Genomic DNA, 57,671 nt, shown 5'->3' with positions numbered 1-57,671 from the left:
GTACTCCTCGAACTGTTCACCGAAGAAGGCATCGGCACCATGGTGGTGCCGTCCTCCGGGAAGGAAGGCCCCGCATGACCGGCACGTCCGACCTCCAGCAGCGCTGGGCGGGTTCGCTGATGAACAACTACGGCGTGCCCAAGGTCGCGCTGGTCGCGGGCGACGGTGCCGTCCTCACCGACGCCGACGGCAAGCAGTACCTCGACCTGCTCGGCGGCATCGCCGTCAACAGCCTCGGCCACCGCCACCCGGCGATCATCGAGGCCGTCACCGCGCAGCTGAACCAGCTCGGCCACGTGTCGAACCTGTACGCCTCGCCGCCGGTGCTCGAACTCGCCGAGAAGCTCCTCGATCGCTTCGGTCACGAGGGTCGCGCCTTCTTCTGCAACTCCGGTACCGAGGCCAACGAGGCGGCGTTCAAGATCGCCCGGCTCACCGGACGGCCGAAGATCGTCGCGTGCGAGAAGGCCTTCCACGGCCGCACCATGGGCGCGCTCGCCCTGACCGGCCAGCCCGACAAGCGCGCCCCCTTCGAACCGATGCCCGCCGGCGTCGAGTTCGTGCCCTACGGCGACCTCGACGCCCTCGAGGCCGCGGTGGACGAGAACACCGCCGCCGTCTTCCTCGAACCGATCATGGGCGAGTCCGGCGTCGTCGTCCCGCCCGAGGGTTATCTCGCCGGCGCGCGTCGCATCACCACCGAACGCGGCGCCCTGCTCGTGCTCGACGAGGTCCAGACCGGCATCGCCCGCACCGGCAGCTTCTTCGCTCACCAGGCAGCGGGCATCACCCCCGACGTGATGACCCTCGCCAAGGGTCTCGGCGGCGGACTGCCCATCGGCGCCGTCCTCGCCACCGGCCCGGCCGCCGAGCTGTTCCAGCCCGGCAAGCACGGCACCACCTTCGGCGGCAACCCGGTGTGCGCCGCGGCCGCCCTCGCGGTGCTGCGCACGATCGACGAGCAGAACCTGCTCGACCACGTGAACACCGTTGGCAAGACCCTCGCCGCCGGCATCGAGGAACTCGGGCACCCGCTCGTCTCGCACGTGCGCGGCTCCGGGCTGCTCCTCGGTGTCGTCCTCACCGCCGCGAAGGCACCGGCCGTCGAGACCGCCGCCCGCGAGGCCGGTTTCCTCGTCAACGCCGCCGCACCGGACGTGATCCGTCTCGCGCCCCCGCTGATCCTCACCGAACAGCAGGCCGAGAGCTTCGTGACGGCGTTGCCCGCCGTCCTCGACACCGCCGACCGGGAAGGGAACTGACGACCCGTGCTCCGCCACTTCCTGCGCGACGACGACCTCACCCCGGCCGAACAGACCGAGGTGCTCGAACTCGCCGCCGAACTGAAGAAGGCACCGCTGTCCCGCCGCCCCCTCGAAGGGCCCCTCAGCGTCGCCGTGCTCTTCGACAAGACCTCCACCCGCACCCGCTTCTCCTTCGACGCCGGCATCGCCCAGCTCGGCGGACACGCCATCGTCGTCGACACCGGCTCCACCCAGATCGGCAAGGGTGAGACCCTCGAGGACACCGCCCGGATGTTCTCCCGGTTCACCGAAGCGGTCGTGTGGCGCACCTACGGACAGGACCGCATCGAGACGCTCGCCGAGCACTCGACCGTGCCCGTCGTCAACGCACTCACCGACACCTTCCACCCCTGCCAGGTCCTCGCCGACCTGCAAACCATCCGCGAGAACAAGGGCGCCACCGCGGGCCTGCGGATGACCTACTTCGGCGACGGCGCCAACAACATGGCGCACTCGCTGATGCTCGGCGGCGTCACCGCCGGCATGCACGTGACCATCGCATCCCCGGCCGGGTTCACCCCCGACCCGCAGGTCGTCGCCGCGAGCCGCGCACGGGCCGAACAGACCGGCGGCAGCGTCACCGTCACCGACGACCCGCGCATCGGAGCCACCGGCGCCGATGTGCTCGTCACCGACACCTGGGTGTCGATGGGGCAGGAGGACGACGGCAAGGACCGCGAGGCACCCTTCCGGCCGTTCCAGCTGAACGACGACCTCGTCTCCCTCGCCGACACCGACGCGATCGTGCTGCACTGCCTGCCGGCCTACCGCGGCAAGGAGATCACCGCCGAGGTCATCGACGGACCGCGGTCGGTGGTGTGGGACGAGGCCGAGAACCGCCTCCACGCACAGAAGGCCCTGCTCGTGTGGCTGCTCGAGCAGAGCCGGAGCTGACCGTGAGCACCGCGGCGAACCATGCGGACAGCGCAGCGACCGCGCCGACGCGCGCGGCGCGGCAGGCCCGCATCGTCGCACTGCTCGCCGCGCACCCGGTGCGCAGCCACACCGAACTCGCCGCCCTCCTCGCCGAGGACGGCATCGAGGTGTCCACCGCCACCCTGTCCCGCGACCTCGAGGAACTCGGCGCCGTCAAGCTCCGCGCGGCCGACGGCGGCGCCGGGGTGTACGTCGTCCCGGAGGACGGCAGCCCTGTGCGCGGCGTGACCGGAGGCACCGACCGCCTGTCCCGGTTGCTCGGCGAACTGCTGGTGTCCACCGACTCCAGCGGCAACATCGCCGTGCTGCGCACCCCACCCGGGGCGGCGCACTATCTGGCCAGTGCACTCGATCGGGCATCATTACCCGAGGTGGTCGGAACGATCGCCGGCGACGACACCATCGCGGTCATCGCCCGCGAACCGACGACGGGAGCCGAACTGGCCGCGAAAATCGAATCACTCGCCTGACCTACCACTCATAGACGCACGTCGAAATACGAAGGAGCACAAAGACAATGGCCGAACGCGTCGTACTCGCCTATTCGGGCGGGCTGGACACCTCCGTCGCCATCAGCTGGATCGGCAAGGAGACCGGCAAGGAGGTCGTCGCCGTGGCCATCGACCTCGGCCAGGGTGGCGAGGACATGGAGGTCGTGCGTCAGCGCGCCCTCGACTGCGGTGCCGTCGAATCGATCGTCGTCGACGCCAAGGACGAGTTCGCCAACGAGTACTGCCTGCCCACCGTCCAGGCCAACGCGCTCTACATGGATCGCTACCCGCTCGTCTCGGCCATCAGCCGCCCGCTGATCGTCAAGCACATCGTGCAGGCCGCCCGCGAGCACGGCGGCACCGTGGTCTCCCACGGCTGCACCGGCAAGGGCAACGACCAGGTCCGCTTCGAGGTCGGCTTCGGCGCCCTCGCCCCCGACCTCCAGGTCATCGCACCGGTCCGCGACTACGCCTGGACCCGCGAGAAGGCCATCGCCTTCGCCGAGGAGCACGGCCTGCCCATCAACGTCACCAAGCGTTCGCCGTTCTCCATCGACCAGAACGTCTGGGGCCGCGCCGTCGAGACCGGCTTCCTCGAGGACCTGTGGAACGCCCCCACCAAGGACGTCTACGACTACACCGAGGACCCCACCGCCCACTGGCAGGCACCCGACGAGCTGATCATCGCCTTCGAGGCCGGTCGCCCCGTCGCGATCGACGGCAAGCACGTCACCGTCCTCGAGGCCATCCAGGAACTCAACCGTCGCGCCGGCGCACAGGGTGTGGGCCGCCTCGACATGGTCGAGGACCGCCTCGTCGGCATCAAGAGCCGCGAGATCTACGAGGCCCCCGGCGCCATCGCCCTCATCACCGCCCACCAGGAACTCGAGCACGTCACCCTCGAGCGCGAACTCGGCCGCTACAAGCGCCGCGTCGAGGAGCGCTGGAGCGAGCTGGTGTACGACGGCCTGTGGTACTCGCCGCTGAAGACCGCTCTCGACGCCTTCATCGAGAACACCCAGGAACGCGTCACCGGCGAGATCCGCATGGTGCTCCACGGCGGACACATCACCGTCAACGGCCGTCGCAGCCCCGAGTCGCTGTACGACTTCAACCTCGCCACCTACGACGAGGGCGACAGCTTCGACCAGTCCAACGCCAAGGGCTTCGTGCAGATCCACGGCCTGTCGTCGAAGGTCGCCGCGAAGCGCGATCTGGGCCTGTAGTCATGACGGCTCACGGCACCAACGAAGGTGCCCTGTGGGGCGGCCGGTTCGCATCCGGACCGGCCGCCGCCATGGCGGCGCTGAGCAAGTCCACGCACTTCGACTGGGCGCTGGCCCCGTACGACGTGCGCGCCTCGCAGGCCCACGCCAAGGTCCTGCACCGCGCCGGACTCCTCACCGACGACGACCTCGCCACGATGCTCGACGGCCTCGACCGACTCGCCGCCGATGTGGCCTCCGGTGCGTTCGGCCCCGCCGAGTCCGACGAGGACGTGCACGGCGCGCTCGAACGGGGACTCATCGAGCGGGTCGGCCCCGAGGTCGGCGGCCGGCTCCGCGCGGGCCGCTCCCGCAACGACCAGGTCGCGACGCTGTTCCGCATGTGGCTGCGCGACAGCGCGCGGCGCATCGCCGACGGTGTCCTCGACGTGGTCGAGGCGATCGCCGGCCAGGCCGCGGCGCACCCCGATGCCGTGATGCCCGGCAAGACGCATCTGCAGGCCGCGCAGCCCGTGCTGCTCGCGCACCACCTGCTCGCGCACGCGCATCCGTTGCTGCGCGACGTCGACCGGTTGCGTGACTTCGACAAGCGCGCTGCGGTCTCGCCGTACGGGTCGGGAGCACTCGCCGGCTCGTCGCTCGGTCTCGACCCCGACGCGATCGCAGCCGACCTGGGCTTCGACTCGGCGGCGGACAACTCGATCGACGCGACCAGCTCCCGCGACTTCGCGGCGGAAGCGGCGTTCGTGTTCGCGCAGATCGCCGTCGACCTCTCCCGCATGGCGGAGGAGGTCATCCTGTGGAGCACCCCCGAGTTCGGGTACGTCACCCTCGCGGACGAATGGTCGACCGGGTCGTCGATCATGCCGCAGAAGAAGAATCCGGACGTCTCCGAGCTCACCCGCGGCAAGGCCGGTCGCCTCATCGGCAACCTCACCGGTCTGCTGGCCACGCTCAAGGCGCAGCCGCTGGCCTACAACCGCGACCTGCAGGAGGACAAGGAGCCGGTCTTCGACTCCGTCGCACAGCTCGAGCTGCTGCTCCCGGCGATCGCAGGTCTCGTCTCGACGCTGACCTTCCACACCGAGCGGATGGCCGAGCTCGCACCCGCCGGATTCACCCTCGCGACCGACATCGCCGAGTGGATGGTCCGCCAGGGTGTTCCCTTCCGCGTCGCCCACGAGGCGGCCGGGGCATGCGTGCGGGTCGCCGAAGGCCGCGGGGTCGGCCTCGAGGACCTCACGGACGAGGAGCTCGCCGGCGTCGATCCGGCCCTGACCCCGCAGGTGCGGGAAGTGCTCACCGTCGAAGGATCCATCGCCTCACGCGACGCGCGTGGTGGCACCGCGGGCGTGCGGGTGGCCGAGCAGCTCGGCCGCGTGCGCGACGCCGCGACACACCTGCGCGACTGGGTTCGCGGCTGACACGCCTGCCGTCCCGGGCACACCCCGAGTTGCCCGGGACGGTGAGGGTGGTGTGGCAGGCTGGCACATACTCTCGGCATGCAGCGGGTACCGGTGTAGAACCGCAGGTGCCGGGGACCGGTGCGGATACATCGTCGAGAAGGGGAGCGGACCGTGGGACTGGACGCCGATGTAGTGACCGAGTCGGTGCGACGGCTCGTCGCCACTGCCCAGAACGGTCTCGAAGTCCTGCGTTTCGGTGGCCTCGAACCCAGCCGGTCGTCGTCGCCCTATCAGGTCGTCGAGCGCACCTCCATGTACCGGCTCCGCCGGTACTTCCCCGAGTCCGACACCGCTTCCACGGGCATCCCGATCGTCCTCGTGCCACCGATGATGGTGTCCGCCGAGGTGTACGACGTCACCCGTGACGCCGGCGCCGTCGGCACCCTCCACGAAGCGGGACTCGACCCCTGGGTCGTGGACTTCGGGTCGCCCGACCAGGAGGAGGGCGGCTGGAAACGCACCCTCACCGATCACATCCTCGCCCTCGACGAGGTCGTCGACTGCGTCCGCGCCTACACCGGCCGCGACGTGCACCTCGGTGGGTACTCGCAGGGCGGCATGTTCTGCTATCAGGTCGCGGCGTACCGGCGCAGCCGCGGCATCGCGAGCCTGATCACCTTCGGCAGCCCGGTCGACACCCTCGCCGCCCTGCCCTTCGGGATCCCGGAGATCGTCGCGACCCACTCCGCGGACTTCCTCGCCGACCACGTCTTCAACCGCCTCGCGATCACGGGGTGGATGGCGCGCACCGGCTTCCAGCTGCTCGATCCGGTCAAGACCGTGCGATCGCGCATCGACTTCCTGCTCCAGCTCCACGACCGGGAAGCGCTGCTGCCGCGAGAACCTCAGCGCCGGTTCCTCGACACCGAGGGGTGGGTGGCGTGGTCCGGACCGGCCGTCGCCGAGGTGTTGCGCCAGTTCATCGCTCACAACCGCATGGTCAGTGGCGGTTTCGTCATCAACGACCGGGCGGTGAGCCTCGCCGAGATCACCTGCCCCGTCCTCGCGTTCATCGGTGAGGTCGACGACATCGGGCAACCGCTCGCCGTGCGCGGCATCCGCAAGGCGTCGCCCCGCGCGGAGGTCTACGAATACACCTTGCGCGCAGGGCATTTCGGTCTGGTCGTCGGTAGTGTTGCCGGTCAGCAGACGTGGCCGTCGGTCGGGGAGTGGGTGCAGTGGCGCGAGGGCGTCGGGGACCGGCCCGTCGGCATCGCGCCGATGGCCGTGCCGAACCCCACCGACGAGGGCACCGGCGTCTCGGTCGCATCCCGCATCACGCATACGGCCGCAACGCTCGCCGACGTCGGAACCGATTTCGGCAAGGGGCTCGCGGGGATCGCGGTCGGTGCCGTCCGCGGAGCACGCGATCTGACCGGTGAGGCCGCTCGCGCGTTGCCCCGGCTCGCGCGGCTCGGGCAGATCCAGCCGCGCACCCGCATCTCCGTCGGTGGCCTGCTCGCCGAGATCGGCCGCAAGTCGCCGAAGCGGGAGTGCTTCATCTTCGAGGACCGGGTCTACACCTTCGAGGCCGTCAACCGGCGGATCGACAACGTCGTCCTCGGGCTCGTCGACAACGGCATCCGTCCCGCGATGCACGTCGGCATCCTCATGGACGTGCGCCCCAGCGCAATGGCGGCGGTCGCGGCGATCTCCCGTCTCGGCGGCGTGTCCGTCCTGATCCCGCCGGGACCGGACATCGCCGAGGCCGTACGACTCGGCGGTGTCGAGAAGATCGTCGCCGATCCCGAGAACCTCGACGCGGCCGTCGCGACCGGCCTGCCCGTGCTGGTACTCGGCGGCGGTGACGTCCGCGACCTCGACATCGAACCCGGCGCCGACGTCGTCGATCTCGAACGACTCGACATTTCCTCCGTGCAACTGCCGGGCTGGTACGTCGCCGATCCGGGACTCGCACGCGAACTCGCGTTCATCCTGTTCTCCGGTGGCGGCGACACGCTCGCGGTGCGACGGGTCACCAACTACCGATGGGCGCTGTCGGCCTTCGGGACCGCCACCGCCGCTTCGCTGGGCCGCGGCGACACCATGTACTGCCTTGCGCCCCTGCATCATTCGTCGGGTCTGCTCGTCAGTTTCGGTGGTGCGCTGGCCGGTGGGGCGCGTATTGCGCTGTCGCGCGGGTTGAATCCGTCGCTCTTCAGCGACGAGGTGCACCGCTACGGCGTCACCGTCGTCACCTACACCTGGTCGATGATGCGTGAGGTGCTCGACAGTCCGTCGCTGCACATCGACGCCATCCATCCCATCCGGTTGTTCATCGGTTCCGGCATGCCACCGGGGTTGTGGCGCCGTACCCTCGACCGGTTCCAGCCCGCCCGGGTTCTCGAGTTCTACGCGTCGACCGAGGGCAACGTCGTGCTCGCGAACGTCTCCGGCTCGAAGATCGGCTCGAAGGGCCGGCCGTTGCCCGGCAGCGCCGACGTGCGCCTCGCCGCCTACGACGCCGGCGCAGGCCGACTCGTCGAGGACGAACGCGGCTTCGTGCGGGAGGCGCAGGTCGGCGAGGTCGGGCTGCTGCTCGGCCGTCCCGGCCCCGCCACCTCGGCGATCACCGGTGTGATGCGCGGCGTCTTCGAAGCGGGCGACGTGTGGGTGCCCACCGACAACCTGTTCCGCCGCGACGCCGACGGCGACTACTGGCTGCTCGACAGTCGACGGACGGTGATCCCCACCTTCCACGGCCCGGTCTTCACCCAGAGCGTGGCCGACGTGCTCGAAGCGATCCCGCGCGTCGATCTCGCCGTCGCCTACGGCATCTCGGTCGGAGGACGCGACATCGCGGTCGCCGGCTGCTCGTTGCGGGGCAACCGTGCACCGACCGCCGCGGAGATCACGGCGGCGTTCGACTCGGTCCCGGCCGACGAACGACCCGATCTCGTGCACGTCGTGCCCGACATCCCGTTGGGCCCGTCCTACCGCCCGTCCGCCGATCGTCTGCGCGAACAGGGATTGCCCGTGCCCACCGTCCGCACCTGGTACCTCAACCCCGACACCGGCACGTACAAGCGGTTCACCAAGGCCGTGGCCACGGCGTGGAAGGCGGGCACGGCCGGTTCGCCCGCCGGGGCGCGGTAGCCTGGGTCCGGTTCGGTTCCGCCCTTCGAAAGGACATCCGTGGCTGTCGATCCCACGTTGCTGAGCATTCTGGCCTGTCCGGAGGACAAGGGGCCGTTGCTTCTCGTCGACGACGCCGTCCTGTACAACCCGCGACTGCGACGGGCGTATCCGATCGAGAACGGCATCCCGGTCCTCCTCGTCGACGAGGCCCGCGAGGTCACCGACGCCGAGCACGAGGACTTCACCGCGCGCGGTGTCGCCGGATGGAGCACCGACTGAGCCGCAATCGTCGATCCGTCCGCGGCGAACTCGAAGGACTCGATCCGGTCGAGGCCGCCGAAGCGCTGCTCGGAGCAACCGTCCGGGTGGGGGAGACCGCCGTCCTGCTGACGGAGGTCGAGGCCTACGGCGGACCCGAGGACGGACCGTGGCCGGACCCGGCCGCGCACTCGTACCGCGGACCGACCCCGCGCAATTCGGTCATGTTCGGACCTGCGGGGCACCTGTACGTCTACCGCAGCTACGGGTTGCACTTCTGCGCGAACGTCTCCCTCGGTCCCGACGGCACCGCCGCGGCCGTGCTGTTGCGGGGTGGCGAGGTCGTCGAGGGGGAACAGGCCGTCCGTTCGCGTCGCACGCCCGGCACACCGTTCGCGAATCTTGCGCGCGGTCCGGGCAATCTGGCCGCTGCGCTCGGACTCGACCTGACCGACAACGGCATCGACGTGGATGCTTCCGACGCTCGGGTACGGGTGGAACTTCCGTCCGAACCGCTGGTCGGGGAGGTCGCGCGGGGTCCGCGCGTGGGGATCAGCGTGGCGGCCGACAGGCCGTGGCGATTGTGGGTTCCCGGCGCGATCGGGGTCTCCGCGTACCGGCGCAGCCCACGCGCACCCGCCGCCCCTCGAGCGTGATGGGATGATCGAACGGTGACTGAGCACATTCTCGACGAACTGACCTGGCGCGGGCTCATCGCGCAAGCGACCGATCTCGACGCACTCCGAGGCGAACTCGACAAGGGTCCGATCACCCTCTATGCCGGTTTCGATCCGACCGGCCCGAGCCTGCACGCCGGTCACCTCGTTCCGCTCCTCGCACTCAAGCGTTTCCAGCGCGCCGGCCATCGGCCCATCGTTCTCGCAGGTGGCGCGACCGGCATGATCGGCGACCCGCGGGACGTGGGGGAGCGCACCATGAACTCCGCCGACACCGTCGCCGAATGGGCAGGGCGGATCCGTGGGCAGCTCGAGCGGTTCGTCGACTTCGACGACTCCCCGACGGGAGCCGTGGTCGCGAACAACCTCGACTGGACCGGCAAGCTGTCCGCGATCGACTTCCTGCGCGATATCGGCAAGCACTTCTCGATCAACGTGATGCTCGCCCGCGACACGGTCAAGCGCCGCCTCGAAGGCGACGGCATCTCGTACACCGAGTTCAGCTACATGCTCCTGCAGGCCAACGACTACGTGCAGCTCCGCCGCGAATACGGATGTGCGCTGCAGGTCGGTGGTTCCGATCAGTGGGGCAACATCATCGCCGGCGTCGAGCTCAACCGCCGTACCGACGGCGCGAGCGTGCACGCCCTGACCGTCCCGCTCGTGACCTCGTCCGACGGCAAGAAGTTCGGTAAGTCCACCGGTGGTGGCAGCCTGTGGCTCGACCCGGAGATGACGAGCCCGTACGCCTGGTACCAGTACTTCGTCAACGCAGCCGACGCCGACGTCATGAAGTACCTGCGCTGGTTCACCTTCCTCGACAAGGACGAACTCGCCGAGCTCGAGACCGCCACCACGGAGCGTCCGCACGCACGTGAGGCCCAGAAGCGACTCGCTGCCGAGATGACCACGCTCGTCCACGGGGCGCACAACACCGCTGCGGTCGAGTTGGCCAGCCGCGCCCTGTTCGGACGAGGCGAGCTGGGCGAGCTGGACGAGGCCACGCTCGCGGCCGCACTGACCGAGGCGTCCGTGACGGAGCTCCGCGCCGGCGAGCCGGACACGATCATCGACCTGCTCGTCGCGTCGGGTCTGTGCGAGAGCAAGGGAGCTGCGCGTCGCACCGTCAAGGAAGGCGGCGCATCGGTCAACAACGTTCGCATCGCCTCGGAGGAGTGGACCCCGCGCGACGGAGAACTGCTGCACGGACGCTGGCTCGTCCTGCGTCGGGGCAAGCGGAACTTCGCCGGCGTGCGAGTCGTCCGCGACTGACACCTTCGCCGACGCTGGCGGGCCTCTGACCAGCGGATTTGACGGTTCGTTAGCGTCGGCGTAACTTAGTCGTCGTTCGAGCGACACCGAACAGCCCGCCGGACCGAGAGGTTCGGAAACAGGCATGTTCGATGTCGCATCGATCGGCTCTCACGGAAGAGAACAGGAAAGCAGCGATTTGCGGCCCTGAAATCGGATGTGATAGCTTGGAACGGTTGCCTCGGAGCGAGCCGGACAGGTGTCCGGAAACGTGATGATGTGCGCGTGTTCTTTGAGAACTCAACAGTGTGCCGATGAATGTCAGTGCCAAATAATATTTGGTGCGACCACTTCACTTTTTGTGGGTGGTTGTTGCTGGACATCGCATTCTTCCGTCTGCGGTGATCCAGTGTTAGAGCTAGTTTGAGTTTTTATGCTAGTGATTTGACTCGATGTCTTTGACTGATTACCCCTTCGGGGTGATTGTGAGTCTTCAACGGAGAGTTTGATCCTGGCTCAGGACGAACGCTGGCGGCGTGCTTAACACATGCAAGTCGAACGATGAAGCCCAGCTTGCTGGGTGGATTAGTGGCGAACGGGTGAGTAACACGTGGGTGATCTGCCCTGCACTCTGGGATAAGCCTGGGAAACTGGGTCTAATACCGGATATGACCTCGGGATGCATGTCCTGGGGTGGAAAGTTTTTCGGTGCAGGATGAGCCCGCGGCCTATCAGCTTGTTGGTGGGGTAATGGCCTACCAAGGCGACGACGGGTAGCCGGCCTGAGAGGGCGACCGGCCACACTGGGACTGAGACACGGCCCAGACTCCTACGGGAGGCAGCAGTGGGGAATATTGCACAATGGGCGCAAGCCTGATGCAGCGACGCCGCGTGAGGGATGACGGCCTTCGGGTTGTAAACCTCTTTCAGCAGGGACGAAGCGCAAGTGACGGTACCTGCAGAAGAAGCACCGGCCAACTACGTGCCAGCAGCCGCGGTAATACGTAGGGTGCGAGCGTTGTCCGGAATTACTGGGCGTAAAGAGCTCGTAGGCGGTTTGTCGCGTCGTCTGTGAAATCCCGCAGCTCAACTGCGGGCTTGCAGGCGATACGGGCAGACTCGAGTACTGCAGGGGAGACTGGAATTCCTGGTGTAGCGGTGAAATGCGCAGATATCAGGAGGAACACCGGTGGCGAAGGCGGGTCTCTGGGCAGTAACTGACGCTGAGGAGCGAAAGCGTGGGTAGCGAACAGGATTAGATACCCTGGTAGTCCACGCCGTAAACGGTGGGCGCTAGGTGTGGGTTTCCTTCCACGGGATCCGTGCCGTAGCCAACGCATTAAGCGCCCCGCCTGGGGAGTACGGCCGCAAGGCTAAAACTCAAAGGAATTGACGGGGGCCCGCACAAGCGGCGGAGCATGTGGATTAATTCGATGCAACGCGAAGAACCTTACCTGGGTTTGACATGTACCGGACGACTGCAGAGATGTGGTTTCCCTTGTGGCCGGTAGACAGGTGGTGCATGGCTGTCGTCAGCTCGTGTCGTGAGATGTTGGGTTAAGTCCCGCAACGAGCGCAACCCTTGTCCTGTGTTGCCAGCACGTGATGGTGGGGACTCGCAGGAGACTGCCGGGGTCAACTCGGAGGAAGGTGGGGACGACGTCAAGTCATCATGCCCCTTATGTCCAGGGCTTCACACATGCTACAATGGTCGGTACAGAGGGCTGCGATACCGTGAGGTGGAGCGAATCCCTTAAAGCCGGTCTCAGTTCGGATCGGGGTCTGCAACTCGACCCCGTGAAGTCGGAGTCGCTAGTAATCGCAGATCAGCAACGCTGCGGTGAATACGTTCCCGGGCCTTGTACACACCGCCCGTCACGTCATGAAAGTCGGTAACACCCGAAGCCGGTGGCCTAACCCCTCGTGGGAGGGAGCCGTCGAAGGTGGGATCGGCGATTGGGACGAAGTCGTAACAAGGTAGCCGTACCGGAAGGTGCGGCTGGATCACCTCCTTTCTAAGGAGCATCTGCCCATACACCCCGAATTGTCGGGTGTGGTGTGCGGCCAGAGACCGATTGTCCCCGATCGTGGGACACGGTTGCTCATGGGTGGAACGCTGACAATCGCTTCTCGAACAGGTTTCTTCACCTGAAGAAATCCGGGGAGCTATATCGGTGCACTGTTGGGTCCTGAGAGAACACGCGAGTGTTTGATCAGCGACGATGATTCGCGAAACAAGGAAATCAGTTTTCTTGCGGTAGGGGTTGTTGTGTGTTGTTTGAGAACTGCACAGTGGACGCGAGCATCTTTGTTGTAAGTGTTTATGAGCGTACGGTGGATGCCTTGGCACCAGGAGCCGATGAAGGACGTGGGAGGCTGCGATATGCCTCGGGGAGCTGTCAACCGAGCTGTGATCCGAGGATTTCCGAATGGGGAAACCCAGCACGAGTGATGTCGTGTTACCCGCATCTGAATATATAGGGTGTGTGGAGGGAACGTGGGGAAGTGAAACATCTCAGTACCCACAGGAAGAGAAAACAACAGTGATTCCGTGAGTAGTGGCGAGCGAAAGCGGATGAGGCTAAACCGAGTACATGTGATACCTGGCAGGGGTTGTGTATTCGGGGTTGTGGGGTTCGTTGTGTCGGCGCTGCCATGCCGGCCGACAGTGAGAAATCGTCGTGTTAGTCGAAGTGGTCTGGAACGGCCTGTCGTAGAGGGTGAGAATCCCGTAGACGAAAACACGGCGACTGTCGATTCGAATACCCGAGTAGCACCGGGCCCGTGAAATCCGGTGTGAATCTGTCGGGACCACCCGATAAGCCTGAATACTCCCTGGTGACCGATAGCGGACTAGTACCGTGAGGGAAAGGTGAAAAGTACCCCGGGAGGGGAGTGAAATAGTACCTGAAACCGTGCGCTTACAATCCGTCAGAGCCGATGCACGATTCAGTTCGTGGTGGGTGATGGCGTGCCTTTTGAAGAATGAGCCTGCGAGTTAGTGGCATGTCGCGAGGTTAACCCGTGTGGGGTAGTCGTAGCGAAAGCGAGTCCGAATAGGGCGCATCTAGTGGCATGTTCTAGACCCGAAGCGGAGTGATCTACCCATGGCCAGGGTGAAGCGATGGTAAGACGTCGTGGAGGCCCGAACCCACTTAGGTTGAAAACTGAGGGGATGAGTTGTGGGTAGGGGTGAAAGGCCAATCAAACTCCGTGATAGCTGGTTCTCCCCGAAATGCATTTAGGTGCAGCGTCGCGTGTTTCTCACCGGAGGTAGAGCTACTGGATGGTCTAGGGGGCCCACAAGCTTACCGAAATCAGCCAAACTCCGAATGCCGGTGAGTGAGAGCGCGGCAGTGAGACTGCGGGGGATAAGCTTCGTAGTCGAGAGGGAAACAGCCCAGATCGCCGGCTAAGGCCCCTAAGCGTGTACTAAGTGGAAAAGGATGTGGGATCGCTGAGACAACCAGGAGGTTGGCTTAGAAGCAGCCACCCTTGAAAGAGTGCGTAATAGCTCACTGGTCAAGTGGTTCTGCGCCGACAATGTAGCGGGGCTCAAGTACACCGCCGAAGCCGCGGCATTCACATAAGCCCGCTGATTCTCTACGGAGGGTCGGCCAGGTGTGTGGATGGGTAGGGGAGCGTCGCGCAGCCGTGGAAGCGCCGGAGTGATCCAGGTGTGGAGGCTGCGCGAGTGAGAATGCAGGCATGAGTAGCGAAAGACGAGTGAGAAACTCGTCCGCCGGATGACCAAGGGTTCCTGGGCCAGGTTAATCCGCCCAGGGTGAGTCGGGACCTAAGGCGAGGCCGACAGGCGTAGTCGATGGACAACGGGTTGATATTCCCGTACCCGTGTATCCGCGCCCAATGGCGAATCAGTTGTGCTAACCGTCCAAAAGTCTCCGCTGTTCCTTCGGGAACTGTGGGGATGGCTGCACGGGACCCCGATTGTAGTAGTCAAGCGATGGGGTGACGCAGGAAGGTAGCTGGGCCAGGTGATGGAATACCTGGTGTAAGCCGGTAGGGCGAATGGTAGGCAAATCCGCCATTCATACAGCCTGAGAGGTGATGCGTACCCGTTGAGGGGAATTCAGTGATCCTATGCTGCCGAGAAAAGCCTCTAGTGAGTTGGTACACGGCCCGTACCCCAAACCGACACAGGTGGTCAGGTAGAGAATACCGAGGCGATCGAGAGAACTGTGGTTAAGGAACTCGGCAAAATGCCCCCGTAACTTCGGGAGAAGGGGGACCACGCCCGGTGACGGCCCTTGCGGTCCGAGCTGGGGGTGGTCGCAGAGACCAGAGAGAAGCGACTGTTTACTAAAAACACAGGTCCGTGCGAAGTCGTAAGACGATGTATACGGACTGACGCCTGCCCGGTGCTGGAAGGTTAAGAGGACCGGTTAGCCATTTCGGTGGCGAAGCTGAGAATTTAAGCCCCAGTAAACGGCGGTGGTAACTATAACCATCCTAAGGTAGCGAAATTCCTTGTCGGGTAAGTTCCGACCTGCACGAATGGCGTAACGACTTCTCTGCTGTCTCGACCACAGACTCGGCGAAATTGCATTACGAGTAAAGATGCTCGTTACGCGCGGCAGGACGAAAAGACCCCGGGACCTTCACTATAGCTTGGTATTGGTGTTCGGTTCGGTTTGTGTAGGATAGGTGGGAGACTGTGAAGCGGCCACGCCAGTGGTTGTGGAGTCGTTGTTGAAATACCACTCTGATCGTATTGGACCTCTAACCTCGGACCATGATCTGGTTCAGGGACAGTGCCTGGTGGGTAGTTTAACTGGGGCGGTTGCCTCCCAAAATGTAACGGAGGCGCCCAAAGGTTCCCTCAGCCTGGTTGGCAATCAGGTGTCGAGTGCAAGTGCACAAGGGAGCTTGACTGTGAGACTGACAGGTCGAGCAGGGACGAAAGTCGGGACTAGTGATCCGGCACCGGCATGTGGAAGCGGTGTCGCTCAACGGATAAAAGGTACCCCGGGGATAACAGGCTGATCTTCCCCAAGAGTCCATATCGACGGGATGGTTTGGCACCTCGATGTCGGCTCGTCGCATCCTGGGGCTGGAGTAGGTCCCAAGGGTTGGGCTGTTCGCCCATTAAAGCGGCACGCGAGCTGGGTTTAGAACGTCGTGAGACAGTTCGGTCTCTATCCGCCGCGCGCGTTAGAAACTTGAGGAAGGCTGTCCCTAGTACGAGAGGACCGGGACGGACGAACCTCTGGTGTGCCAGTTGTCCCGCCAGGGGCATGGCTGGTTGGCTACGTTCGGAAGGGATAACCGCTGAAAGCATCTAAGCGGGAAGCCTGTTCCAAGATGAGGTTTCTCACCCCCTCGAGGGGGTAAGGCCCCCGGCAGACCACCGGGTTGATAGGCCGGAACTGGAAGCCCAGCAATGGGTGGAGGTGACCGGTACTAATAGGCCGAGGACTTACCACGAAGATGTTACGCGTCCACTGTGCGGTATCTGAAACAACACACACATCAGATATCGAAGCCCGACACGGGTTTTCGATACTCCTGATGCGTGAAGTTTCATAGAGTTACGGCGGCCATAGCGACAGGGAAACGCCCGGTCCCATTCCGAACCCGGAAGCTAAGCCTGTCTGCGCCGATGGTACTGCACTCGACAGGGTGTGGGAGAGTAGGACACCGCCGAACACCCGTTCCGAAAGGGGACCCACTCGTTTGGGTCCCCTTTCGTGTTTTCATGAGAGGATTTTTCTGTGTCCGACGGCAACGGTGAACGTCGGTCCTTCAGGAGTGGAGGATCCACTCCGTGGTCGGGCCGCAAGAACGAGCGCGAGGAACGCGCCGACGACAGCCGCGGCGAGCGCGCACCCCGCGACCGCGACGAGCGTGGACGCAGCGACGACCGCCGGCAGGGCGGTTACGGATCCGCCGGACGTTCGTCCGGCCGCGACGACCGTCCGCAGCGCGGTGACGATCGGCGCCCGCCCCGGAGCGACGATCGACGACCCCAGCGCAGCGACGACCGGCGTGGCGACGACCGCCGTTCCTTCCAGGGCGGAGACCGCCGGGATCGCGGCCGCGACGATGCTCGCTCCGGTCGCAGCGACCGTCCCTACCGCGAACGCTCCGGAGGCGACGACCGCCCCCGCCGCAGCGATGATCGTCCCCGCCACAGCGACGACCGTTCGAGCCGCGGCGACGATCGCGGTCGGCAGTACGGCGACCGTCCCCGTCAGGGTTCGGACCGTCCCCGCGGTGAGCGCAGCTACGGCAACCGCGACGATCGCCGCGGTGGCGACCAGCGCGGCAGTGATCAGCGCCGTGGTGGCGACCAACGCGGCGGCGGCGACCGGCGAAGCTACTCCGGCGACCGCCGCGGCCCTCAGTCCGGTGACCGCCGTGGCGAGGGAGCACCCCGTCGTCGTGGCGGTGAAGGTGGATTCGGTCCGGGTCGCGGGCGCGAAGGCATCGCACCGCAGCGTCGCGACGCCCGTCCGGACGAGCCGGACATCCCCGACGACGTCGAGGCCTCCGAACTCGACCCGACGATCCGCCGCGACCTGCTGAGCCTGGACAAGTCGAACGCGAACACCGTCGCCCGGCATCTGGTGATGGCCGGTCGTCTGCTCGACGACGACCCCCGTGCTGCGCTCACCCACGCTCGCGCCGCACGCCAGCGCGCCGGCCGCATCGCGGTCGTCCGCGAGGCCGCCGGCATCACCGCCTATCACGCCGGTGAGTGGGCGGAGGCGCTCTCCGAGCTCCGCGCAGCACGCCGCATGTCCGGTGGTACCGGACTGCTCGCCGTCATGGCCGACTGCGAACGCGGTCTCGGTCGCCCCGAGAAGGCGCTCGAACTGGGCCGGAGCGAGGAAGCTCGCAAGCTGACCGGTGACGAGGCCACGGAGCTGCGCATCGTCCTCGCCGGTGCCCGCATGGATCTCGGTCAGTACGACCAGGCCGTCGTGACCCTGCAGACGCCGGATCTCGATCCGGAGCGGACCGGTACGCCGGCGGCCCGTCTCTTCTACGCCTACGCCGACGCACTCGTCGCGGCCGGGCGAACCGAAGAAGGCCTGCAGTGGTTCCTGCACTCCGCAGGCGCCGACATCGAAGGCGTCACCGACGCCGAGGAGCGGGTGGAGGAGCTCACCGGAGAGGCGCCGTGACCGACGGCACCGACCTCTCTGCCGGTACGGCCTCCAGCGACAGCCTGCGTCGGATCTACGACGTCCTGCTGCTCGACCTCGACGGCACCGTCTATCGGGGCGCCGAACCCGTCCCGGGTGCCCGCGAGGCGCTGGCCGCCGGTGACGACACCGTTCTGTACGTCACGAACAATGCCAGCCGTCGGCCGTCGGAGGTCGCGCTGCACCTGCGGGAACTCGGCTTTCCGGCCGACGACTCGTCGGTGGTGACGAGCTCGCAGTCCGCTGCGCGCTTGCTCGCCGAGCGGTTCCCGGCCGATGCGCCGGTGCTCGTCGTCGGCACCGAGGCCCTGGCCGAGGAGGTGGCCGGTGTCGGCCTCACCCCGGTCCGGTCCGCGGACGCGCATCCGGTGGCGGTGGTGCAGGGGCATTCCCCGGACACCGGATGGGCGATCCTGGCGGAGGCGACGCTCGCCGTCCGCGCAGGCGCCCTGTGGGTGGCCACCAACGTCGACTCGACCCTGCCCACCGAGCGCGGACTCGTCCTCGGCAACGGCTCGATGGTCGCGGCGGTGCGCAACGCCACCGGCGCGACCCCGCTCGTGGCGGGCAAACCCGCAGCTCCGCTGCTCGAGGACGCGATCCGTCGCGGCGGTGCCCGTCGCCCCCTCGTCATCGGTGACCGGTTGGACACCGACATCGAAGGCGCCAACGCCGTCGGTGCGGATTCTCTGCTCGTGCTGACCGGGGTCAGCACCGTCGACGATCTGCTGCGGGCTCCGGCCGAGCAGCGCCCGACCTACGTCGCGGCCTCGCTCGCGAGCCTCGACCAGCCGGCCGACCGGCTGCGCGTCGCACCGCACGACTCGTGGGACGTCACGGTCGACGGAGGTGATCTTCACCTCGCCGCCGCGCAGTCGGCGGCCGATCCGATGGAGGCGCTGCGGGGTCTGCTCGACATCGCCTGGGCCAACCCCGGATTCGGGCAGGTCCATCCGGTGGACGAGCGTGCACGGTCCGTCGTGGACGCGTGGGCGGCGACGGTCTGATCCGCACCGGAGGGTGTGGCCCGGTCGCACCCATCGACTAGCGTGGACGGCGATGAGCACGCCGATTCCACGTCCGGGCGAACACCTTCCCGGCGCACGTCCCACCGTCGATCCCGCACACGTCCGCGAGGAGGTCGACGCGTTGCTGGCGCGTGTCCGCGAGGGCGCATCCGTCCCCGGTGCCGAGAGCACCGACCAGTCCGTGCTGCTCGAGCACGCCGACCTGCTCGAACGAGCCCACGAGGTCCTCGTGCAGGCCTTGTCGACCGTGGACAAGATCTGACGTGGCACGCCGGGCACGCGTCGACGCGGAACTGGTACGGCGGGGTCTGGCGCGCTCGCGTGAGCATGCCAGCGAACTGATCGCCGCAGGTCGGGTGCTGATCGCCGGCACCGTGGCCTCCAAACCGGCGACCGCCGTCGAACCGAACACGCCGTTGATCGTCACCGAGGTGAGCGACGAGGTCTCCTGGGCGTCCCGCGGTGCCCACAAACTCCTCGGCGCCCTGGAGGCGTTCACGCCGCAGGGGCTGCAGGTGTCGGGGCGTCGCTGCCTCGATGCCGGCGCGTCGACCGGCGGTTTCACCGACGTGCTGTTGCACGAGGGTGCCGCGGAGGTCGTCGCGGTCGACGTCGGTTACGGCCAGCTGGTCTGGCGCCTGCAGTCCGACGAGCGTGTCCACGTGATCGATCGAACAAATGTGCGTAGCATCGACGCGGAGACGATCGGCGGGCGCGTCGACCTGGTGGTCGCGGACCTGTCGTTCATCTCGCTGAAGTTGGTGTTGCCGGCGTTCGTCGCCTGCGTCGCCTCCGGCGGCGACCTGCTGCCGATGGTCAAACCGCAGTTCGAGGTGGGCAAGGACCGGGTCGGCAGCGGTGGCGTGGTGCGCGACCCGGCGCTGCGCACGGAGGCGGTGCTCGACGTCGCGCGCGAAGCGCAGCGGCAGGGCCTGCGCACCCTCGGAGCGGTGGCGAGCCCGCTGCCCGGGCCGTCCGGGAACGTCGAGTACTTCCTGTGGCTACGGGCCGCAGAGCCGGGGCCGGAGGAACTCGACCCGGCAGTGATCGAACTGATCGAGCGTGCGGTGCAGGAAGGACCACAGTGAGCGAAGAGACCGTCGCGGTCGACGCGGCGCGATCGGGCCGGGAGATCCTGCTGGTCTCCCATTCGGGGCGCGACGAGATCGCCGGCACCGCGCTGCGGGTCGCGAAGATCCTCGGTGAGGCCGGCATCGGTCTGCGCACCCTCGACGACGAGGCGGTGAGCAACGGACTCGGCGTCCTCGCACTGCCGGGCAGCTTCATCAGCGTCGTCGAACCGGGACCGGAGGCGGCCGCCGGCTGCGAGATGGTGATCGTCCTCGGCGGCGACGGCAGTTTCCTGCGGGCCGCCGAACTCGCGCAGTACTCGGCGGTGCCCGTCCTCGGGATCAACCTGGGCCGCATCGGGTTCCTCGCCGAGTCCGAGGCCGAACACCTCGAGGAAGCGCTCATACAGGTGGTGCGCCGCGAATACCGCGTCGAACAACGCATGACCCTCGACGTGACGGTGCGCATGGACGACGAGGTCCTCGACCGCGGGTGGGCGCTCAACGAAGCGAGTCTCGAGAACAAGTCGCGGCTCGGGGTCCTCGAGGTGGTGCTCGAGGTCGACGGCCGTCCCGTCTCCTCGTTCGGCTGCGACGGTGTCCTCGTCGCCACCCCGACGGGCTCGACGGCCTACGCCTTCTCGGCCGGCGGACCGATCGTGTGGCCCGAACTCGAAGCGCTGCTGGTGATCCCGAGCAACGCACACGCACTGTTCGCGCGCCCGCTGGTGACCAGCCCCGAGTCGATCATCGCGGTCGAGACCCTCGCCGGCGGCCACGACGGAGTGGTCTTCTGCGACGGTCGCCGCATCATCGATGTCCCGGCCGGGGCCCGGCTCGAGGTGGTGCGAGGATGCGATCCGGTCCGCTGGGTGCGGCTGGATTCGGCACCGTTCGCGGATCGAATGGTGCGCAAGTTCGAACTTCCGGTGAAGGGCTGGCGGGGAAGGAAACTCTGAGATGCTCGCAGAGATCCGGATCGACAACCTGGGTGTGATCTCCGAGGCGTACGCGCGCTTCCACGGGGGACTGACGGTGCTCACCGGCGAGACCGGTGCCGGCAAGACGATGGTCGTCACGAGCCTGCACCTGCTCTCCGGGGTGCGCGCCGACCCCACCCGGGTGCGGGTCGGTGCCAACCGCGCCGTGGTCGAGGGCCGCTTCGAGATCGAACCGACGCCCAGCCACATCGAACAGCAGATCGCCGAACTGCTCGAGTCCACCGGTGCCCAGCGTGACGAGGACGGCAGCATCATCGCCGTGCGCACCGTCGGCAGCGACGGCCGCTCCCGCGCCCACCTCGGGGGACGCAGCGTGCCGGTGGGGGTGCTGTCCGAGTTCACCGGGCCGCTGCTGACCGTGCACGGCCAGAACGACCAGTTGCGGCTGCTGCGTCCCGACGAGCAGCGCGCCGCGCTCGACCGGTTCGGCGGCAAGACCGTCGCCGGTCTGCTCGACCGTTACCGCACCCGGCGGCGCCGCTGGCTCGAGGCCCGCGCCGAACTGCAGGAACGCACCGAACGGTCGCGTGAGCTCGCGCAGGAGGCCGACCGCCTGCACTTCGGTCTCGACGAGATCGACCGCGTCGCACCCGAACCGGGGGAGGACACCCGCATCGTCGACGAGGTGCGGCGCCTGTCCGACCTCGACTCGCTGCGCGAGGCCGCCACCGTCGCGCACAACGCCCTCGCCGGCGACGACAGCGGCGACGCCGACGCGTACTCGGCGGCACTCGACCTGCTCGGCGAGGCCCGCGCCCGCCTCGAGGGCTGCGACGATCCCGCCCTGCGCGAACTCGGTCCCCGCCTCGGGGAAGCGATCGCGGTGGTCACCGACGTCACCGGTGACATCTCCGGTTATCTGTCCGACCTGCCGTCCGACCCGAGCGCCCTCGAGACGCTGCTCAACCGGCAGGCGGAACTGAAGAACCTCACCCGGAAGTACGCCGCCGACATCGACGGCGTGCTCGAGTGGGCGCGCGAGGCCCGCGAACGCCTGTCCGGTCTCGACGTCTCCGCGGAGGCGATCGACAAGCTCGCCGCCGAGGTCGACGCGGAGGCCGCCGCGACCGCGGAGGCCGCCACCGCCCTGTCGACGGCGCGGCACAAGGTCGCCGGCAAACTCGCGAAGGCCGTGAGCAAGGAACTGTCCGGCCTCGCGATGGGACGCGCCGTGCTCGACGTGCACATCGCCGACCGCGCGGCCACCGCGAGCGACACCGCGCCGCTGCAGGTCGGCGACCGGCTCCTGCACGCCGGCGAATCCGGGATCGACGAGGTGGAGTTCCGGCTCGCCCCGCACAGCGACGCCCCGGCCCGCCCCCTCGCGCGTAGCGCGTCCGGCGGTGAACTCTCCCGTGTCATGCTCGCCCTCGAAGTGGTGCTCGCCGGTTCCGAACGCGGCGCGACGATGGTCTTCGACGAGGTCGACGCCGGGGTCGGTGGTCGCGCCGCCGTCGAGATCGGCCGGCGACTCGCGCGCCTGTCGCGCACCCACCAGGTCATCGTGGTCACCCACCTGCCGCAGGTCGCGGCGTTCGCCGACACCCATCTCGTCGTCGACAAGGTCGACGACCGGGCCGGGGTGATCAGCAGCGGGGTGCGCACCCTCAGCGAGGAGGAGCGGGTCACCGAACTGGCCCGCATGCTCGCCGGGCTCGACGACACCGAGACCGGGCGCGCGCACGCCGAGGAACTGCTGGCCGTCGCCCACGCCGAGCGCACCGGCTGACCTGCCCGGGGCGCCGGGTGATGTTCACACGACTACCGGCGCGCCTCCACAACCTCACTCGTATACCGGCGCATCATCTCTTGCATGAAGATGCCGGCGCTGCTGTCCCGTAACAACGAAACGTTGCCCGGAGTGAGTGGCATTGCCCGGGTCGACAGGAACACCGCGAAACTGCTGCGCCGGATCGGTCCCGGCGACGTGGTCGTCCTCGACGCCATCGACCTCGACCGCGTCACCGCCGACGCGCTCGTCGAAGCGGGCGTCACCGCGGTGATCAACGCGTCCCCGTCCATCTCGGGCCGGTACCCGAATCTCGGTCCCGAGGTGATCGTCGCGCACGACATCGTGCTCGTCGACAACGTCGGCACCGAGGTCTTCAAGAAGATCAAGGACGGCGCGAAGGTCCGGGTGCACGAGGGCGGCGTGTATGCGGGGGAGAAGCTGCTCATCGAGGGCGACGAGCAGACCGACATCGAGATCTCCGACCGCATGATCGAGGCGCGGACCGGGCTCGTCGACCACCTCGAGGCGTTCTCGGGCAACACCATCGAGTTCATCCGCTCGGAGAGTCCGCTGCTCATCGACGGCGTCGGCATCCCCGACATCGACCTGGACCTGCGCGACCGGCACGTCGTCGTCGTCTCCGACGGCCCCGGGCACGTGCAGGACCTCAAGGACCTCAAGCCGTTCATCAAGGAGTACTCGCCGATCCTGGTGGGTGTCGGCCCCGGCGCGGACGCCCTCTCCAAGGCGGGCTACCGCCCCGATCTCATCGTCGGCGACCCCGACGAGATCGGCACCTCCACCCTCAAGTCCGGTGCCGAAGTGGTGCTGCCCGCCGACCCGGACGGCCACGCCCCGGGTCTCGAGCGGATCCAGGATCTCGGCATCGGCGCGATGACCTTCCCCGCCGTCGGCACGCCCACCGACCTGGCGCTGCTGCTCGTCGAGCATCACGGTGCGGCGCTGGTGGTGACCGTCGGCAGCACCGTCTCGCTCGACGAGTTCTTCGACCACGGCCGCCGCGACACCAATCCGTCCGCGGTGATGACCCGCCTGAAGGTCGGACCGAAACTCGTCGACGCGAAGGCGGTGGCCACCCTCTACCGCAGCCGCGTCTCGGGCGGCGTGATCGCCCTGCTCGTCTTCGCGGCCCTCATCGCCGTGATCGCTGCGCTCGCCGTGTCCAACCTCGGTGGCGACGTCGTCGAACTCGCCCGTCAGTGGTGGGAGTCCGCCGTGGAGTGGATTCGGGGTCTGCGCGCGTGATCTCGATGCGCCATCACGTCGTCTCCCTGGTGGCGGTGTTCCTCGGCCTGGCGGTCGGGATCGTGCTCGGCTCCGGGTTGCTGGCCGACAGCGTCGTCTCCGGCCTGCGCGACGACAAGGCCGAACTGCGCCGCGAGGTCCAGGAGGCCGAGGACCACGGCAGCCGGCTCGAGGCACAGCTGCTCGCCGCCGACGGGTTCGACTCGACCATCGGCCCGCGGATCGTGCGCGACGAACTTCTCGACCGCACCGTCCTCCTCGTGACCACCCCGGACGCCGCCCCCGAGGACGTCGACGCCGTCGTCCGCTCCGTCGGTGACGCCGGCGGCCGGGTCACCGCCCGGATCGCGCTGACCGACTCGTTCGTCGACGCCTCCGGCACCGACCAGCTCCGCACCACCGTCACCAACGTCGTGCCCGCCGGGGTGGAACTGCAGACCGGCGCCGTCGACCCCGGCAGCCTCGCCGGGGATCTGCTCGGCGCGGTGCTGCTCGTCGACCCGGGCACCGGACAACCGCGCAGCACCCCCGAGGAACGCGCCCTCGCCCTGACCACGCTGCGCAGCGGCGGTTTCATCACCTACGAGGACGACCGGGTCGAACCGGCCCAGAGCGCCCTCGTCGTCACCGGCGACCACAGCGGCAACGCCGAACGCGCCGGCAACCGCGGGTCGCTCATCGCGCGCTTCGCGGGGGTCGTCGACGGCCGCGGCGCCGGCGCGGTGCTCGCCGGCCGCACCGGGGCAGCCGAAGGCAACGGACCGATCGCCGTCGTCCGGGCCGATGCCGCGCTCGCCGCGGGCCTGTCCACGGTCGACAACCTCGACCGCGAATCGGGACGCCTGACGACGGTCCTGGCGCTGCGCGAGCAGTACGACGGGGGCACCGGCCGCTACGGGACGGGGCCGAGCGCCACCGCCGTCACCGTCGGCTCCCCGGCCCGCTGAGCGCCGCCGCCTGTGACGTCGATTGCACCGGGGGCCCGCAATCGCGAGTCGGGTACGCGCCCGCCCACGGAGGTGTTACCGTGAAGTTCCGTGGGTCGGCAGGCCCCAGCTGTATCGCATCAGTCCAAAAGTCCTGCACCTGACGTCACGGGAGCTTCTTTGCCACAGTCACGCCACTCGCGTACCCCTACCAAGCACATCTTCGTCAGCGGGGGCGTCGCGTCCTCTCTCGGCAAGGGGCTCACAGCGTCGAGCCTGGGCACTCTGCTCACCGCACGCGGCATGCGCGTGACGATGCAGAAGCTCGACCCGTACCTCAATGTCGACCCCGGCACGATGAATCCGTTCCAGCACGGTGAGGTCTTCGTCACCGAGGACGGCGCCGAGACCGACCTGGACGTCGGCCACTACGAGCGCTTCCTCGACCGCGACCTGACCGCCGACGCGAACGTCACCACCGGCCAGGTGTACTCCACGGTCATCGCCAAGGAACGCCGCGGCGAATATCTCGGCGACACCGTGCAGGTCATCCCGCACATCACCGACGAGATCAAGCGCCGCATCCTCGCGATGGCCGCACCCGACGCCGAGGGCCAGACCCCGGACGTGGTGATCACCGAGATCGGCGGCACCGTCGGCGACATCGAGTCGCAGCCCTTCCTCGAGGCCGCCCGCCAGGTGCGCCACGAGGTCGGCCGCGACAACTGCTTCTTCCTGCACGTCTCGCTCGTGCCCTATCTCGGGCCGTCCGGTGAGCTGAAGACCAAGCCGACCCAGCACTCGGTGGCGGCGCTGCGCAACATCGGTATCCAGCCCGACGCGCTCGTGCTGCGCTGCGACCGCGACGTGCCGGCCTCGCTCAAGGCGAAGATCTCGCTGATGTGCGACGTCGACGTCGCCGGCTGCATCTCCTGCCCCGACGCGCCGAGCATCTACGACATCCCGAAGGTGCTGCACAGCGAGGGACTCGACGCCTACGTCGTGCGCCAGCTCGGCCTGCCCTTCCGGGACGTCGACTGGACGGTGTGGGGCAACCTGCTCGAGCGGGTCCACAACCCCCGCGAGACCGTCGAGGTCGCGCTCGTCGGCAAGTACATCGACCTGCCCGACGCCTACCTGTCGGTCACCGAGGCGCTGCGCGCCGGCGGTTTCGCGCACCGCGCGAAGGTCAAGATCCGCTGGGTCGCCTCCGACGAGTGCGAGACCGAGGCCGGTGCCGAGAAGCACCTCGGCGACGTCGACGCCGTCCTGATCCCCGGCGGCTTCGGCATCCGCGGCATCGAGGGCAAGCTCGGCGCCATCCGGTTCGCCCGCACCCGCCGGATCCCGCTGCTCGGCCTGTGCCTGGGCCTGCAGTGCGTCGTCATCGAGGCCGCCCGGTCGGTCGGCATCGAGGACGCCTCGTCCACCGAGTTCGATCCCGACACCACCGCCCCGGTCATCTCCACGATGGCGGACCAGGAACAGGCGGTCGCCGGTGAGGCCGATCTCGGCGGCACCATGCGTCTCGGCGCCTACCCGGCCGCGCTGAAGAAGGGCTCGGTCGTGGCCAGGGCCTACGGCAGCGAGCAGGTCTCCGAACGGCACCGGCACCGCTACGAGGTCAACAACGCCTACCGCGACAAGATCGCCAAGTCCGGTCTGGTGTTCTCCGGCACCTCCCCGGACGGGCGGCTCGTCGAGTTCGTCGAGTACCCGGCCGAGCAGCATCCGTTCTTCGTCGCCACCCAGGCGCACCCGGAACTCAAGAGCCGGCCCACCCGCCCGCACCCGCTGTTCTCCGGCCTCGTCGCCGCGGCACTGCAGTACAAGGCGGCCGAACGGCTCCCGGTCGACATCCACGGCGAGAACAGCACCTCCGAGGAATCGGTCGGCTCGACCGCGTCGACGTCCACCGCCGGCGACGCCGAGTAGTCGACATGGCGCAGCGACACGACTTCCGCACCTTGGACAGCCGGCGGATCTACACGGGCGCCATCGTGTCGCTGCGCGTCGACGACGTGGCGATGCCCGACGGGCACACCGCCGAACGCGAAGTGGTCGAACACCACGGCGCGGTCGCGGTGGTGGCCGTCGACGAGCAGGACCGGGTGGTGCTCGTGCACCAGTACCGGCACCCGCTCGGCCGGCGACTGTGGGAACTGCCCGCCGGGCTGCTCGACGCACCCGGCGAGGACCCCCTCGACACCGCCCGCCGCGAACTCGCCGAGGAGACCGGCCTGGCCGCCGCCGACTGGGAACTTCTCGTCGACATCGCGCTCTCACCCGGATTCACCGACGAAGCCGTGCGCGTCTTCGCCGCCCGGGGTCTGAGCGCCGTCGACCGGGCCGAACCCGAGCACGAGGAGGCCGATCTCGAGGTCCACCGCGTCCCGGTCGACGAGGCCGTGGCGATGGTGCTGCGCGGGGAGATCGTCAACGCCACCGCGGTATCCGGTCTCCTCGCGTTCGCGACGGCCCGCGCGACGGGCACCGCGACCCGCGCACCGGATGCGCCGTGGCCGGACCGGCCCACCACCTTCGCCCGCACGCGCGCGGAGGGGTGAGCGGTGCTGCCCGGTGAGGAACGTCCCGCCACGCAGGTCGCTCCGCAGCCGTCCCCGACGCTTACCGGGCAACTCGACGCCTACCTCGCGCACCTGACCGTCGAACGGGGGGTCGCGGCGAACACCCTCGCCTCCTACCGCCGCGACCTGCTGCGCTACGTCGAACACCTCACCGACATCCACGTCGGCGACCTCGCCGACGTGCACGAACACCACATCAGCGACTTCGCCGCGAGCCTGCGCCGCGGGGATCCGGAACGCAACCGCCCGGCGCTGGCGGCGAGTTCGGCCGCCCGCGCCCTGATCGCCGTGCGGGGCCTGCACCGCTTCGCCGCCGCCGAAGGACAGACCCCGGTCGACGTCGCCCGCACCGTCAAACCCCCGGCGCCCGGGCGTCGCCTGCCCAAGGCGCTGACCGTCGACCAGGTCAGCGCGATCCTCGATGCCGCCGCCCCCGACGCCGACGGGCCCCGCAGCCTGCGCGACCGCGCCCTGCTCGAGCTGCTGTACTCCACCGGCGCCCGCATCTCCGAGGCCGTCGGACTCGACGTCGACGACATCGACACCGAATCACGCACCGTGCTGCTGCGCGGCAAGGGCGGCAAGCAGCGACTCGTCCCGGTCGGCCGCCCGGCGCTCGGCGCGCTCGACGCCTATCTCGTGCGGGGGCGACCCGCCCTGACCACCGGCCGCACCGCCGCGGTCTTCCTCAACGCGCGCGGCGGCCGCCTGTCGCGGCAGAGCGCGTGGAAGGTGCTGCAGACCGCCGCCGAACGCGCCGGGGTCGACGTCGGGGTGTCGCCCCACACGCTGCGGCACTCCTTCGCGACCCATCTCCTCGACGGGGGCGCCGACGTACGCGTGGTGCAGGAGTTACTGGGGCATGCTTCTGTGACGACCACGCAGATATACACCCTGGTCACCGCCGGTGCCCTTCGCGAGGTGTGGGCGCAGGCGCATCCGCGGGCGCGATGACCGACTCCGCAGGGGACGCGTGTCCGTGCGGTGATCCTGCCGACGAAGCGGTAGCGTTCTGGGGACGAGCCGCCGGGCCACCCGACGGGTCGACGAGAAGACATCTGGGTCGCAAGACAGGGGGAGTACCGAACGTGGGCACACCTCGGCCACCCGCCACGTACATGGAGCCGGAGCACCTCCGGTCGAACACCGTCCCGGTCGACGCACACGGCCGCGAGGACACCGACAGATCGTCCACCACCGAGCCGACCACCAGCGCCGCAACCGCCGCCGAGCCCGATCTCGGACCGACCGGCCGGCCACGCCGTCCCGTCCCGGAACCGGTGCCGCTGTCCACCCACGGACCGGCCCGCATCATCGCGATGTGCAACCAGAAGGGCGGGGTCGGCAAGACCACCTCGACCATCAACCTCGGGGCGTCCCTCGCCGAGTACGGGCGCCGCGTCCTGCTCGTCGACCTCGATCCGCAGGGCGCACTGTCCGCCGGACTCGGTGTCGCCCACCACGATCTCGATCTCACCGTCCACAATCTGCTCGTCGAACCGCGGGTGTCCACCGACGACGTGCTCGTGCGCACCCACGTCGAGGGCCTCGACCTGCTGCCGAGCAACATCGACCTGTCGGCGGCCGAGATCCAGCTCGTCTCCGAGGTCGGCCGCGAACAGGCACTGGGCCGCGCCCTGTACCCGATGCTCGACCGCTACGACTACATCCTCGTCGACTGCCAGCCCTCGCTCGGGCTGCTCACCGTCAACGCGCTCGCGTGCGCCGACTCGGTGCTCATCCCCATGGAGTGCGAGTTCTTCAGCCTGCGCGGCCTGGCACTGCTCAACGACACCGTCGCCAAGGTCCGCGACCGGCTCAACCCGAAGCTGGCCGTCGCCGGCATCCTCGTCACCATGTTCGACCAGCGCACGCTGCACGGTCGTGAGGTGATGTCGCGGGTCGTGGAGGTCTTCGGCGATCTCGTCTACGACGCCGTCATCAACCGCACCGTCAAGTTCCCCGAGACCAGTGTCGCCGGCGAACCCATCACCCGCTGGGCACCGACCTCTGCCGGCGCCGAGTCGTACCGCGCCCTCGCGCGGGAAGTGATCCACCGGAGCGGTCGCTGAGTCCCGTGCACGCTCCTGTCCAGGACTCGGCGGACACCGGCACGGCACCCGACGCGGAGGTCGAGGCGGTGGTCCTCGAGGAACCCACCGAACCGGCCCAGCCGGAGGTCGAGGAGACCCCCTCGGGTTTCCACGTGCGCCTGCGCAACTTCGAGGGCCCCTTCGATCTGCTGCTCACCCTCATCTCGCAGCGCCGCCTCGACGTCACCGAGGTGGCACTGCACGAGGTCACCGACGACTTCATCGCCTACACCCGCAAACTCGGCCCCGAACTCGGGCTCGATCAGACCACCGAGTTCCTGGTCGTCGCCGCGACCCTGCTCGACCTCAAGGCCGCCCGGCTGCTGCCCGCCGGTGAGGTCGACGACCCCGAGGACCTCGCCCTGCTCGAGGCCCGCGACCTGCTGTTCGCGCGTCTGCTGCAGTACCGGGCGTACAAGCAGATCGCCGAACAGTTCGCCGCCCTCGAGGCCGCAGCGCTGCGCCGCTATCCGCGCGCGGTGTCGCTCGAGGAGTGCTACGAGAATCTCGTACCGGAGGTCGTGCTCGGCGTCGACGCGCACCGCTTCGCCGAGATCGCCGCCGCGGCGTTCCGGCCGAAACCACCACCGACCGTCGGCCTCGACCACCTGCACACCCCGAAGGTGTCGGTTCCCGAACAGGCCGCCCACATCCTCGGTCTGTTGCGTGCCCGTGGCGCCGGGGTCTGGGTCGGATTCGACGAACTCGTCGTCGACTGCGATCTCGGGCTGCTGGTCGTCGCGCGGTTCCTCGCGTTGCTCGAGCTCTACCGCGAACGCGCCGTCACCTTCGAACAACCCGACCCGCTCGGACACCTGCAGGTCGCGTGGACGGGGGAGACCGACGGGGAGGCCATCGATTTCGAGGAGGACTACGGGTGAGCGACGACACCGTCGCGCGGGAGCACGCGGACGACGCTGCGCCCGAGAGTGATGCTGCGCCGGGGAACGCGGACGGCACCGTGCGGGAACGTGACGAAGACACTGCTGCGCCGGAACGCGCGTGGGACGGGGAACTTCTCGAGATCGCCGACGACGAACTCACCGCAGCACTCGAGGCACTGTTGCTCGTCGTCGACACCCCTGCGCCGACCGAGCAGCTCGCGACCGCCATCGGGGTCACCGCCGACCGCGCCGAGGCCGCGCTGCGGCGTCTCGCACAGGACCTCACCGCGCGCGGATCCGGCATCGACCTGCGGTTCGCCGGCGACGGCTGGCGCTTCTACACGCGCCGCGACTTCGCGCCCTACGTCGAGAAACTGTTGCAGGGCGGCGCGCGCACGAAGCTCACCCGCGCCGCGCTCGAGACGCTCGCCGTGATCGCCTACCGGCAACCGGTGACCCGCAGCCGTGTCCGTGCCGTGCGCGGCGTCAACGTCGACGGGGTGATGCGCACCCTGCTCGCGCGGGATCTGATCGCCGAGGCGGGCACCGATCCGGAGACCGGCGGCACGCTCTACGTCACCACGGAGCTGTTCCTCGAACGCCTCGGCCTGGCGTCTCTGCAGGATCTGCCGCCCGTTGCGCCGCTTCTGCCCGATGTCGATGTGATCGACGACATCGCCGACAGTCTCGAGTCGGACCCACGATTTGAGAGAATGGGAAAGAACGCGCGTCCCGAGACTCTCTCGCCCGCGGAGTTCGATCCAGAGAACTGACAGGAACCAAGTGAATACACCCGCTCGCCGTGATGGCACACCGGACCGTAGAAGAAACAATCCCCGCAGCGCGAACACGCGCAACACCGGGGGATCCCGCTCGGGACGCGCGGACGCACCGCGTTCCGGAGGACGCACCGAAGCACCGCGCTCCGGAGGACGCACCGAAGCACCGCGTTCCGGAGGACGCACCGAAGCACCGCGTTCCAGCGGACGTACCGACGCTCCCCGCTCGGGGCGCGCAGGGGCTCCCCGTTCGGGGGAGCGCACCGACTCACCCCGCTCCGATCGCCGGGCCACTCCCGGCCAGTCGGCCGGAGGCCGCAAACCGGCCCAGCCGGCCGCCGGCCGCAAACCGCACCGCAAGGGCACCTCGACTGGTAAGCCTGCCGCCAAGCGCGCGGCGCAGCGCGTCGTTCCGACCGTGAGCAACGCTCGTCCCGCGCGTCACCAGCATCGCGAAGCCGGCCCCGCCCAGCTGCCCGCCGGTGAAGGCGTGCGGCTGCAGAAGGTGCTCGCCCAGGCCGGCGTTGCCTCGCGCCGCGCAGCCGAGGAACTCATCGCCGCGGGTCGCGTCGAGGTCGACGGCAACATCGTCGTCGAACAGGGCCTGCGCGTGGACCCGGAGAACGCCGTGATCCGGGTCGACGGCGTCCGCGTCGTCATCAACAAGGATCTCGTGCACCTCGTGCTGAACAAGCCCCGCGGCTGGCAGTCCACGATGTCCGACGATCTCGGCCGTCCCTGCGTCGGTGACATCGTCTCCGAACGCGTCGCCGCCGGGCAGCGCCTGTTCCACGTCGGTCGTCTCGACGCCGACACCGAGGGTCTGCTGCTCCTCACCAACGACGGCGAACTCGCGCACCGGCTGATGCACCCGTCCTTCGAGGTGCCCAAGACCTACCTGGCGACCGTCAAGGGTGTGCTCGCCCGCGGTGTCGGCAAGCAGCTCAAGGCCGGCATCGAACTCGAGGACGGACCCGCCTCCGTCGACGAGTTCTCGCTGCTCGAGGTCCACGAGGGCCAGTCGCTCGTGCGGCTCGTGCTGCACGAGGGCCGCAAGCACATCGTGCGACGCCTGCTCGATGCGGTCGGGTTCCCCGTGATCCGGCTGGTGCGCACCAATATCGGTCCCGTGGCGCTCGGCGACCAGCGTCCCGGCACCCTCCGTGTCCTCGGCCGCAACGAGGTCGGTGGCCTGTACCAGGCGGTGAAGCTGTGACCGCCGCACGGGCCGACGCGCTGGTCGTCGCGATGGACGGACCGTCGGGCACGGGCAAGTCCACCGTCTCCAAGCGCCTCGCGCAGCATCTCGGTGCCGCCTATCTCGACACCGGCGCGATGTACCGCATCGCGACGCTGCACGCCCTGCGCCGCGGCACCGATCTGACCGATCCGGCGGCGATCGCCGCGGCCACCGCCGACCTGCCGTGGTCGATCGGCACCGACCCCACCGTCGAGGACATCCGCCTCGACGGAGACGACGTGCGCGAGATCATCCGCGGTGCCGAAGTCACGGCCGCGGTCTCCGCGGTCTCCGCCGTGCCCGAGGTGCGCACCCTGCTCGTCGAGGCCCAGCAGCGTCTCGGCCGCGCCGAGCACCGCGTCGTGATCGAAGGACGCGACATCGGCACGGTCGTCTTCCCCGACGCGGACGTGAAGATCTTCCTCACCGCCTCGGCGGAGGCCCGTGCGCACCGGCGCAACAACCAGAACATCGCCGAGGGCCGCGGCGACGACTACGAGGCGGTCCTCGCCGCGGTGCAGCGCCGCGACCACCTCGACTCCACCCGCGCGGTGTCCCCGCTGCGCGCGGCGGACGACGCGGTCGTCGTGGACACCAGCGACATGAACATCGACGAGGTGATCGCCGCGCTGCTCGCGGTGGTCGCCGAGCAGACTGGAGCGAAGCTGTGAGCGACGACCTGAGCACCGACTACACCGGGTTCGACGGCGACGGCACCTGGTCGGAAGAAGGCGACTGGGACATCGAGTTCGCCGAGGGCGGCGATCTCGAGGAGTTCGTGCCGGTCCCGACCGTCGCTGTGGTCGGCCGACCGAACGTGGGCAAGTCCACCCTGGTCAACCGCATCATCGGCCGACGTGAAGCCGTCGTCGAGGACGTCCCGGGCGTCACCCGCGACCGGGTCTCGTACGAGGCGTCGTGGAACGGCCGCCGATTCATGGTGCAGGACACCGGCGGATGGGAGCCCGACGCGAAGGGCATGCAGCAGTCCGTGGCCCGTCAGGCGGAGGTCGCGATGCGCACCGCCGACGCGATCCTCGTCGTCGTCGATGCCACCGTGGGCGCCACCAGCGTCGACGAGGCCGTCGCGAAGGTGCTGCGCCGGTCCAAGACCCCGGTGCTGCTCGTGGCGAACAAGGTCGACGACGACCGCGTCGAATCCGAGGCCGCAGCCCTGTGGTCCCTCGGACTCGGCCAGCCCTATTCGGTGTCGGCCACCCACGGCCGCGGCACCGGCGACCTGCTCGACGAGCTGCTCGCCAAGCTGCCGGCCACACCCCGCGAGGGCACCGGTGGGGAAGGGCCTCGGCGCGTCGCGCTGGTGGGCAAGCCGAACGTCGGCAAGTCGAGCCTGCTCAACAAGCTCGCCGGTGACGAGCGGTCGGTGGTGCACGACATCGCCGGCACCACCGTCGACCCGGTGGACTCGATCGTCGAGCTCGGCGGCAAGCCGTGGCGATTCGTCGACACCGCAGGTCTGCGCAAGCGCGTCAACAGCGCGTCCGGCGCCGAGTTCTACGCCTCCCTGCGCACGCGCGGTGCGATCGACGCGGCCGAGGTTGCGGTCTTGCTCATCGACGCCTCGCAGCCCATCACCGAGCAGGACCAGCGGGTCATCACGATGGTCGTCGAGTCCGGCCGCGCCCTGGTGATCGCCTTCAACAAGTGGGATCTCGTCGATGAGGACCGCCGCTACGAACTCGGCCGCGAGATCGACCGCGACCTGTTGCGGGTGCCGTGGGCGTCGCGGGTGAACATCTCCGCCAAGACCGGTCGCGCCGTGCAGAAGCTCGTACCGGCCATGGAGACCGCCCTCGAGTCGTGGGACAAGCGCATCTCGACCGGACGCCTGAACTCCTGGCTCAAGGAGGTCGTGGCCGCGACTCCGCCGCCGATGCGGGGCGGTCGCCTGCCCCGGGTGCTGTTCGCCACCCAGGCGGCCACCCGGCCGCCGACCTTCGTGCTGTTCACCACAGGCTTCCTCGAAGCCGGCTACCGCCGATTCCTCGAGCGTCGCCTGCGTGAGGAGTTCAACTTCGACGGCAGCCCCGTGCGGATCTCGGTGCGCGTGCGGGAGAAGCGCGACCGCCGCAAGTGAGCTCCCGACGCCCGGTCGTGAAAACGCGCTGACCAGCCGATTAGTGTTTCGGTCCGTTCCTGTTGTAATCTCTGAGAGCGCTCGGAGAGAGCGCGGACGGGCTGTGGCGCAGCTTGGTAGCGCACTTGACTGGGGGTCAAGTGGTCGCAGGTTCAAATCCTGTCAGCCCGACAGCGAAAACCCCTTCCGACTCCGGTCGGAAGGGGTTTTCTCGTTTCTGCGGGGGTCTCATCCGGTCGTCGCCTGCGCAGCGGTACGCACCCCGGAGAACCTCACCGACGGTGACGAGGGCGAGGCAACGGTCTCCGACGGCGACGTCTCGTCGTGGGCGGTTGCGTGACGTGCGGTCGGGCGCGTGCCGGCCGACCTCGTCGACCGACCCGAGTACGCCCGAGCCGCAGTGGCGGTCTCCTGACACGGATCGCGCCGAACGGTCCCGGATCCGGTGCGCACCGTCCACGATGAGAAATGCGTCGGCGGACGGTCATTGTCCGTGCGGCACCATCCGTGCCCTGCGGCACCCGCGAAAGGACCATGATGACCACTCGATTCAATCCCTATCTCGCATTCCGCGATTCCGCACGCGAAGCCATGGAGTTCTACAGGTCGGTGTTCGGTGGTGAGCTGACGGTGAGCACATTCGGCGACATGCACGACTGGGACGATCCGAACGAGAACGCGAAGGTGATGCACTCGATGCTCACCACCGACCGCGGTTTCGTGCTCATGGCCTCGGACACCCCGCAGGGAACGGATTACACGCCCGGCACGAACTTCTCGCTCTCGCTCAGCGGGGACGACGAGAGCGTGCTCCGGGGTTGGTGGGACGCACTGACCGCGGACGGTCGCGTCGACATGCCGCTCGAGCGTGCCCCGTGGGGCGATCTGTTCGGCATGTGCACCGATCGCTTCGGCGTGTCGTGGATGGTCAGCATCGGCGACCAGCAGGGCTGAACCCGCGCCGGTCGGCGCCCGTCAGCCGAGACGGGCGTCGAGCTCGCGCACCAGCTTCGCCGGCGCGGTCTGCCGATAGGACATGTCGAGCAGTTCGGCGACCTCGTCCCAGTCCACCTCCGGACGGGCGAGGTCGTACCCGACCCACCCGGACGGCCCGAAGTACATCGGCACATAGGTGTGGGATTCCTCGAGCAGCGCGCGGCGTTCCTCCTCGTCGGGTTTGACGATGAGGGAGCGGGGAAACGGTGCGCGGGTGCCCTTCTCGCCGCCTCCGAAGACCGCGAAGGCCGTACGTGTGGAGAAGAACGGACGGCCGTGCGAGATCTTCTCGCTCGCGCCGGGCAGGGCCAGCGCGAGCGAGCGCACACGGGCGAGCAGAGGATCCGCCTCGTCGAACATCACCGGATGCGGCATGAGCGGAGCGTACCGAGCGACTACGACAACGGTCGCGGGATCGACTCCTCGGCATCAACTATTCCGGCTCTTCAGCGCATCGATACCGGCGTGCAACAGCGGCTCGACACCGCGGCCGAGTTCCTCGAACCCCTCGCCGACAGTCTTGCCCTGGCGGAACCGGAAGTAGATGCCCTCGAGGATCACCGCGAGCTTGTAATAGGCCAGGGCGAGATGGAACGCCATGTCCGACAGGTCACGTCCGCCCGCGGCCTCGTACCGCGCGAGCAGTTCGTCGTCACCGAGGAAGCCCGGAGCGCGGGACACCGTCGAGACGGGGAACTCCGTGTTCTCCCGCGCCAGCCGCTGGTACACCAGCAGCAACGCCACATCGGTGAGGGGATCGCCGAGCGTGGCCATCTCCCAGTCCAGCACCGCGACCACCTTGTCGTCGTCGACGAGGACGTTGTCGAGCCGGTAATCGCCGTGCACGATGCCCACCTCGCCGTCGCCGGGCAAATTGTCGACGAGCAGCCGGTGCAGCTCGTCGGCGCCGTCGAGGTCCCGGCTGTGCGAGTTCTCGAGCTGTGTGGTCCAGCGCCGCACCTGCCGCTCGAGGAAGCCCTGGGGGCGGCCGAATTCCTCGAGCCCCACGGTCGCCGGGTCCACCGCGTGCAGGGCCGCCAGGGTGTCGAACATCCGCTCGGAGATCACGCGCGTGCGCTCGGCGCCGAGCGGTTCGAGTTCCTCCGCGGTGCGATAGGGCGTCCCCACGACCAGATCCATGAGGTAGAAGGGCGCGCCGAGCACCGAATCGTCCTCGCACAGCAGATACGAGCGGGGGACCGGTACCGCGGTGCCGGCGAGCGCGGAGATGACGCGGTACTCGCGAGCCATGTCGTGGGCGGTCGCGAGGACGTGTCCGAGTGGGGGACGGCGCAGCACCAGCCGCCGGTCGCCGTCGGTCACCTCGTAGGTGAGATTCGAGCGCCCGCCGCTGATCAGGCGGGCGCGGAGGGAACCGGAGAACAGGTCGGGGGCGGAGGTCTGCAGATAGGCATCGAGCGCATCGAGGTCGAGGCCGGCGGGCACGTCGTTCATCGAGCTCCTTTCCGTCGGCTCCCACTATGACCGCGGGCGGGGATCCGTGTCCGGAGAACTCCCACCCCGGGTAATTACTCCGAGCGGTACGGAAACCGTAGATATCCAGAATATCCCTCCTCGCGACCGACGCCACCGACACCGGCCATGACATGCGCCTACCCGCCGGTCCAGTTGTGACGAACTACTGTCGACCCATGCCCGCTGCTCATCCTCTCGACCGAGACAACGTCCGCGACGCGCTGGACGCGTTCGATTCGCGCCGACTACCGCTCGACGGCCGCCGGCACGCAGCCGTCGTCGTGGCGGTGCTCGACGACGGGAACGGCAATCCCGTCATGCCCCTCACGCGGCGACCGACGCGTCTGCGGGCGCATCCCGGCCAGTTCGCGTTGCCGGGCGGGCGTCTGGACGAGGGGGAGCAGCCCGAGGAGGCCGCCCTGCGCGAGTTGCACGAAGAGCTCGGTCTCGACCTCGGCCCCGAGGCCGTTCTCGGCCGGCTCGACGACTACGTCACCCGCTCCGGTTACGTCATGTCGCCGTTCGTCGTGTGGTCGGACACCGCCGTGACCGACCTGAAGCCCAGCCCCGACGAGGTCGACGTGCTCTTCGCCGTCACCACCGACGAACTCGACGTCGACCCGCGCTTCGTCACCATCCCCGAATCCGACAAGCCGGTGATCCAGTGGCCCTTCCGCGGTCACCTCGTCCACGCACCGACCGCTGCGGTGGTCTACCAGTTCCGTGAGGTCGTGCTGCGCCGGCGGGCCACCCGCATCGACGGTCTCGAGCAGCCGGTCTTCGCCTGGCGCTGACACCCCGGAATCTCCGGTCGCGCGGCTGTGCAAGGCTGGACTCCGCGCCCCCAACGGAACTCCGGCGGGGCACCACGAGTACGACCCCACGAGAACACGGAGCGGCCCCACCATGACCGATGCGACCGGAACCGCCGCCGCGCGCGGATCGGACCGCATCCTCACCGTGCCGAACGTCCTCAGTTTCGTCCGGCTGCTGGGTGTGCCCGTCTTCCTCTATCTCGTCCTCGTCGCCCACGCCGACGTCTGGGCGCTGATCCTGCTGGCCGCGAGCAGCATCACCGACTGGGCCGACGGCAAACTCGCCCGGCTGCTCGACCAGACCTCCCGCCTCGGCGCCCTTCTCGATCCCGCCGTCGACCGCCTCTACATCGTGGCCACCCTCGTCGCCCTCGTGGCGCGCGACATCGTGCCCTGGTGGATCGCCGTGATCCTCGTCGGCCGCGAACTCGTCCTGGCCCCGACCCTGGCCGTCTACCGGCGCCGGGAACTGCCCCCGCCGGACGTGCTCTACCTCGGCAAGGGCGCGACCTTCCTGCTCATGTGCGCGCTGCCACTGATGCTCGGGGCCGTCGCCGTGCCCGCCTCGGAGCCGATCACCGGCCCACTCGGCTGGGCCGCCCTGATCTGGGGGACCGTGCTGTACGTGTGGACCGGACTGCTGTACCTCGGGCAGGCCGTCGCGACGGCACGGATCGTGCCGGCCGGACGGTGATTCGATGAGCCGCGCGTGGGAACGCATCCGGCGCAATCCGGTGCCCTCGCTCCTGAAGTCGCTCCTCGAGGATCATCTCGACCCCGGCTACGCCGCGTCCGCCGCGGACCGGGCCGCAGGGCGCCCGAGCACCTCTCCACGGGCTTCGCGCGCGTGGCTCGGCGCCGGAGTTCTCCTCGCCGGCCTCGTGATCGGCGTCGCGTACGCGCAGAACGCCGACGTGCAGGCAGGCACCGACAGCACCCGCGCCGAGATCCTCGACTCCCTCCGGGCAGGGGACGAACGCATCGACGCGCTCACCGCTCGGCGGGACGAACTCGGCGCCGCGATCGACGAACGACGCACCGCCCTGTTCTCCGACGGAGGCGACGGCGCAAGCGTCCTCGACGAACTCCGCGACGCCGAGACCGCAGCCGCGGCAACACCCGTGCGCGGTCCGGGGATCACGGTCACCCTCACCGAACCCGCCGCGCGACCGAACCTGTCGGATGCGGCGCGACTCGAGGACCGGCCCACCGCGCTCGTCCTCGACCGCGACCTGCAGTCGGTCGTCAACGCGCTGTGGGCGGCCGGTGCGGAGGCCGTCGAGGTCGGTGGCGTGCGGGTTGGCCCCGGCGTCACCATCCGGCAGGCCGGGGGAGCGATGCTCGTCGACAACCGACCCGTATTCTCCCCGTACACGGTCTCGGCGGTGGGTTCTCCGTCCCGGCTGCAGACGTCCTTCGTCGTCAGCGACGCCTACCTGCGCATCGCGGGGATCCAACAGCTCTACGGGGTGGGATTCACCCTCGCCGAGGAGGACGATCTCGAGTTTCCGGCCGCCACGGTCCGGAAGCTCGGCAGCAGCGGAGAAACGGGGTACAGGTGAAGCGACTCGAACACGGTCACGCGCTCTACGCGGTGCTCGCACTGGCGATCGGGATCGGCGCCGGAATCGTGTTCAGCCCACAGGTACCCGACGTCGTGCAGCCCTACCTGCCCATCGCGGTGGTCGCCGCGCTCGACACGGTCTTCGGCGGGCTGCGCGCCTATCTCGACGACATCTTCGACGCGAAGGTGTTCGTGGTGTCGTTCGTCTTCAACGTCCTCGTCGCCGCACTGATCGTGTGGCTCGGCGACCAACTCGGGGTGGGCACCCAGCTGTCGACCGCCGTCATCGTCGTCCTCGGCATCCGCATCTTCGGAAACGCTGCCGCCCTACGTCGTCGCCTGTTCGGAGCCTGACCGTGACCGAACCGCAACAACCCGGCCCCGCACCCGACACCGGCACTGCGCGCGCCACCCGCTCGCAACGCGTCTTCCTCGTCCTCGCGGCGATTCTGGTCGTCCTGCTCGGCGCCGGCATCGCCACCCAGGTGCGCACCACCGACACCGGCGACGCCCTCGACTCGGCGCGCCCCGCGGACCTGCTCGTGCTGCTCGACAACCTCAATCGCCGCGAAGCCGCTCTCCGCCAGGAGATCACCGAACTCGAGCGCACCCTCTCGAGTCTCGAACAGGAAGGCTCGGAAGCGGCACTCGAGGAGGCCCGTACGCGTCTGTACACGTTGTCCGTCCAGCTCGGCACCGAACCCGCCACCGGACCCGGAGTGGTTCTCACCGTCGACGATCCGCGCCAAGGCGTCGGATCGGAGGTGCTGCTCGACATGATCCAGGAGCTGCGCGCGGCGGGTGCCGACACGATGCAGATCGCCGGGGCGAACGGGGAGACCGTGCGCATCGGAGTCGATTCGTGGGTCACCGGACCGGGCGGCGACATCGTCGTCGACGACCGCCGACTCGACGCTCCGTACACCGTCACCGCCATCGGCGACGGACCGACTCTCGCCGCCGCGCTGAACATTCCCGGCGGAGTGGTCGACACGGTCGCCCGTGCGGGCGGATCATTGTCCGTGGAACAGTCTCCGCAGGTGGAGGTGTCCGCCTTGCGGGAGATCGAGCCACGCCAATACTCTCAGCCCGGTAACTGAATCCGACGTTCCGGTCGAACGTCGTCTCCGAAAGGACCAGTCTTGACCGATTTCGCGACACCCGAGGATCTGCGGTACACCCCCGAGCACGAGTGGGTGCGCAGGACGGGCGCGACGACCGTGCGCATCGGGATCACCGACTACGCACAGTCCCAACTCGGCGACGTGGTCTTCGTGCAGCTGCCGGAGGCGGGCGCCGAGATCGCTGCCGGCGAGTCCTTCGGAGAGGTCGAGTCCACCAAGAGCGTGTCGGACGTGTTCGCGCCGCTGACCGCGAAGGTGACCGCCGTCAACACGGAACTCGACGCGAATCCCGAACTGGTGAACAGCAGCCCGTACGAGGAGGGCTGGCTCGTCGACGTGGAGGTCGGCAGCGAGAGCGACCTCGACGAGGCCCTCGCGGAGACGCTCGACGCGGAAGGTTACCGCGGGATCACGGAAGGCTGACGGACCCGACAGGTAACGTGACCGCGACTGTCTGCGTCAGTACCCCCGCGCGGGGTACGGTCGGATATGGCGTGTGCCGTGTCGGACCTGAACGGGGCGAACGAATCAGCGACCGCCCGGGATCACCCGGGTGGTCGAACGGATAAGGAGAAACGGTGAGCGAGAACGGCAACGCGGGCTACGAGGAGACTCCTGCAGAGACCACTTCGGTATTTCGCGCCGACTTCCTGAACGAAGTGGAAGGCGCAGGTTCGGCCACCACCGAAGCGCCCGTCTCGGGTGTCGAGGGCCTGCCCGCCGGATCGGCGCTGCTGGTCGTCAAGCGGGGGCCCAATGCAGGATCGCGCTTCCTGCTCGACCAGCCCACCACCTCGGCGGGCCGGCATCCCGACAGCGACATCTTCCTCGACGACGTGACCGTCAGCCGTCGGCACGCCGAGTTCCGCCAGGACGAGGGCGAATTCCAGGTCGTCGACGTGGGAAGCCTCAACGGCACCTACGTCAACCGCGAGCCGGTCGACTCCGCCGTCCTCGCGAACGGCGACGAGGTGCAGATCGGTAAGTTCCGGCTGGTGTTCCTGACCGGTCCGCGAGGTAACCAGGGCGCAGGTAGCTGATGACCGCGGCCCGCCAGCCGGCGCCGGCCGGAATGTCGATCGGGTCGGTGCTCGACCGCCTGCGTCCGGAATTCCCGGACGTGACGATCTCGAAGATCCGGTTCCTCGAGGCCGAGGGACTGATCAGCCCGGAACGCACCCCCTCGGGCTACCGACGCTTCTCGATCGCCGACTGCGAGCGTCTGCGGTACGTGCTCACCGCGCAACGCGATCAGTACCTTCCGCTCAAGGTGATCAAGGAGCAGCTCGAGGCGATCGACCGCGGCGCCGCCACGGTGGGATCGGTCGAGACCCGGATCACCCGGCCGCGCCCGCTGGCGGTCGCCCGCGGGGAAGTCTCGCCGGAGGATCTGCGCACCGACCGCGAGATCCGGGTGAGCCGCGACGATCTGTGCACCCGCGCGGGGATCGACGCGTCCTTCCTCACCGAGCTGGTGGGGGCGGGTCTGGTCAAGCCGGGCCCGGCCGGTTTCTTCGACGAGGACGCGGTGCTGCTCGCCCGCACGGCGAAGGCGATGGCGGAGTTCGGTCTCGAGGTTCGGCACCTGCGGGCGTTCAAGCTCGCCGCCGACCGCGAGGCCGCGCTCGTCGCGCAGATCGCCGGCCCGATCGCGAAGGGCCGCGACGCGGGGGCGCGGCAGCGCGCCGAGGAGATGGTGCGCGAACTGGCCGCACTGTCGTTGACATTGCACACCTGCCTGGTGAAGGCGGCGGTGCAGGGGGCACTCGACCGCTGAGGCGACGAACTCGTCGCCGATCGCGTCCACGGCCCTCCGTCGGGTGGTGACCTACGGCACCTGACGGATGCGCTGGAGGACACTAGAATTCCAGGCAGTACCTGTCGGGTGGTCCCACCACCGACGAGCAGCAGGACGGAGGCATCGCGATGAGCGAGATGCGGATAGTAGGGATTCGTATCGAACAACCGCAGAACCAGCCTGTCCTCCTGCTGCGGGAGGTCGACGGCGATCGGTATCTGCCGATCTGGATCGGGCAGAACGAAGCGACCGCCATCGCCCTCGAACAGCAGGGGGTCGAACCGGCACGACCGCTGACCCACGACCTGATCAAGAACCTCCTCGAGGCGTTCGGTCACAACCTGCGCGAGGTGCGCATCGTCGACCTGCGTGAGGGGACGTTCTACGCGGATCTGGTCTTCGACGGAGGGATGCGCGTGTCCTGCCGGCCCTCCGACGGGGTGGCAGTGGCCTTGCGCATCGGCGCGCCGGTCCACGTCGAGGAACCGGTGCTCACCGAGGCAGGACTGGTCATGCCCGACGAACGGGAGGACGAGGTCGAGAAGTTCAAGGAGTTCCTCGATTCCGTCTCGCCCGACGATTTCAAGGCGACGGACGGCTGAACGCCGTCCGTTCGCACGGCGGCGAGCGTTGACGCGCGCGTCGGCCGTAACGGTAGTAATGTCGAACGTTGCCTTCCGGTCGGCGTGTTGCAGCCCAGCGCCCAACACCGGAGCGTACGCTGAGTTGATCCGCCAGGGATGACTCGGTGAGCCTGGGAGCGCTCGATGATCGGATGTGGTCGGGGGGATCCGCCAATCGATCGTTGCGAGGCAGAACTGGGCGCGCGAGAGGGAGTCAGTAGTGCGAGATCGGACGAAGGGACAGCCACTCGGCGTCGATTCCGGCGATCGCTCGAATCCGGCGCCGCGGACGAACGAGACCGACGAGATCCAACCGGGCCTGTTTCCGGACAACTCGGTACCCGACGAGCTCGTCGGCTACCGCGTGCCCATCGCCTGCCAGATCGCGGGTATCAGCTACCGCCAGCTCGACTACTGGGCCCGCACGAATCTGGTCGTACCGTCCATCCGCGGGGCTGCCGGCTCCGGTAGCCAACGGCTGTACTCGTTCAAGGACATCCTCGTCCTCAAGATCGTCAAGCGCCTGCTCGACACCGGCGTCTCGCTGCAGAACATCCGCGTCGCCGTCGACCATCTCCGCAGCCGCGGGGTGGGCGACCTCGCGAAGATCACCCTCTTCTCCGACGGCACCACCGTCTACGAATGCACGTCGCCCGAAGAGGTCGTCGACCTGCTCCAGGGCGGCCAGGGCGTCTTCGGGATCGCAGTGAGCGGCGCGATGCGCGAGCTCACCGGCAGCATCGCCGATTTCCCCGCCGAACGCGCCGACGGCGGCGGCGTCGAGGAACGCCCCGAGGACGAACTCGCGTCGCGTCGCCGCGAACGCATCAACCGCCGCATCGGCTGACCCACCACCGAGGCCGCATCGGCCGACCACATGACCGCTCCACTCCACCGCCTGCGGCGCTTTCCGCACCTGCGGTATTTCGACCCCCGCGCCGTGTTCTAGACTCGAAGGCGCGTCGCCATCACGCGGGAGAGACCCGGACACCGAGCCGGGCGCCGAAGGAGCAGCACCTCCCCGTCAATCTCTCAGGCAACCGGGACCGCGTGAGCTCCGACGTCTCTGGAAAGCGGTGGGAGCACCCGCCCGCCCACGGGGAAAGGCTCTGGCCGGCCGAATCTCTCAGGCGCTCGCCCCGCGAGCTCACGACAGAGGGGGAGGAACCACCTCGCGCGACCGCGCGCACGTGGACCTCGCCGACCAGCCCGGGAGCTGCGATGACAGATGCCGTCACCTCGAACTTCGCCGATCGCCACATCGGCCCCGACACCGCCGGCCTGAACCGGATCCTCGACGTCGTCGGAGTCGATTCGCTCGACGCCCTCGCCACCGCCGCGGTGCCGGCCGCCATCCTCGACGACCGAGCAGACAACGTGCCGACCGGCCTCGACGTCCTCGACGCGCCCCGCTCCGAGCACGACGTACTCGCCGAACTGAAGGCACTCGCGTCGCAGAACACCGTGGCGACGTCGATGATCGGTCACGGCTACTACGACACGCTCACACCGCCCGTGCTGCTGCGCAACATCATCGAGAACCCCGCCTGGTACACGGCCTACACCCCCTACCAGCCGGAGATCAGCCAGGGACGCCTCGAGGCGCTGCTGAACTTCCAGACCATGGTCGCCGACCTGACCGGCATGGAGATCGCGAACTCGTCGATGCTCGACGAGGCCACCGCCGCCGCCGAGGCGATGACCCTGCTGCGCCGCGCGAACCGCAAGTCCAAGAGCCCCCGCCTGGTCGTCGACGCCGACCTGTTCGCGCAGACCGCCGCGGTGCTGGCGACCCGCGCCGAACCGCTCGGCATCGAGATCGTCACCGCCGACCTCGCCGCCGACGGACTGCCCGAAGGTGAGTTCTTCGGTGTGATCCTCCAGGTGCCCGGCGCCTCGGGACGCATCATCGACGCCGCTCCGATCATCGCGTCCGCCCACGACCGCGGCGCGCTCGTCGCCGTCGGCGCCGACCTGCTGGCCATGACCCTGATCACCCCGCCCGGGGAGCAGGGCGCCGACGCGTGCTTCGGCACCACCCAGCGGTTCGGTGTGCCGATGGGCTTCGGTGGGCCGCACGCCGGCTACCTCGCCGTCGGCAGCGCCCACACCCGCACCCTGCCCGGCCGTCTCGTCGGTGTCTCGGTGGACGCGGACGGCAACCCGGCCTACCGCCTCGCGTTGCAGACCCGTGAGCAGCACATCCGCCGTGAGAAGGCCACCAGCAACATCTGTACCGCCCAGGTGCTCCTCGCCGTGCTCGCGGCCATGTACGCCTCGTACCACGGCGCCGAAGGCCTCACCGGCATCGCCCGCCGCGTGGCCGGGCACGCCCGTCGACTCGCCGACGCTCTGCGCGCCGGTGGCGTCGAGGTCGTCCACGACGAGTTCTTCGACACCGTCCTCGTGCGCGTGCCGGGGCGCGCCGACGCCGTGCTCGCCGCCGCCCTCGAGGCCGGCATCAACCTGTACCGGGTCGACGACGATCACGTGTCGATCTCGTGCGACGAGGCCACCACCGCGGCGCACGTGGACGCGATCCTGGGCGCCTTCGGTGTCACCGCCGGTGAGGCCGCCGGGGGAACGGCGCTGCCGCAGGCCCTGGCCCGCACCAGCGAGTTCCTGCAGCACGAGGCGTTCACCCGCTACCGCACCGAGACCGCGATGATGCGGTATCTGCGGCGCCTGTCCGACAAGGACCTCGCCCTCGACCGGACGATGATCCCGCTGGGCTCGTGCACGATGAAGCTCAACGCCGCCGCCGAGATGGAGGCCATCACCTGGCCCGAGTTCGCGGGTCTGCATCCGTTCGCTCCGGCGGACCAGACGGCCGGCATCCGCCGTCTGATCGCCGACCTGGAGGGCTGGCTCGCCGCGGTGACGGGGTACGACGCCGTGAGCCTGCAGCCCAACGCCGGCAGCCAGGGCGAGTACGCGGGTCTGCTCGCAATCCGTCACTACCACCTCGACCGCGGCGACACCGATCGGGACATCTGCCTGATCCCGTCGAGCGCGCACGGCACCAACGCCGCATCCGCCGTGATGGCGGGCATGCGTGTCGAGGTCGTCGCGTGCCGCCCGAACGGCGACGTCGATCTCGACGACCTGCGCGCCAAGATCGCCGACCACGGTGCGCGCCTGGCCGCGATCATGATCACCTACCCGTCCACCCACGGTGTCTACGAGCACGACATCGCCGACATCTGCGGTGCCGTGCACGACGCCGGCGGTCAGGTGTACATCGACGGCGCCAACCTCAACGCGCTGGTGGGTCTGGCGCGGCCGGGCAGGTTCGGGGGCGATGTGAGCCACCTGAACCTGCACAAGACCTTCTGCATCCCGCACGGTGGTGGCGGTCCGGGTGTCGGCCCGATCGGGGTCCGCTCGCATCTGGCCCCGTACCTGCCGGGCCACCCCGCGGAGCCCGGACTCGGGGGAGCGGGACCGGTCTCGGCGGCGCCCTACGGGTCGGCGTCGATCCTGCCGATCACCTGGGCGTACATCAAGATGATGGGTGCCGAGGGACTGCGTCGCGCGTCGCTGACGGCGATCGCGTCGGCCAACTACATCGCCCGTCGTCTCGACGAGTACTTCCCGGTGCTGTACACGGGGGAGACCGGCATGGTCGCCCATGAGTGCATCCTCGATCTGCGTCCGCTGACGAAGGCGACGGGGGTGACGGTCGACGACGTCGCGAAGCGTCTGGCCGACTACGGTTTCCACGCGCCGACGATGAGCTTCCCGGTGGCCGGCACCCTCATGGTCGAGCCCACCGAGAGCGAGGACATCGCCGAACTCGACGCGTTCATCGAGGCGATGATCTCGATCCGCGGTGAGATCGACCGGGTCGGGGCAGGGGAGTGGCCGGTGGACGACAACCCGCTGCGTGGGGCTCCGCATACCGCGGAATGCCTGGTGGGCGAGTGGGACCACCCGTACTCGCGGGAGATCGCGGTGTTCCCGATGGGGAAGAGCCGGGCCAAGGTGTGGCCGGCGGTGCGGCGTATCGACGGCGCACACGGCGACCGGAATCTGGTGTGCTCGTGCCCGCCCTTGGAGGCGTACAGCGGCTGACGCCGGGGATGGCCGACGGACCCGTCCGTCGGCCATCTTCATCGGTTGGGTAACTCCGAACCGGACGGAAACCATAGAAATACAGAATGCCTCCCCGTTAACAACACAACTCACCAAGTCCCAGAGCGAAGGGACGTCAGTTCGCGGCGGTCAGCTCGAGGATGGAGATCTCCGGTGGGGTGCCGACCCGCACGGGCGGTCCCCACGCGCCGGTGCCCTGGGACGTGTAGATCTGCGTGTCGCCGAAGCGGTCGAGTCCGGTGACGGTGGGGTTGGCGAGGGAGACGAACGGTCGCAGCGGCCACATCTGCCCGCCGTGGGTGTGCCCGGACAGTTGCAGGTCGACTCCGAGTTCGCGGGCCTCGTCGACGTGCCGGGGCTGGTGGGCTGCGAGGATCACCGGGGTACCGTCCGCGATGCCGTCGAGGGCGGCGGGCATGTCGGGGTGGTGGGGTTCGGTGGCGGTGTAGTCGTGGACGCCGGCGAGCGCGACGACGTCGCCGTCGCGTTCGAGGACGACGTGCTCGTTGCGCAGGGCGCGTACACCGAGGGTCTCCCAGTGGTCGAGCCATGATTCGGCGTCGTCGGAGTAGTACTCGTGGTTGCCGCTGACGCCGTACACCCCGAGCGGGGCCTGCAGCTGCCGGAGCGGCTCGAGGTCGGAGCCGACGAGTTCGACGGTGCCGTCGGCGAGGTCGCCGCCGAGCACGATCAGGTCGGGTTGCTCTTCGGCGACGAGGTCGACGACGCGTTGCACGAAGTCGGCGCCGCGGGCGGGTCCGACGTGCAGGTCGGTGACGAGCGCGATGCGGGCGCCGTCGAAGCCTGCGGGCAGGTCCTGCAGGGCGACGGGCACGGTGACGATCCGCGGCCGGTCGGCCTCGACCGTGCCGTATCCGACGGCGGCGACCGCGGCGACGACGAGCACGGCGGTCGCGATGCGCAGCCCCCGTCGCGGGGTCTCGTCGGTGGTCGGCCCGGGGCGTCCGCGCCGGGCGAGGCGGGCGACGAGCAACCCCGCTCCGATGAGCAGGAGACCGAGCATCAGGTACAGCACCACGGCGAGCCAGCTCCAGCCGAGGAACCCGAAGGGACGGGCCCAAGCGGGGTCGAGCACCGTGCCCACCCCGGAGGCAACGAGCGTGAGCACGAACATCGCCGCCAGGACGAGGGCGGCGGCGAGGGCGGCAGGACGCGGCAGGCCGGGTGCCCGGACGAGTCGTCGATGCAGCAGGTAGGTGAGGAGGGCGAGGAAGACCCCCACGACGAGAAGTCGAAGCACGGTCAGGACGTCAGCTTTCGGAGGAGGTCGGTGAGGTCGGCCGGGTCGGTGGTGTCGACGACGGTGAGGCTGCCGTCGGTGGCCTCGGCGGCCTGCTCGAGGACGGGGTCGGTGCGGTCGCCGAGGACGACCACGTCGATCCGCACGGGGGTGGCGGGGGACGAGAGTTCGTCGATCGCGGCGCGCAGGTCGCGGGCGGCCGCCTCGTCGGGGTCGTCGCTGTCGACGACGACGAGCACGGAGTTGGGTCGGCCCGGGTCGTAGTTGTCGACGGCGTCGCGGTAGGCGGCGGTGAGGGTGGCGTAGACGGGTTCGCGGTCGACGAGGTCGATGTCGTCGAGGATCGAGGACATCGCCGCGCGCTTGGACTCGGTGAGGCCGTCACGGATCACGGCGACGCGGTGCCCCTCTGGGGTGTCGGCGAAGACGTACATGCCCATCACCGAGTTGATGGAGGCGCGGCGCATGGCCTCGCGCACAGCACCTGCGGTGGCGGTGAGGCGGGTGCCGTCTCCGGCGGGGGCACCCATGGAGGTGGAGGTGTCGACGACCATGGTGACCTTGCGCGGGGACACCGGGGCGAGACGCAGTGCGACGAGGACGTCGTCGACGGTGGGGTCGGCGGGGGCGAGGACGGTGTCGACGCGGGGCAGCGGCAGTTCCCCGGCGGGTTCCGGGACGGTGTCGGCGGTGCGGAAGCCGTGGGAGGTGAGGACGCCGGCCTGTTCGGGGCGACGCGCGTAGTCGGTGAACTCCGCGGCGGCGCGAGCGAGGGTCTCGTCGACCCAGGGGGCGTCGACGACGGCGGTGGGGAAGTCGACGACGGGTGCGACGCCGATCGGCAGGTGACCGGTGAGGCCGCGGACCTGCCCGTCGGCGAGGGCACGGTGCAGTTGCTGTTCGACGACCGGCACGGCGTGGATCGGTGCCTCGGTGTCGGGGTGGGCGCCGAGCGCCGCGAGGGTGTCGGCGGTGGTGCCGACCGCGCCGAGGGTGTCGGCGCCGAGCGCGAGGGTGCTCACGGCGGTGATGGCGGCGGGGGTGGCGGCCTGTTCGAGGGTGACCGGTCCGGCGCCGATGCCGGTGGTGGCGGCGGTGACCGCTTCGAGGGCGAGGGTGGTGGCGTGGGTCTCGGTGCCGGTGGGCAGGGCGAGGCCGAGGGTGCCCCAGATGTCGAGTCCGCTCTCGCGCATGGCGGCGGGGTCGTTCTGGAGTCGGGGCAGGTCCTGCCAGCGGACGGTGGCGGTGGTGAGGGCGCGGCCGAGGTCGGTGGGGACGGCGAGCACGACCGGGGAGGTGGCGAGGGGTCGGGGGGTGCCGTCGACGGCGTCGGCGGCGCGGGCGCTCATGCGGGTGTCGAGGGGCACCCACAGGGCGGGTTCGGGGCCGAGCGCCGGATCCCAGGTGCCGGCGGCGAGGGTGTCGGCGGCGGCGAGGCTGTCGACGGCGGTGATCTCGGCGGTGACGCAGTGGTCGCGGATGACGCGGACGCCGCCGTCGGTCCACTGTTCGGCGAGTTCGGTGAGGGCGGGGGCGATGAGGGGGTCGGCGGCGATGTGCAGGACGGTGTCGCCTTCGACGCAGGTTTCGGCGGCGGCGGTGGCCTGGTTGTCGATGTTGTCGCGCAGGCGGAACCAGCCGAGGACGGCGAGCAGGGCGAGTACTACGCCTACGGCGACCACGATGACGCTCGTGCTGATTCCTCGTCGTCCGCTGCCGCGATGTCGCCCGCCCACGTCGTGTCCGCCTCGTTTCGTTCGTCGATCCGATGGTCGAGTCTAGTGAGCGGCGGGATGTGACCTGGCTCCGCCGCGCGGGGCGGGGACGGGCAGGGCCCCGATCCGGTGTGGATCGGGGCCCTGTGGTGTCGGTGTGCGGGTCAGGCGAACTTGGCCTTGTTCTCGCGGCGACGGCGGTGCAGGATCGGCTCGGTGTAGCCGCTGGGCTGCGTGGTGCCTTCGAGGATGAGTTCCTTGGCGGCCTGGAAGGCGATGTTGTCGTCGAAGTTCGGGGCGAGCGGCCGGTAGCCGGGGTCGCCTTCGTTCTGCCGGTCGACGACGGGTGCCATGCGCTCGAGGGAGGCGATGACCTCGTCGGCGGTGACGACGTCGTGGCGGATCCAGTTGGCGAGGAGCTGGCTGGAGATGCGCAGGGTGGCGCGGTCCTCCATGAGTGCGACGTCGTGGATGTCGGGGACCTTGGAGCAGCCGACGCCGGCGTCGATCCAGCGCACGACGTAGCCGAGGATGGACTGGCAGTTGTTGTCGAGTTCTTCGCGCTTCTCCTCGTCGGACCAGTTCGGGTTCTCGGCGAGGGGGATGGTGAGGATGTCGTCGACGGTGGCGCGGGCCTTGCCCTTGAGTTCGTTCTGGACGGCGAAGACGTCGACCTCGTGGTAGTGGGTGGCGTGCAGGGTGGCGCCGGTGGGTGAGGGCACCCAGGCGGTGTTGGCGCCGGCCTTGGGCTGGCCGATCTTCTGCTCGACCATGTCGCGCATGAGGTCGGTCATGGCCCACATGCCCTTGCCGATCTGGGCCTTGCCCTGCAGGCCGCAGGCGAGGCCGGTGTCGACGTTCCAGTCCTCGTAGGCGGCGATCCAGCGCTGCTGCTTCATGGCGGCCTTGCGGACGACGGGGCCGGCCTCCATGGAGGTGTGGATCTCGTCGCCGGTGCGGTCGAGGAAGCCGGTGTTGATGAACACGACGCGGTCGGAGGCGGCCTTGATGCAGGCGGCGAGGTTGACGGTGGTGCGTCGCTCCTCGTCCATGATGCCGACCTTGAGGGTGTTGGTGGGCAGGGAGAGGACCTCTTCGACGCGGCCGAACAGTTCGGTGGTGAAGGCGGATTCCTCGGGGCCGTGCTGCTTGGGCTTGACGATGTAGATCGAGCCGGTGCGGCTGTTGGCGAGCGGGCCGTGGTCCTCGTCGATGTGCAGGCCGTGGATGGCGCAGAGGCTGGTGACGAGTGCGTCGAGGATGCCTTCGGGGACCTCGTTGCCGTCGCGGTCGAGGACGGCGGGGTTGGTCATGAGGTGTCCGACGTTGCGGACGAACAGCAGGGAGCGGCCGTGCAGTTCGAGGTCGCTGCCGTCGAGGGCGGTGTAGACGCGGTTCGGGTTGAGCGTGCGGGTGAGGGTCTTGCCGCCCTTGTCGAAGGACTCGGACAGGTCGCCGCGGTTGAGGCCGAGCCAGTTGCGGTAGCCGATGACCTTGTCGTCGGCGTCGACGGCGGCGACGGAGTCCTCGAAGTCCATGATGGTGGTGACGGCGGATTCGAGGACGACGTCCTTGACGCCGGCGGCGTCGGTGCTGCCGATGGGGGACTCGGGGTCGATCTGGATGTCGATGTGCAGGCCGTGGTTGCGCAGCAGCACCGAGGAGGGGGTGGCCTTGTCGCCGAGGTAGCCGACGAGCTTGTCGGGCTGGGCGAGGCCGGTGACGGTGCCGTCGCCGAGGGTGACCTTCAGTTCGGTGCCGTCGATGCTGTAGCCGGTGGAGTCGGTGTGCGAGCCGTGGGCGAGGGGTGCGGCCTTGTCGAGGAAGTCGCGGGCCCAGGCGATGACCTTGTCGCCGCGGACCTTGTTGTAGCCGGTGCCCTTCTCGGCGCCGCCTTCTTCGGGGATGACGTCGGTGCCGTAGAGGGCGTCGTAGAGCGATCCCCAGCGCGCGTTGGAGGCGTTGAGCGCGAAGCGGGCGTTGAGGACGGGCACGACGAGCTGCGGGCCGGCGGTCTCGGCGATCTCGGTGTCGACGTTCTCGGTGCCGATGGTGAACGGCTCGGGTGCCGGGACGAGGTAGCCGATCTCTTCGAGGAAGGCCTTGTAGGCGACCGGGTCGTGGGGTTGTCCGGCGCGGTCGCGGTGCCAGCCGTCGATCCGGGCCTGGAGGTCGTCACGCTTGGCGAGCAGTGCCCGGTTCTTGGGGGCGAGGTCGTGGACGATCTTGTCGGCACCTGCCCAGAAGGTGTCCGCGTCGACTCCGCTGCCGGGGATGGCCTCGTTGTTGATGAAGTCGTAGAGAACCTGCGCGATCTGAAGTCCGCCGACCTGCACGCGTTCTGTCATCACCCTCACTCTTTCCGGTTGCTGTGCGGCCGGAAACGTCCCGGCCGCACGGAATCGTCGATTATGTTACCCGCCGGTAGTAACGGGCGCAGTGGTTCTGTGCGCCTGCAGGGCGGTACATCGATTCACCAGCTCTTCTCTCAGAGCTGCGGCGCGACGGGTGAGCGCCGACTGCTCGCGGACGTACTGTGCGCGTCCGGCGGCAGTCTCGATCCTGATGGGCGAGTAGCCGTAGTCCTCGAGATCATACGGGCTCGCCCGCATGTCCAATTCACGGGCTGCGGACGCGTGTCGCAGGCACCGCACCGTCAGCTTCGAATCTGTCAACGGCAGCAGCTTGTAGGACCACTTGTACAGATCCATGCCGGCGTGCAGGCAGCCGGGTTGTTCGCTGCGCACCTGCTGGTCGCGGGACAGTTCGGTGGCGTTGCGCGGGACGGCGTCGGGGGTGAAGAACCGGAACGCGTCGTAATGGGTGCATCGGAGCTGCATTGATTCCACCACCGCGTCGGTTCCGGTGTGGCCGAGCCGCAACGGCACCGACGAATGCCGCACCCCGTCGGCCCCCGCCCGGTACACCATCGCCCATTCGTGCAATCCGAAGCAGCCGAGCTGCGGCGGGCGGGAGGCCGTCGCGGTGAGCAGTCCCGCCACGAAATCGACGGTGTCGATGCGCCGGTCGAGCACCTCCCGGGCCACCCGCACGCCCGGCTGCCCGTCGACGGTGACCCGCTCGTAGCCGGGATGGTCGCGGTAGTCGCGCACCGCGGCCGCGCCGAGCAGCACGGTGCCGAATCCGGGATGCCAGCGCCGCAGCTGACTCGGCCGCAGGCTGTAGTAGGTGAACAGGAAGTCGTGCACCGGATGGGCGCGGCCGGCGGCGCGTCGCTCGAGATGCCCGGCGAGCAACTCGTCCACCACAGCGTGGTGAACGTCGCGCCGCGCGGTCCACTCGGTCTCGGTGAGGATCGCCGGGCGGTCGGTCACGGACGGGGAACGGGTCATGGTTCTCGTTCGGTCGATCGGGGTGCGGTCGTGCGGGGGCGGTTGCCCAGCGGGTCCGCGACCCGGTGGGTGGCGTCGCGGACCGTCCCGACGAACTCTTCCACGAGGTCCTCGAGCGCGACGATGCCCCGCAGTGTTCCGGTGGTGTCGGTCACCCCGGCCAGATGCGCGTTGCTGCGTCGCAGCGCGGCGAGCGCCTCGTCGAGACCGTCGCCGATCCCGATGGTCGGCAGCTTCCGGATCACCGCGGCGGGGATGACGGTCTCGGGACCGGTGGACTGTTCCCGCACCAGATCGAGCACGTCCTTGATGTGCACGTAGCCGGTGATCGTGCCGTCGGGTCGGCGCGTGGGATACCGGGAGAAGCCGGTGGTGGTGACCGCGTGCTCGACGTCGCCGAGGGTCGGGCCCGCGCCGGTGTGCGGGACGGTGCGTACCCGGGCGAGCGGGATCATCACGTCGGCGACGGTGCGGTTGCCGGTGGCCAGGGCGCGGGTGAGGCGCTTGTGTTCCTCTGCGTCGAGCAGTCCCTCGGAGCGGGATTCACCGATCATCTCGGTGAGCTCCACGGCGGAGACGGAGGTGTCGAGTTCGTCCTTCGGGTCGATGTGCGCCGCTCGCAGGGTGGCGTTGGCGCACAGGTTGTAGAACGCGATGACCGGCCGGGCGGGTCGCATGAACAGCAGGTGGATCGGCACGAGCAGCATCGCGGCGCGTTCCGGGCCGGCGATGGCGATGTTCTTCGGCACCATCTCGCCGAGCAGGATGTGCAGCACCACCACGATCGTGAGCCCGATGGTGAACGCGATGGGGTGCAGCAGCGCGTCGGGCACCCCGGCCGCATGCAGCGGCACCTCGATCAGGTGCGCGATGGCCGGTTCGGCGACGCGGCCGAGCAGGATCGAGCAGATCGTGATGCCGAGCTGGGAGCCGGCGAGCATGAGCGAGAGGTGTTCGCCGGCGTGGATGACGGTGCGGGCGCGGGTCTTGCCCTGGGCGAGCAGCGTCTCGAGGCGGTCGCGGCGGACGGTGATGAGGGAGAACTCGGCGCCGACGAAGAAGGCGTTGCCGGCGAGCAGCAGCACGGCGAGGACGATCCCGAACCAGTCGCTCATCGCTGCTCACCACCCTCGCCGTCGGGGTTCTCGGGGGCGGCGCCGGGGACGAGCAGCACCCGGTCGATGCGGTGCCCGTCCATCTCGAGGATGCGCGCGTACCAGGTGAGGTCGCGTTCGTCGCGGCGCAGCGGCAGCTGGATCTCGTCGTCGACCTCGGGGATACGGCCGAGTTCGGTGAGGATCAGCCCGGCGAGGGTCTCGTAGTCGCCGTCGGGGGCACGGTAGCCGGTGAGCTGGGCGAGCTCGTCGGTGCGCAGCAGACCCGTGCACGACCAGCCCTCCCCGTCGCGGTGGGCGTCGAGTTCGGTCTCGTCGTGTTCGTCGCGGACGTCGCCGACGATCTCCTCGACGAGGTCCTCCATCGTGATCAGCCCGGCGGTACCGCCGTATTCGTCGACGACGAGCGCGACCTGCATGCCGTCCGAACGCACCCGTTCCATGACGGTGTCGCCGTCGAGGCTGGACGGCACGGTGGGCACGCGGCGGGCGAGGGCGCCGACGGCGGTGGTGCCGCGCGCCGGGCCGGGCACGGTGAACGCGTGCTTGACATGCACGACGCCGAGTGGGGCGTCGAGGTCGCCGTCGACGATCGGGAAGCGCGAGTAGCCGGTGCGGGCGGACAGCTCGATCAGATCGAGGACGGTGGCGTTGCGGTCGAGGCTCTCGACGGTGCTGCGTGGGGTCATGAGGTCCTCGGCGGTGCGGTCCCCGAACTGCAGGGAGCGGTAGACAAGGCGGGCGGTGTGCTCGTCGAGGGTGCCGCTGCGGGCCGAGGCGCGCACCAGCGAACCGAGTTCCTGCGGGGAACGCGCCGAGCGCAGTTCCTCGGCCGGTTCGATGCCGAGGCGCCGCACGATGTGGTTGGCGGCGCCGTTGAGTCCGAGGATCGCCCAGCGGAACAGCAGCGAGAACGCCAGCTGGAGGCCGGCGGTGGCGCGGGCGGTGCCCATGGGCCGGGCGATGGCGATGTTCTTGGGGACGAGTTCGCCGAAGACCATGGAGAAGGACGTGGCGATGAGCAGCGCGAGGACCAGCGAGACGGTCGAGGCGACGGAGGTGCTCAGGCCGAGCGCGTCGAACAGTGGGGTGAAGAACTGCGCGAGGATCGGTTCGGCGAGATAGCCGGTGATCAGTGTGGTGATGGTGATGCCGAGCTGGGCGCCGGACAGCTGGAACGACAGGGTGCGGTGCGCGTGCTGGACCTGCCGGGCGCGGCGGTCGCCGTCGTGGGCGTGCGCGTCGACGGCGCTGCGTTCGAGGGCGGTCAGGGAGAACTCGGCGGCGACGAACAGGGCGGTGCCGGCGGTGAGCGCGACGAAGCCGAGGAGGGCGGCGATATCGAACAGGACGGACATCAGGGGCGGTCCTGCCGGGCGGGGTGGTGGCCGGGGTGGTGACCCGGCCCGATAGAGGATCCTTCCGGCCCGGAGTCGCACTCCGTGCAGGGGGAGGAGGTGTCGGGCGGTGGGGTGGTGGTGGGTGCCGCGGGCACCGGTGTCCTCTCGTCGGGTCCGGTCGCGGACGGTGTCCGCCTGCCGGAAGTGGTTTCGACGGGTACCGATTCTACTGAGGGTGGTTGCCGTGTGTCGCGGTGCCGGTGACGGCGCGGCGCCTACGGTGGGGATCGAGCAGGTGTCCCGGTGGAGCGAAGGAGCGTGGATGAGCAGCGGCGAGGGTCCGGAACACGGTGGCGGCGAGCGGGTGCCGAGCCGGTGGGAGGAGATCGTGGCGGAGAATCCGGCGCATTCGTCGTGGTACGTCGAACGGTTCCGCACCATGGTCGCCCGGGGGCAGGACACCGTCGGGGAGGCCCGGTTGATCGATGCGATGGTGCCGCGTGGGGCGCGGATCCTCGACGCCGGGTGCGGACCGGGCCGGCTCGGCGGTTATCTGCATCGGGCCGGGCACCGTGTGGTCGGGGTGGATGTCGATCCGGTGCTGATCGCGGCGGCGGAGGAGGATCATCCGGGGCCGCGGTGGCTGGTCGGGGATCTGGCCGAGCTGGATCTGCCGGCCCGCGGTGTCGACGCGGATTTCGATGTGATCGTGTGCGCGGGCAACGTGATGACCTTCGTGGCGCCGTCGACGCGGGTGGCGGTGTTGCGCAATTTCGCGGCGCACCTGGCGCCGCAGGGCCGGGCGGTGATCGGTTTCGGGGCGGGTCGTGAGTATCCGTTCGAGGAGTTCTTCGCGGACGCGCAGCAGGCGGGGTTGTCGGTGCAGGTGCGGCTCTCGACCTGGGATCTGCGGCCGTTCAGCGACGATGCGGAGTTTCTGGTGGCGGTGCTGGGGCGGGCGTAGCCGCGGTGTCGGTGGGGGTGTCGGCGGCCTGGGCGCGGGAGAGCGCCACGGTGGTCACGAGCATCACGATGACGGCGGCGCCGACGAGGATCCGCCCGGGCCCGTCGGTGCGCAGGTGTTCGCCGAGCACGGTCATGCCGAGCACGATCGCGGCGAGCGGTTCGCCGACGGTCAGGGCGGGCAGCGAGGCGGTGAGCGATCCGGACTGGAAGGCGCGTTGCTGCAGGTAGATCGCGGCGGCGCCGGCGGCGACGAGCGTCCAGGTCTGCCACGAGCCGAGCAGCGGGACGATGCCGTGTTCGGCGAGGTCGGTGACGTGTTTGGTGAACGCGCTGGTCACGCCGTAGAGGATGCCGGCGGCGATGCCGAACGCCAGCGCCCGCAGCCGCGGTGACAGCAGGGCGACGACGACGGCGGCGGCGGTGACGGCGAGCACCAGACCGAGCGGCAGCGCCCACCGGACGGCGGCGGCGTCGCCGGTGCCTTCGGTGGGGTTGCCCACGAGCAGGAAGATGGCCAGCGCCGCGCACAAGGCGCCGGCGAGCAACCAGGTGGTGCGGGTGACGCGGCGGCCGGTGGTGGCGGCGGCGAGCGGCAACGCGAACAGCAGCGACGCGACGAGCAGGGGCTGGACGAGCAGCACCGACCCGAATGTGAGCGCGACGACCTGCAGGATGTAGCTGCCGCCGTCGCCGAGGATCCCGGCCCACCAGCGGGGGCTGCGCAGCAGCGAGCCGACGAGCGAGTCGGTGTCGGGCACGGCAGCGGCCGAGCTCTGTTGCGCGACACTGCCGACCGCGATGAGCGCGGCGGCGGCGAGCGCGCACAGGACGGCGACTGCCGTGCCCGTCATCGGGTCAGGCCTGCACTT

Annotated in this window: 50 protein-coding genes, 1 tRNA gene, 3 rRNA genes and 1 riboswitch (2 of these 55 cut by a window edge); of the genes, 44 read left to right on the top strand and 10 right to left on the bottom strand. The window is 68.9% G+C overall.

Annotated features, from left to right (window positions below; translation table 11 throughout):
* The 32 genes from argB to LPH33_RS13710 all read left to right on the top strand — a co-directional run.
* Window positions 1–78, top strand: partial view of an acetylglutamate kinase gene (argB, locus tag LPH33_RS13865; RefSeq protein WP_088899255.1) — the final stretch only. It extends 861 nt beyond the left edge of the window; the window shows 78 of its 939 coding nt (coding positions 862–939); the start codon falls outside the window, past its left edge; its stop codon occupies window positions 76–78.
* Complete coding sequence (locus LPH33_RS13860) at window positions 75–1,262, top strand: acetylornithine transaminase (RefSeq protein WP_088899254.1); 1,188 nt, start codon at window positions 75–77, stop codon at window positions 1,260–1,262. The genes argB and LPH33_RS13860 overlap by 4 nt, the downstream gene beginning before the upstream one ends.
* A gap of 6 nt (window positions 1,263–1,268) precedes the next feature.
* Entirely contained in the window at window positions 1,269–2,198 is a 930-nt protein-coding gene (argF, locus tag LPH33_RS13855; RefSeq protein WP_088899253.1) for an ornithine carbamoyltransferase, read from the top strand.
* 2 nt (window positions 2,199–2,200) lie between these two features.
* Window positions 2,201–2,710: an arginine repressor gene (locus LPH33_RS13850; protein WP_016692767.1), complete on the top strand. Its 510-nt coding sequence runs from the start codon at window positions 2,201–2,203 to the stop codon at window positions 2,708–2,710.
* Window positions 2,711–2,757: 47 nt separating this feature from the next.
* Window positions 2,758–3,957, top strand: a complete 1,200-nt coding sequence (locus LPH33_RS13845; protein ID WP_088899252.1) for an argininosuccinate synthase — start codon at window positions 2,758–2,760, stop codon at window positions 3,955–3,957.
* A 2-nt stretch (window positions 3,958–3,959) separates the two neighbouring features.
* Window positions 3,960–5,381 (top strand): argininosuccinate lyase, encoded by a 1,422-nt coding sequence (gene argH, locus LPH33_RS13840; RefSeq protein WP_016692765.1) that lies wholly within the window; start codon window positions 3,960–3,962, stop codon window positions 5,379–5,381.
* A gap of 153 nt (window positions 5,382–5,534) precedes the next feature.
* On the top strand, window positions 5,535–8,519 hold the full coding sequence (locus tag LPH33_RS13835) for an AMP-binding protein (protein WP_229564961.1): 2,985 nt from the start codon (window positions 5,535–5,537) through the stop codon (window positions 8,517–8,519).
* A gap of 39 nt (window positions 8,520–8,558) precedes the next feature.
* Window positions 8,559–8,780, top strand: coding sequence for a Trm112 family protein (locus LPH33_RS13830; protein ID WP_016692763.1), 222 nt, complete (start codon window positions 8,559–8,561; stop codon window positions 8,778–8,780).
* On the top strand, window positions 8,765–9,415 hold the full coding sequence (locus LPH33_RS13825) for a DNA-3-methyladenine glycosylase (RefSeq protein ID WP_088899250.1): 651 nt from the start codon (window positions 8,765–8,767) through the stop codon (window positions 9,413–9,415). Before LPH33_RS13830 ends, LPH33_RS13825 begins: the two co-directional genes overlap by 16 nt.
* 15 nt (window positions 9,416–9,430) lie before the next feature.
* The gene (gene tyrS / locus LPH33_RS13820) at window positions 9,431–10,708 is read left to right on the top strand and encodes a tyrosine--tRNA ligase (protein ID WP_088899249.1); all 1,278 of its coding nucleotides are present in this window, start codon (window positions 9,431–9,433) and stop codon (window positions 10,706–10,708) included.
* Window positions 10,709–11,180: 472 nt separating this feature from the next.
* A 16S ribosomal RNA gene (locus tag LPH33_RS13815) occupies window positions 11,181–12,702 on the top strand.
* 296 nt (window positions 12,703–12,998) lie between these two features.
* Window positions 12,999–16,132, top strand: a 23S ribosomal RNA gene (locus tag LPH33_RS13810).
* Window positions 16,133–16,237: 105 nt separating this feature from the next.
* Window positions 16,238–16,354 (top strand): 5S ribosomal RNA (gene rrf, locus LPH33_RS13805).
* The 16S, 23S and 5S rRNA genes sit together here, the layout of an rRNA operon.
* A gap of 65 nt (window positions 16,355–16,419) precedes the next feature.
* The gene (locus LPH33_RS26985; RefSeq protein WP_229564960.1) at window positions 16,420–17,835 is read left to right on the top strand and encodes a hypothetical protein; all 1,416 of its coding nucleotides are present in this window, start codon (window positions 16,420–16,422) and stop codon (window positions 17,833–17,835) included.
* Window positions 17,832–18,863: an HAD-IIA family hydrolase gene (locus LPH33_RS13795; RefSeq protein WP_088899751.1), complete on the top strand. Its 1,032-nt coding sequence runs from the start codon at window positions 17,832–17,834 to the stop codon at window positions 18,861–18,863. The genes LPH33_RS26985 and LPH33_RS13795 overlap by 4 nt, the downstream gene beginning before the upstream one ends.
* A 52-nt stretch (window positions 18,864–18,915) precedes the next feature.
* Window positions 18,916–19,146, top strand: a complete 231-nt coding sequence (locus tag LPH33_RS13790; RefSeq protein ID WP_088899750.1) for a hypothetical protein — start codon at window positions 18,916–18,918, stop codon at window positions 19,144–19,146.
* 1 nt (window position 19,147) lies between these two features.
* Window positions 19,148–19,972 (top strand): TlyA family RNA methyltransferase, encoded by an 825-nt coding sequence (locus LPH33_RS13785; protein WP_088899749.1) that lies wholly within the window; start codon window positions 19,148–19,150, stop codon window positions 19,970–19,972.
* A complete protein-coding gene (locus tag LPH33_RS13780; RefSeq protein ID WP_229564959.1) occupies window positions 19,969–20,913 on the top strand; it encodes an NAD kinase in 945 nt (314 codons plus the stop codon). Before LPH33_RS13785 ends, LPH33_RS13780 begins: the two co-directional genes overlap by 4 nt.
* A gap of 1 nt (window position 20,914) precedes the next feature.
* A complete protein-coding gene (gene recN, locus LPH33_RS13775; RefSeq protein ID WP_088899747.1) occupies window positions 20,915–22,684 on the top strand; it encodes a DNA repair protein RecN in 1,770 nt (589 codons plus the stop codon).
* An 84-nt stretch (window positions 22,685–22,768) separates the two neighbouring features.
* Window positions 22,769–23,953: a putative cytokinetic ring protein SteA gene (gene steA, locus LPH33_RS13770; protein ID WP_016695508.1), complete on the top strand. Its 1,185-nt coding sequence runs from the start codon at window positions 22,769–22,771 to the stop codon at window positions 23,951–23,953.
* The gene (locus LPH33_RS13765) at window positions 23,950–24,900 is read left to right on the top strand and encodes a copper transporter (RefSeq protein ID WP_229564958.1); all 951 of its coding nucleotides are present in this window, start codon (window positions 23,950–23,952) and stop codon (window positions 24,898–24,900) included. The genes steA and LPH33_RS13765 overlap by 4 nt, the downstream gene beginning before the upstream one ends.
* A gap of 159 nt (window positions 24,901–25,059) precedes the next feature.
* Complete coding sequence (locus LPH33_RS13760; RefSeq protein ID WP_229564957.1) at window positions 25,060–26,814, top strand: CTP synthase; 1,755 nt, start codon at window positions 25,060–25,062, stop codon at window positions 26,812–26,814.
* Window positions 26,815–26,819: 5 nt separating this feature from the next.
* Window positions 26,820–27,446, top strand: coding sequence for an NUDIX domain-containing protein (locus tag LPH33_RS13755; protein WP_160877666.1), 627 nt, complete (start codon window positions 26,820–26,822; stop codon window positions 27,444–27,446).
* A gap of 3 nt (window positions 27,447–27,449) precedes the next feature.
* Window positions 27,450–28,421, top strand: coding sequence for a site-specific tyrosine recombinase XerD (gene xerD, locus LPH33_RS13750; RefSeq protein WP_016695503.1), 972 nt, complete (start codon window positions 27,450–27,452; stop codon window positions 28,419–28,421).
* A gap of 134 nt (window positions 28,422–28,555) precedes the next feature.
* Complete coding sequence (locus LPH33_RS13745) at window positions 28,556–29,539, top strand: ParA family protein (protein ID WP_026061770.1); 984 nt, start codon at window positions 28,556–28,558, stop codon at window positions 29,537–29,539.
* Window positions 29,540–29,607: 68 nt separating this feature from the next.
* The gene (locus tag LPH33_RS13740) at window positions 29,608–30,441 is read left to right on the top strand and encodes a segregation and condensation protein A (protein WP_186455180.1); all 834 of its coding nucleotides are present in this window, start codon (window positions 29,608–29,610) and stop codon (window positions 30,439–30,441) included.
* A gap of 80 nt (window positions 30,442–30,521) precedes the next feature.
* On the top strand, window positions 30,522–31,217 hold the full coding sequence (gene scpB / locus LPH33_RS13735) for an SMC-Scp complex subunit ScpB (RefSeq protein ID WP_145692068.1): 696 nt from the start codon (window positions 30,522–30,524) through the stop codon (window positions 31,215–31,217).
* Window positions 31,218–31,227: 10 nt separating this feature from the next.
* The gene (locus LPH33_RS13730) at window positions 31,228–32,439 is read left to right on the top strand and encodes a pseudouridine synthase (protein WP_229564956.1); all 1,212 of its coding nucleotides are present in this window, start codon (window positions 31,228–31,230) and stop codon (window positions 32,437–32,439) included.
* Between the two features lie 32 nt (window positions 32,440–32,471).
* Window positions 32,472–33,134: a (d)CMP kinase gene (gene cmk / locus LPH33_RS13725; RefSeq protein WP_037192036.1), complete on the top strand. Its 663-nt coding sequence runs from the start codon at window positions 32,472–32,474 to the stop codon at window positions 33,132–33,134.
* Window positions 33,131–34,561 carry a ribosome biogenesis GTPase Der gene (gene der / locus LPH33_RS13720; RefSeq protein ID WP_016695593.1) on the top strand — a complete coding sequence of 477 codons (1,431 nt, stop codon included), beginning with the start codon at window positions 33,131–33,133 and terminating at the stop codon, window positions 34,559–34,561. Before cmk ends, der begins: the two co-directional genes overlap by 4 nt.
* A 97-nt stretch (window positions 34,562–34,658) precedes the next feature.
* Window positions 34,659–34,732: transfer RNA gene (locus LPH33_RS13715), tRNA-Pro, on the top strand.
* A 366-nt stretch (window positions 34,733–35,098) separates the two neighbouring features.
* Entirely contained in the window at window positions 35,099–35,515 is a 417-nt protein-coding gene (locus tag LPH33_RS13710) for a VOC family protein (protein WP_026061784.1), read from the top strand.
* A gap of 21 nt (window positions 35,516–35,536) precedes the next feature.
* Here LPH33_RS13710 and LPH33_RS13705 read toward each other — a convergent pair whose 3' ends face one another.
* On the bottom strand, window positions 35,537–35,932 hold the full coding sequence (locus tag LPH33_RS13705) for an MmcQ/YjbR family DNA-binding protein (RefSeq protein ID WP_160877668.1): 396 nt from the start codon (window positions 35,930–35,932) through the stop codon (window positions 35,537–35,539).
* A 54-nt stretch (window positions 35,933–35,986) separates the two neighbouring features.
* A complete protein-coding gene (locus tag LPH33_RS13700; RefSeq protein ID WP_229564955.1) occupies window positions 35,987–37,012 on the bottom strand; it encodes a phosphotransferase family protein in 1,026 nt (341 codons plus the stop codon).
* Between the two features lie 197 nt (window positions 37,013–37,209).
* Here LPH33_RS13700 and LPH33_RS13695 point away from each other — a divergent pair, with 197 nt between their 5' ends.
* The 11 genes from LPH33_RS13695 to gcvP all read left to right on the top strand — a co-directional run bounded on the left by LPH33_RS13695 (window position 37,210) and on the right by gcvP (window position 47,031).
* Complete coding sequence (locus LPH33_RS13695; protein ID WP_016695586.1) at window positions 37,210–37,827, top strand: NUDIX hydrolase; 618 nt, start codon at window positions 37,210–37,212, stop codon at window positions 37,825–37,827.
* A gap of 112 nt (window positions 37,828–37,939) precedes the next feature.
* Window positions 37,940–38,542: a CDP-alcohol phosphatidyltransferase family protein gene (locus tag LPH33_RS13690; protein ID WP_229564954.1), complete on the top strand. Its 603-nt coding sequence runs from the start codon at window positions 37,940–37,942 to the stop codon at window positions 38,540–38,542.
* A 4-nt stretch (window positions 38,543–38,546) separates the two neighbouring features.
* On the top strand, window positions 38,547–39,410 hold the full coding sequence (locus tag LPH33_RS13685; RefSeq protein WP_229564953.1) for a DUF881 domain-containing protein: 864 nt from the start codon (window positions 38,547–38,549) through the stop codon (window positions 39,408–39,410).
* A complete protein-coding gene (locus LPH33_RS13680) occupies window positions 39,407–39,766 on the top strand; it encodes a small basic family protein (protein ID WP_006552743.1) in 360 nt (119 codons plus the stop codon). Before LPH33_RS13685 ends, LPH33_RS13680 begins: the two co-directional genes overlap by 4 nt.
* 2 nt (window positions 39,767–39,768) lie before the next feature.
* Window positions 39,769–40,512, top strand: coding sequence for a DUF881 domain-containing protein (locus LPH33_RS13675; protein ID WP_229564952.1), 744 nt, complete (start codon window positions 39,769–39,771; stop codon window positions 40,510–40,512).
* Window positions 40,513–40,554: 42 nt separating this feature from the next.
* Window positions 40,555–40,959, top strand: coding sequence for a glycine cleavage system protein GcvH (gene gcvH / locus LPH33_RS13670; RefSeq protein WP_160877680.1), 405 nt, complete (start codon window positions 40,555–40,557; stop codon window positions 40,957–40,959).
* Between the two features lie 155 nt (window positions 40,960–41,114).
* A complete protein-coding gene (garA, locus tag LPH33_RS13665; RefSeq protein ID WP_006552746.1) occupies window positions 41,115–41,576 on the top strand; it encodes a glycogen accumulation regulator GarA in 462 nt (153 codons plus the stop codon).
* Window positions 41,576–42,313 carry a MerR family transcriptional regulator gene (locus LPH33_RS13660; protein ID WP_160877682.1) on the top strand — a complete coding sequence of 246 codons (738 nt, stop codon included), beginning with the start codon at window positions 41,576–41,578 and terminating at the stop codon, window positions 42,311–42,313. Before garA ends, LPH33_RS13660 begins: the two co-directional genes overlap by 1 nt.
* A 149-nt stretch (window positions 42,314–42,462) precedes the next feature.
* Window positions 42,463–42,936: a bifunctional nuclease family protein gene (locus tag LPH33_RS13655; RefSeq protein ID WP_059384135.1), complete on the top strand. Its 474-nt coding sequence runs from the start codon at window positions 42,463–42,465 to the stop codon at window positions 42,934–42,936.
* A 241-nt stretch (window positions 42,937–43,177) separates the two neighbouring features.
* Window positions 43,178–43,804, top strand: a complete 627-nt coding sequence (locus tag LPH33_RS13650; protein ID WP_016694271.1) for a MerR family transcriptional regulator — start codon at window positions 43,178–43,180, stop codon at window positions 43,802–43,804.
* Between the two features lie 116 nt (window positions 43,805–43,920).
* Window positions 43,921–44,016, top strand: a riboswitch (glycine riboswitch).
* Between the two features lie 162 nt (window positions 44,017–44,178).
* Complete coding sequence (gcvP, locus tag LPH33_RS13645) at window positions 44,179–47,031, top strand: aminomethyl-transferring glycine dehydrogenase (protein ID WP_160877684.1); 2,853 nt, start codon at window positions 44,179–44,181, stop codon at window positions 47,029–47,031.
* Window positions 47,032–47,167: 136 nt separating this feature from the next.
* Here the strand turns inward: gcvP and LPH33_RS13640 are convergent, their stop codons facing one another.
* The 6 genes from LPH33_RS13640 to LPH33_RS13615 all read right to left on the bottom strand — a co-directional run bounded on the left by LPH33_RS13640 (window position 47,168) and on the right by LPH33_RS13615 (window position 55,854).
* Window positions 47,168–48,313, bottom strand: a complete 1,146-nt coding sequence (locus LPH33_RS13640) for a metallophosphoesterase (protein ID WP_088899572.1) — start codon at window positions 48,311–48,313, stop codon at window positions 47,168–47,170.
* Window positions 48,314–48,315: 2 nt separating this feature from the next.
* A complete protein-coding gene (locus tag LPH33_RS13635; RefSeq protein ID WP_229564951.1) occupies window positions 48,316–50,049 on the bottom strand; it encodes a substrate-binding domain-containing protein in 1,734 nt (577 codons plus the stop codon).
* Between the two features lie 143 nt (window positions 50,050–50,192).
* Window positions 50,193–52,376, bottom strand: a complete 2,184-nt coding sequence (locus tag LPH33_RS13630) for a malate synthase G (RefSeq protein ID WP_160877868.1) — start codon at window positions 52,374–52,376, stop codon at window positions 50,193–50,195.
* 66 nt (window positions 52,377–52,442) lie between these two features.
* Entirely contained in the window at window positions 52,443–53,381 is a 939-nt protein-coding gene (locus tag LPH33_RS13625) for a 3-methyladenine DNA glycosylase (protein ID WP_160877866.1), read from the bottom strand.
* On the bottom strand, window positions 53,378–54,496 hold the full coding sequence (locus LPH33_RS13620; RefSeq protein WP_229564950.1) for a hemolysin family protein: 1,119 nt from the start codon (window positions 54,494–54,496) through the stop codon (window positions 53,378–53,380). Before LPH33_RS13620 ends, LPH33_RS13625 begins: the two co-directional genes overlap by 4 nt.
* A complete protein-coding gene (locus tag LPH33_RS13615; RefSeq protein ID WP_229564949.1) occupies window positions 54,493–55,854 on the bottom strand; it encodes a hemolysin family protein in 1,362 nt (453 codons plus the stop codon). Before LPH33_RS13615 ends, LPH33_RS13620 begins: the two co-directional genes overlap by 4 nt.
* A gap of 304 nt (window positions 55,855–56,158) precedes the next feature.
* Here LPH33_RS13615 and LPH33_RS13610 point away from each other — a divergent pair, with 304 nt between their 5' ends.
* Window positions 56,159–56,800 carry a class I SAM-dependent methyltransferase gene (locus LPH33_RS13610; RefSeq protein ID WP_088899758.1) on the top strand — a complete coding sequence of 214 codons (642 nt, stop codon included), beginning with the start codon at window positions 56,159–56,161 and terminating at the stop codon, window positions 56,798–56,800.
* Here the strand turns inward: LPH33_RS13610 and LPH33_RS13605 are convergent.
* Window positions 56,754–57,653, bottom strand: coding sequence for a DMT family transporter (locus LPH33_RS13605; protein WP_088899759.1), 900 nt, complete (start codon window positions 57,651–57,653; stop codon window positions 56,754–56,756). The genes LPH33_RS13610 and LPH33_RS13605 overlap by 47 nt on opposite strands.
* A gap of 4 nt (window positions 57,654–57,657) precedes the next feature.
* Window positions 57,658–57,671, bottom strand: partial view of an NADP-dependent phosphogluconate dehydrogenase gene (gene gndA / locus LPH33_RS13600; RefSeq protein WP_088899760.1) — the final stretch only. 1,438 nt of this gene lie beyond the right edge of the window; only the last 14 of its 1,452 coding nucleotides appear in the window; its start codon lies beyond the right edge, outside the window — the gene reads right to left on this strand; its stop codon occupies window positions 57,658–57,660.

Origin of the sequence: Rhodococcus sp. RDE2 (genome assembly GCF_020885655.1) — a bacterium.
Classification (GTDB): domain Bacteria; phylum Actinomycetota; class Actinomycetes; order Mycobacteriales; family Mycobacteriaceae; genus Rhodococcus; species Rhodococcus pyridinivorans.
This window is presented reverse-complemented; position numbering and strand designations above follow the sequence as displayed.

Excerpts from the sequence above, each read along its gene's own strand:
- LPH33_RS13860 (WP_088899254.1), top strand. The coding sequence starts at position 75 with ATGACCGGCACGTCCGACCTCCAGCAGCGCTGGGCGGGTTCGCTGATG.
- LPH33_RS13845 (WP_088899252.1), top strand. The coding sequence starts at position 2,758 with ATGGCCGAACGCGTCGTACTCGCCTATTCGGGCGGGCTGGACACCTCC.
- argH (WP_016692765.1), top strand. The coding sequence starts at position 3,960 with ATGACGGCTCACGGCACCAACGAAGGTGCCCTGTGGGGCGGCCGGTTC.
- LPH33_RS13825 (WP_088899250.1), top strand. The coding sequence starts at position 8,765 with ATGGAGCACCGACTGAGCCGCAATCGTCGATCCGTCCGCGGCGAACTC.
- LPH33_RS13790 (WP_088899750.1), top strand. The coding sequence starts at position 18,916 with ATGAGCACGCCGATTCCACGTCCGGGCGAACACCTTCCCGGCGCACGT.
- recN (WP_088899747.1), top strand. The coding sequence starts at position 20,915 with ATGCTCGCAGAGATCCGGATCGACAACCTGGGTGTGATCTCCGAGGCG.
- steA (WP_016695508.1), top strand. The coding sequence starts at position 22,769 with ATGAAGATGCCGGCGCTGCTGTCCCGTAACAACGAAACGTTGCCCGGA.
- LPH33_RS13755 (WP_160877666.1), top strand. The coding sequence starts at position 26,820 with ATGGCGCAGCGACACGACTTCCGCACCTTGGACAGCCGGCGGATCTAC.
- cmk (WP_037192036.1), top strand. The coding sequence starts at position 32,472 with ATGGACGGACCGTCGGGCACGGGCAAGTCCACCGTCTCCAAGCGCCTC.
- LPH33_RS13710 (WP_026061784.1), top strand. The coding sequence starts at position 35,099 with ATGACCACTCGATTCAATCCCTATCTCGCATTCCGCGATTCCGCACGC.
- LPH33_RS13705 (WP_160877668.1), bottom strand. The coding sequence starts at position 35,932 with ATGCCGCATCCGGTGATGTTCGACGAGGCGGATCCTCTGCTCGCCCGT.
- LPH33_RS13700 (WP_229564955.1), bottom strand. The coding sequence starts at position 37,012 with ATGAACGACGTGCCCGCCGGCCTCGACCTCGATGCGCTCGATGCCTAT.
- LPH33_RS13695 (WP_016695586.1), top strand. The coding sequence starts at position 37,210 with ATGCCCGCTGCTCATCCTCTCGACCGAGACAACGTCCGCGACGCGCTG.
- LPH33_RS13690 (WP_229564954.1), top strand. The coding sequence starts at position 37,940 with ATGACCGATGCGACCGGAACCGCCGCCGCGCGCGGATCGGACCGCATC.
- LPH33_RS13685 (WP_229564953.1), top strand. The coding sequence starts at position 38,547 with ATGAGCCGCGCGTGGGAACGCATCCGGCGCAATCCGGTGCCCTCGCTC.
- LPH33_RS13660 (WP_160877682.1), top strand. The coding sequence starts at position 41,576 with ATGACCGCGGCCCGCCAGCCGGCGCCGGCCGGAATGTCGATCGGGTCG.
- LPH33_RS13655 (WP_059384135.1), top strand. The coding sequence starts at position 42,463 with ATGAGCGAGATGCGGATAGTAGGGATTCGTATCGAACAACCGCAGAAC.
- gcvP (WP_160877684.1), top strand. The coding sequence starts at position 44,179 with ATGACAGATGCCGTCACCTCGAACTTCGCCGATCGCCACATCGGCCCC.
- LPH33_RS13630 (WP_160877868.1), bottom strand. The coding sequence starts at position 52,376 with ATGACAGAACGCGTGCAGGTCGGCGGACTTCAGATCGCGCAGGTTCTC.
- LPH33_RS13625 (WP_160877866.1), bottom strand. The coding sequence starts at position 53,381 with ATGACCCGTTCCCCGTCCGTGACCGACCGCCCGGCGATCCTCACCGAG.
- LPH33_RS13620 (WP_229564950.1), bottom strand. The coding sequence starts at position 54,496 with ATGAGCGACTGGTTCGGGATCGTCCTCGCCGTGCTGCTGCTCGCCGGC.
- LPH33_RS13615 (WP_229564949.1), bottom strand. The coding sequence starts at position 55,854 with ATGTCCGTCCTGTTCGATATCGCCGCCCTCCTCGGCTTCGTCGCGCTC.
- LPH33_RS13610 (WP_088899758.1), top strand. The coding sequence starts at position 56,159 with ATGAGCAGCGGCGAGGGTCCGGAACACGGTGGCGGCGAGCGGGTGCCG.
- LPH33_RS13605 (WP_088899759.1), bottom strand. The coding sequence starts at position 57,653 with ATGACGGGCACGGCAGTCGCCGTCCTGTGCGCGCTCGCCGCCGCCGCG.